This window comes from Humitalea rosea (genome assembly GCF_003253705.1).
Lineage (GTDB): Bacteria > Pseudomonadota > Alphaproteobacteria > Acetobacterales > Acetobacteraceae > Humitalea > Humitalea rosea.
Window position 1 is genome coordinate 1 of record NZ_QKYU01000013.1, and the last position, 55373, is coordinate 55373.

The window sequence follows — 55373 nt, forward strand, 5'->3', positions numbered from 1 at the left end:
GGGAATAGGGTGCTCCCATCGACGCTGGCCTCCTACCCAGCCAGAACCTTGAATCAGATCACCCTCCGCGTCGGGAAGAAAATTCGATTCAGCCCCAACGCATCCCGCTCTAGAACCCCGGAACTGCGAAGATCTGGCCGGGGAAGATGAGCGCGGGATCGCGGATCTGGTCCCGGTTCGCCTGGTAGATCACGGTGTAGCGGATGCCGTGGCCATAGGCGTTGCGGGCGATGCGCCAGAGGTTGGTGCCGGGCTGCACCACCACGCGCCCATCGGTGAGGCCGCCTTCGGGCAGGGCCTCCCGCGCGAAGGGCACTTCAATCCGCGCGGCGACCGCGGTGCCGGCCTGGGCCAGCTGATCCAGCCGCAGCATATGCGTGCCCACGGTGGGCGGGGCTGATGGCGTCAGCGCCCAGCGGCCTTCCACCCCTGCGACGGCGTCACCGGCATGGCGTTCGTCCACGTAGATTCGCACCGGCGTGCCCGGGGGCGCGGTGCCGGCGAAGCGGATGGCGCCGGCGCTGTCGTAATCGACGATATCCAGCCCGAGTCGCAGCGGCGAGGGGGTGCGGCCCGCGGGCGTTGCCTCGGCCGCGCCTTGCAGCAGCCGCGGCGCGGCGGTGGCGGTGCTCGGCGGCAGCAGCGCCACCAGCGGGCCACGTGCGGGCGTGGCGGCCTCGGTGGCGGGCGTGGCCTCGGGGATGACCACGAGCACGGTGTCGGTGCCGGCGACCTCCCGCCCATCGGGCTGGCGGGCGCGCAAGGTCAGTTCGCGGGCGCCCGCGGCCAGCGGATCGGCGGGGAGGATGACCCATTCGCCACGCCCGTCGGCGCGGGCATTGCCGAGTTCCTGCCCGCCTTCCATCAGGCGCACCTCCGCACCCGGCGCGGCGCGGCCGGCGATCACGGCAGTGCCGCGGGCGCCGATGCGGGCGACGTCGAAGCTTGGTGCGGCGGGGTCGGACTGGGGCTGCGGTGCGGCCTGGGGCGCGACGGTGGCGGCGGGCCTTGCTGCGGCGGGCTGGGCGGGCGCGGGATCGGCGCGGGCCACCACGGCAGGGTGGGGTGAGGGTGCGACGGTGGCGGCCGGTGCCGTCGCCACGACAGCGGCGGGGGGCACGGCTGCCGGCGCCGGGTCCGGCTGCGCGGCGGCCATGGCCGGCGACGGGGTGGTGACGGCCGCGGCAGGGCGCGGGGTGGCCAGCGGTGGGGTGGCCAGCGGCGGGGTGGCTTGCGTGGCGGTCGAGGGCGCGGTCTGCGTCGCGATCGGGCGTGAGACGGGAAGCAGCAAGGTGCCCGGCGCCGGCGCTGGAGCCGCGCCGAACAGCCACCAGGCAGCGACACCCACCGATGCCGCACCTCCGAGTCCGAGGACTGCCGCCTTGATCGTCATGCCGCTGTAACTAGGCTCCTGCCAGAAGGGCCACAAGCGCGGAAGTCGGCGTAAGAGCAAGGGGTTGCATGAATTTAGATGCTGCGGCCCTGCCGTACGCGTCCCATGCGGGTGTAGGGTGACGCTGCAGTGCGGCAGGAGCCATTCATGAGCGACGGGGCGAGCGGGACGACGGCGGGGATGACGCGGATTCGGGTGTGGGACCCCTGGGTTCGCCTGGTGCATTGGAGCCTGGTGGGGCTGGTGGCGCTCTCCTGGTGGACGGCCGAGACCGGGCGGATGGCTCTGCACATCACCTCGGGGTTGATCATCCTGGCGCTGGTGGTGTTCCGGATCCTCTGGGGGTTGGTGGGCTCCGAGAATGCCCGTTTCGCCCATTTCCTGCGCTCGCCGAAGCTGGCGTTGGCGCATCTGCGGGCCTGGCGCGAGCGGGAGCCGGACCATGAGACGACCCACAACGCCGCCGGCGGCTGGATGGTCATCGCGATTCTGGGGCTACTGCTGATCCAGGCGGTGACCGGGCTGTTCTCGAAGGACGAGGTGCTGGCGCGTGGGCCGCTGGCCCGCCGCGTCTCAGATGGTGTCAGCGATCTGCTCAGCGATGTGCATGGGGCGACCTTCAACCTCGTGCTGGCCGTGGTGGCGCTGCATGTGGTGGCGGTCGTGGCCTATCGGGTGCTGAAGGGCCAGGATCTCGTGCGGCCGATGATCACCGGCATCAAGCGCCTGCCGGCCGCCTATGCCGCATCGGCGCCACGCCTGGCGCCGGCCTGGCTGGGCGCCGTGCTGCTGGCCTTGGCGGCAGCCCTTTCGGTGTGGGTTTCCCGCCTGGGCTGAACCCAATGATCGCTTCGGGATGAAGCGATCATGGCCGTTGCGGTATTGCGGCGGCGCGGCCGGGCGCTACCGCGACCGGTAGCCGCGATGGCATCCGACGCAGCTGCCGCCCAGGGCCTGGAACGCGGCCGCCGAGGCTGACGCATCGCCGGACTGCACGGCCGTTCGCAGCGTCTGCGCCGCCGCAAGCGTCGTCTCGGCGGCTTTTTCGAAGCCCGCGCGATCGGACCAGATGGTCGGCCGCGCCTTGGTGTCGCCGCTGTCGGAACCGGTGGGGAAGCGACTCGGGACCGAGGCGAGGATCTCCGCGATATCGGCCACACGCGTCGCGAGGGCGCTGACATCGCCGCGCGCCTCCATGACCGGCTTCATCACCTCCAGCTGTTCCGACATGCGCTTCATGCTGGCCTTGCGTGCGGCGATCACATCCGCCTGCGCCCAGGCGGCACCGCCTCCCGCGCCAAGCAGCAAAGCCAGCCCCAGCATCAGGAACCGTGGCTTTGGCCGGGAGGACGGGAAGCATTTCGCCATGGGGAGTTCGATCCGCGTAAGAGTGAAGACCGGCATAGCCTGCCATGTCCCCGGCCCGCGTAAAGCAGGCGGATTTCACGGCGGCACATTTGTCCGCGCCGCATGCACTTGCCGCCCGGCCCGGGCTTCGCTATAGCCCCGCCTCGCGTCCGGCAGGGCCTCACGGAGTGTAGCTCAGCCTGGTAGAGCACTGTGTTCGGGACGCAGGGGCCGGAGGTTCGAATCCTCTCACTCCGACCATCCCGCCGGACCCGAGAAGCCCCGCCCGGCCCTGCCGCGGCGGGGCTTCACGCTTTTTGGCAGGGGCCTCACTGGGCTTACGTGGTATTTCAGCCACAGTGTGTCGTATCTATGACGATTTAAGTGGCAAACACCTTCTCAACGGCGACCATTTGCTGTGTTCTGTTGCTCATGGGTCGCGTGAGGAAGGAACTGCACATGAAGTCATCGATTTTTGCGGTCGTCGCTTTGGCTTGCGGCTTGGGCGCTGCGGCGCCGGCCATGGCCCAGACCGAAATTGCCGCCATCGACAGCACGCTGACGGTGACGCCGGCGATCACCACGGATTATGCATTCCGTGGCATCAGCCAGACACGCAACCGCCGCGCCATCCAGTTGAGCCTCGATCTGGAGCATTCCAGCGGCGTGTATGTCGGCGCCTTCGCCAGCAACGCCAATTTCGGTGTGAACGGCGCGATCTCCAACAACACGCGGCAGGAAGTCGACCTGCTGGCCGGCTACCGCTTCAAGGTTGGTGACCTGAAGCTCGACATCGGCGGCATCTACTACACCTACCCGAACTACAGCGCGCAGCCGGTCTCCACCGGTGCCGGCCAGTTCGAGCAGAATTACTTCGAAGGCGCGGTGAAGGCTGCCTACAGCCTCGAGCCGCTGACGCTGCTCGCCGCCGTCTACGTCTCCCCCGATTTCTTCAACGAATCCGGCACCTCGGTTTACCTTGAAGGCGGCGTCGACGCCGCCCTCGACTTCGGCTTCACGTTTTCCGCCCGCATTGGGCAGCAGTGGATCCAGCGCAACAACTTCAGCACGCGCGAAGGCAACTTCGGTGGCATCCGCGACTACGCGAACTACTCGGTCTCCGTGTCGCATGAGCTGTTCGCCGGCTTCATGGCCTCGGTCGGCTACTACAACACGGACCTGGACAAGGCCGATTGCGGCGGGACCAGCTACTGCGGCCAGCGCGTGATCGCGACCCTCAGCCGTCCGTTCTGATCAAATACCGGATGGCGAGCCTTCGGGCTCGCCATCCTCCGTTTCAGGTGTTGGGGCGTTTCGCCGCCCAGGTGATCAGCCGAAGGGCCGGATAGGTCCAGACGAAGCCGACCACCGCGAAATAGGCCAGTTCGACCAGCCAATGCGCCCCGCGCAGGCGGTCCCCGATGGCGACGACCACCGCGGCATAGGCGGTGAAGGCGACCAGCCCGACGGCGATCGCGATGGGAGTGCGGCTCATAACCCGCCCAATGGCCCGTTTGCGCGGCCACGCCAAGCCTGAACCGGTTGCGTCCCACGCCTTGCCCGGCCTATGCACGCGGCGATGCCGCGCCAGATCTCCGGCGGCTGTCCAGGGGATGAGGCTGAACAGGCATGGCCATTGATCTGAAGGCCCATATCCGGGGCATCCCTGATTTTCCGAAACCCGGCATTCTTTTTTACGATATTTCCACATTGCTGCGGAATGGCCCGGCCTGGCAGGAAACCGTCAGCCGTCTGGCCGATCTGGTGGCGCCCACGGCCCCGACCGCCTTGGCCGGCATCGAAAGCCGCGGCTTTCTCCTCGCGGCGCCGGTGGCCGCGGCCCTCGGTCTCGGCTTCATCATGATCCGCAAGCCGCGCAAGCTGCCGGGGGCGACGGTCGGCCTCTCCTACGCGCTGGAATACGGCACCGACCGGATCGAGATGCAGGCCGATGCGGTGAAGCCCGGCGACCGGGTGGTGCTGCTGGACGATCTGCTCGCGACCGGCGGCACCATGGCCGCGGCCATCCGCCTGCTGCGTGAGGCCGGCGCCGAGGTGCCGCTCTCGGCCGCGTTGATCGAGCTGACCTTCCTGCAGGGCAGGGCACGGCTCGATGCGCCCTTCGCCTCCCTGCTGGCCTATGACGACTAGCGGCGCCTCGCTCTCCGGGCGGCGCGCCCTGTTGGCCCTGGCGCTGGCAGCCCGGCCTGCCTGGGCCCAGTCCGCCGATACGGCGACGCTGCTGCTGCCCGGGCCTGAGACCGGCCCGCTGGCCCTGTTCGGCGCCCGCGCGGCGGCCGGGCTTGCGCGCAACATGCCCCAGGCCGTGGCGCTGCGGCTGGAGACCCTTGGCGGCCCCGACGGCGTCACCGCCGCCAACCGATTCGCGACCAGCGACACCGCGGGCCGCGCGCTGCTGATGCTGCCCGGCGCCGCGGTGCATGCCCGCATGGTGGGCGATGCGCGGGTGCAGTTCGAGCCGACGGGTTGGCTGCCGCTGCTCGCGATGCTGCAACCCGCCTGGATTGCCGGGCGCGGGGCCTTGCCCCCAACCGGTGGCCGCTCGGTCTGGCGCGTCGCCATATCGGGGACGGCCCATGCCGAGGCGGCGGCGCTGCTGGCGCTGGACCTGATGGGGATTCCGGCCGCGCCGGTGATGGTCGGCGTCTTGCCCGGGGCGGCGGAGGCGGCGATTCGGGCCGATCAGGCCGATGTGCTGATGCTCCTGGGGCCGGACCTGCCGGCGCGGGCGAACTCGCTCGACCTCCAGCCCTGGCAGATCTTCGAACCGGCCTCCGCCCGCAATCAGGACCAGGCCACCCTGGCGCTGGCCTGCCTCGCGGCGGTGACCTCGCTGCGCTTGCAGGGGCTGCTGGTGCTGCCGGCGCTGACCGGCAGCGACCAGGCAGCAAGCTGGCGCCTCGCCGCCACGCGCTTCGTCGAGGATGAGCAGCGGGATTCGCACCAGGGGCTGCTCGGCCCGATCCCGGCGAGCGATCTGATGCCGACACTGTTCCCCGCCCCGGATGCGATCCTGGCCTGGCGGGAATGGGCGCAGCGGCGGCTCGGCACCCGCGCCGGGTAGCGCCGCGGAACCAACCAAGGAAGCAAGCATGACGACGGAGCCAAGCGTGGAGCTGAAGGTGCTCGACCCGCGCCTGCACGGCTGGGGCCTGCCGCGCTACCAGACCGAGATGGCCGCGGCCATCGACCTGCATGCCTGCATCGACGCGCCCCTGGAGCTGCACCCCGGCGCCGCGCCGGTGCTGGTGTCCTCCGGCATCGCCGTGCACATGGCGGCCCCGGGGATGGCGGCGCTGGTGCTGCCCCGCTCCGGGCTTGGCCATCGCAAGGGGCTGGTGCTGGGCAACCTCGTGGGGCTGATCGACCCGGATTACACCGGGCCAGTGCTGGTCAGCGCCTGGAACCGCAATGCGCCGGGCACCGCACCCATCGTGCTGGAACCCGGCGAGCGCTTTGCCCAGATGATCTTCGTGCCGGTGCTGCGGCCGAGTTTTCGGGTGGTCGAGGAATTTTCCCTGGCCTCCGCGAGGGGGGCGGGAGGCTTCGGCTCGACCGGTTCGGCGCAGCCGGGCCCCGATGCCGCACCGCGCGGCACCGGAGCCGGCTGAGCCGGGTCAGCGCCGGGTCGGCGCGACAGCGGGGGGCGGCGGGCTCGCATCCGGCAGGTGGTTCGGCATGGGTGCTGCGACCGGGGTGCCGTCCATGTTGAACCGCTCGATCTTCGCCGCCGAGCGGACGCGCTCGATCACCGCACCCACCGCTTCCTCGAAGGCTTGCTGGCGCAGGGCTTCCTTCGATTCGTCGAAGGCGGGCGCAGGGGCGGGGCGGCGTTCCTCGACCTTGATCACATGCCAGCCGAACTGGCTGCGCACCGGCTCCGGGGCGATCTGGCCGGGCTGCACCGCGAAGGCGGCGGTGGCGAATTCCGCCACCATGTCGGTGCGCTTGAAGAAGCCGAGATCCCCGCCCTCGGCGGTGCCGGGGCCCGAGCCGCGACGGCGGGCGACCTCGGCGAAATCGACGCCGGGGCGGCGGACCTCCTCCAGGATCGAGCGGGCCTCGGCCTCGGTCGGCACCAGGATGTGGCGGGCGTGGACCTCTTCCTCGACCGGGCGGCCCGCGGTCTGGGCGTCGAAGCGCGCGCGCAAAGCCTCATCCGTGATCGCGGGGGCGATCTCCCGGGTGATGTAGGCCTGCTGCAACACCTGCTCCTCGGCGCGGCGCATGCGGCTGGCGACCTCGGGGTCGGCGGCGATGTCGCTGGCGCGGGCGGCGGCCAGGATCGCCTGCTGTGCCGTCAACTGGTCCACCAGCAGCGGGAAGAGCACCTGCGGCGGGGCATTGCGGTACTGGGCGGGCAGGGCGGTCATCGCCTCCTGCACATCCGACAGCCGGATCTCGGCGCCATCGACGCGGGCGACGACCGGATCGGCGGCAGGCCCTGGAGCCGGGGCTGGCTGGGCGAGGGCCGTGGTGGAGAGCAAGGCGAAGGCAAGGACGAAGCGACGCATGGGGATGGGTTCCTGGAAGGCGGCGCAACTTGGCGGAAGCGCTCTGACGCCACAACTCCCGGTGCGGGTGACATGTTGCAACCGCTGCCGCGTTGACCCGCCCCCTTGCCGCGCCTAGATGCGGCACGGCCCGCTTTTCCCACAGGGCGGGCCCCACGGGAGCCCCGTGCGCGCGCCTCTTGCCCTGCGCGGGCTATCTCGACTGGGATGACGGAGACCAGGTCTTCCATGCTGACTCGCCTTGCTGCCAAGCTCTTCGGCACCGCCAACGACCGCGAACTCAAGCGCCACCGGGCGCGGGTGCCCGCGGTCAATGCGCTGGAACCGGCGATGAAGGCCCTTTCGGATGAGGCCCTGGCCAATCAGACGGTGCTGTTCCGCGAACGCCTGGCCAAGGGCGAGACGCTGGACGACCTGCTGCCCGAAGCCTTCGCCACGGTGCGCGAGGCTTCGCACCGTATCCTTGGCATGCGGCATTTCGACGTGCAGCTCATTGGCGGCATGGTCCTGCATGAGGGCAAGATCGCCGAGATGAAGACCGGCGAGGGCAAGACCCTGGTCGCGACTCTGCCGGTCTATCTCAATGCATTGGCCGGCAAGGGCGTGCATGTCGTCACCGTCAACGACTATCTTGCCAGCCGCGACGCCGAATGGATGGGGCGGCTCTATGGTTTTCTGGGGCTGAGCACCGGCACCATTGTCTATGGCAAGGTCGATGAGGAACGCCGCGCCGCCTATGCCGCCGATATCACTTACGGCACCAACAATGAATTCGGCTTCGACTACCTGCGCGACAACATGAAGTACCGCCAGGAGGAGATGGTCCAGCGCGATTTTTTCTACGCCATTGTCGATGAGGTCGATAGCATCCTGGTGGATGAGGCGCGGACGCCGCTGATCATTTCCGGCCCGACCGACGACACCTCGGAACTCTACAACACGGTGGATGCGGTGGTGGCCGAACTGGCCAAGGACCCCACGCATTACGACAAGGACGAGAAGCAGAAGACCGTCTCGCTGACCGAGGAAGGCACCGAGACGGTCGAGACCATGCTGCGCGAGGCGGCGATCCTGGAGGAGGGCGGGCTCTACGACACGCCCAACGTCACTTTGGTGCACCACGTCAACCAGTCGCTGCGCGCCCATACACTGTTCACCCGCGACGTCGATTACATCGTGAGCAAGGGCAAGATCGTCATCATCGACGAATTCACCGGCCGCATGATGGAAGGCCGCCGGTATTCCGAGGGCCTGCACCAGGCGCTGGAAGCCAAGGAACACGTTCAGGTCCAGCCCGAGAACCAGACGCTCGCCTCCATCACCTTCCAGAATTATTTCCGCATCTTCCCCAAGCTGGCCGGCATGACCGGCACCGCGGCGACCGAGGCGGATGAATTCGCGGAAATCTACAAGCTGGAAGTGGTCGAGATCCCGACCAACGTGCCGGTGACCCGCAAGGACGAGGATGACGAGGTCTATCGCTCGGCCGAGGAGAAATACGAGGCCGTCGCCGTGCTGATCGAGGAGTGCCGCCTGCGGGAACAGCCCGTGCTGGTCGGCACCACCAGCATCGAGAAGAGCGAGCTGATCTCCGCCCTCCTCACCAAGAAGAACATCCCACACAAGGTTTTGAACGCGCGCTACCACGAGCAGGAGGCGGGGATCATCTCCCAGGCCGGCCGGCCCGGGGCTGTGACCATCGCCACCAACATGGCCGGGCGCGGCACCGACATCAAACTCGGCGGCAATGCCGAGATGCTCGCCGCCGCCGTCTTCGCGGGCGAACCCGACGGGCCGGACTTCGAGGCGCGGCTGCAGGAAATCCGCAAGGAAGTCACGATTTCGGCCGAACGGGTGAAGGCGGCCGGCGGCCTCTTCGTCATCGGCACCGAGCGGCATGAGAGCCGGCGCATCGACAACCAGCTCCGTGGCCGGTCGGGCCGCCAGGGCGATCCGGGCGGCAGCCGCTTCTTCCTGTCGCTGGAAGACGATCTGATGCGGATCTTCGGCAGCGACCGAATGGGGGGGATGCTGACCAAGCTCGGCCTGAAGCCCGGCGAGGCGATCGTGCATCCCTGGATCAACAAGGCGCTGGAGAAGGCGCAGAAGAAGGTCGAGGCCCGCAACTTCGACACCCGCAAGAACCTGCTCAAATACGACGACGTGATGAACGACCAGCGGCGCGAGGTTTACTCCCAGCGCCGCGCCTTCATGAACGCCGAGCACCTGTCCGAGACCGTCGCCGAGATGCGGCACGAGGTCGTCCGCGACATGGTCCATGCCGCGATCCCGGAGAATGTCTACGCCGAGCAATGGGATCTGGTGGGGCTGAAGAAGAAGATCGCCGACATCCTGGGCCTCGACCTGCCGGTGGATGAATGGGGCCGGGAAGAGGGCATCGACGAGGTCGCGATGCTGGAGCGCGTGAGCGAGGCCGCCGAGACCCGCGCCGCCCTGCGCGCCGCCGATTTCGGCCCCGAGCGCATGCGCCAGGTCGAGAAGGCGCTGCTGCTGCAGATTTTCGACTCGGTCTGGAAAGAGCATCTGCTGGCGCTGGACCATCTGCGCCAGGGCATCGGCCTGCGCGCCTATGGCCAGCGCGACCCGCTGAACGAGTACAAATCCGAGGCCTTCGCGCTGTTCAACGGGATGCTGGAGGATCTGCGCCAGCGCACGACGCAGTGGATCCTGCGGATCGAGCTGATGCCTGACCAGCCGCTGCCGGAACCCGAGCCGATCCAGGTCACCGACATGAGCCACCCGGCCCCGGGTGGGGAGGAGATGGCGCCCGCGGGGGGCTATGGCGTCGCCGCGCCGGCGGTCGAGGGCTATGCTCCCGGCGTCGATCCGATGGATCCCTCGACCTGGAACCGCACCCCGCGCAACGCCGCCTGTCCTTGCGGCTCGGGCAAGAAATACAAGCATTGTCACGGGCGCGGGTAAGACGCGCTTACTACAACGCTTGACCCGGCCGCGGCTGGCGCACATGTTCCGGTCGCATTTCGGCCCCGGTTCGGGGCCGCGGTCGCGCGCGGGCTGATCTTGGCCCAGTCGCGTTACGGCCCAGTCGCGGCGACACAGAAAAGGATAGGCATGTCGAAGGAAGACATGATCGAGTTCAGCGGTCAGGTGGTTGAGCTTTTGCCCAACGCGATGTTCCGCGTGAAGCTCGACAACGAACATCTCGTCCTGGCTCATACCAGCGGAAAAATGCGGAAAAACCGCATCCGCGTGCTGGCGGGTGATCGCGTGAATGTGGAGATGACGCCCTACGACCTGAGCAAGGGCCGCATCACCTTCCGTTTCAAGTGATTGGCTGCTCAAGATAAACCGACCGCGCCGGACGCTCCCGTGCGGCCGGCTCTGATTCTCGCCTCCGCCAGCCCGCGCCGCCTCGACCTCCTCGCGCGGATCGGGGTCGTGCCGGATCGCGTCTGCCCCACCGAGATCGACGAGACCCCGCTGAAGGCCGAGGTCCCGCGCCTGCTCGCCGCGCGCTTGGCGCGGCAAAAAGCCGAGGCTGCGGCCGTGCTGGCGCCCGAGGCGCTGGTGCTGGCCGCGGATACGGTGGTCGGCGTCGGCCGCCGCATCCTGCCCAAGGCCGAGACGGAGGAGCAGGCGCTGGCCTGCCTAGATCTGCTCTCCGGCCGGCGGCACCGGGTCTATACCGGCGTCATGGCCATCCACCCCTCCGGACGGCGGTCGCAGCGACTGGTGTGCAGCATCGTCGCCTTCCAGCGGCTGACGGCGCAGCAGCGGGATGCCTATCTCGCGGGCGGGGAATGGCGCGGCAAGGCCGGCGGCTATGCCATCCAGGGCGCCGCCGAGGGCTTTGTCCGCTTCCTGTCCGGCAGCCATTCCAATGTGGTCGGGCTGCCGCTGTTCGAAACGGCGCAGATGCTGCGCGGCCTGGGCTGGCTCACACCATGATTCTGGTTTCCCTCTCTCCGGGCGAGCGCCGCGTGGCGCTCTGGCAGCAGGGCCGCCTCACCGGCGCCTGGATCGAGCGTCCGGCGCGGCCTGATGGCGTGGATGACGTGCTGCTCGGCCGCATCTCGGCGCTGGCCCCGGCCATGGCCGGCTGCTTCGTCGCGCTGCCCGACGACGAGACCGGCTTCCTGCCCGATTCGGAGGCCCGCGGGCTGAACGAGGGCAGCGTGCTGGCGGTGCGCGTGATCCGCGCGGCCCAGGGCGGCAAGGGGCCGCGGCTTTCGGCCAAGGTGCCCCCGGGCACCTCCACCGCCGGGACGGCACCGCAGGTGATCTCACGCGGGCCGGATGCAGCGCTGCGCCTGGCCAAGGCCTTTCCGGGCATGGCGCTCGCGACCGATGACGCGGCGGAGGCGGCGCGGCTGCGGGCCATCCTCGGCCTCGGCCGGGTTGGCCTGATCGCCCGCGCCTTCGATGCCGAGGCCGAGGAGGAATTCGCGGCCCTGGCCGAGGCCGAGGTGGAGCTGCCCGGCGGCGGGCGCCTGACCATCCAGACCACGCGGGCGCTGACCGCCATCGATGTCGATGCCGGCTCCGCCTCCGGCCGCGATGCGGGGGCGGCGCGCGCGCTGAACCTCGCGGCGCTGGCCGAGGCGGCGCGGCAGATCCGGCTGCGGCATCTGGCCGGCGCCATCCTGCTGGACCCGGCGGGCATGCCCGCCCGCGCCCGCGCCGCACTGCTGCCGTCTTTCGAGGCGGCGCTGAAGCCCGACCCGCTGTCCAAGCTCGTGGGTCTCTCCGGCCTGGGGTTGATCGAGGTGCGGCGGGCACGGGTGCATCCGCCGCTGCATGAGTTGCTGTCCTCCCCGCTCGGCATCGGGCTCGCCGCCTTGCGCGCCGCGGCGCGGCAGGCGCGGGCCGAGCCGGGCTTCGCCCTGGCGCTGCGCGCCCGCCCCGCGGTGATCGACGCGCTGCGCGACCTGCCGGGCGCGCTGGAGGCCTATGAGGCCGGTGCCGGCCGCCCCTTGGTGCTGCGCCCCGATTCGGCGGCGATGGCGCCTGTGATCGAGGATGCCGATGCCTGAGGCGGCCAAAAAGCCCAGCCCGAAGCCCAGCCCGAAGCCCGGCCCGAAGCCCTGCCCGAAGCCCTGCCCGATCTGCCGCCGCCCGATGGTGGAGGCGTTCCGCCCCTTCTGTTCCGACCGCTGCCGGCAGGTCGATCTGGGGCGCTGGCTGACCGAGGCCTATGTGGTCCCCGGACCCGCCGTGGAGGAACCCGAGCCCGAGTGATGCGGGGCGGGTGGACAGCGCGCGGCAGGTTCGGTATGCGCAGCTTCTCTACCGGTCGCTGACGGGTTCACCGTCGCGGCGCCATGGGCCCAGGTAGCTCAGTTGGTAGAGCATGCGACTGAAAATCGCAGTGTCGGTGGTTCGATTCCACTCCTGGGCACCATCCACTTTGAATAGCCTTTCTTTTCAACGGATTGAGTAGCGTTTTTGTCCCACTCCGGCGTTGGCGCGCTGGGTGGGACTTTTACTTTTGCGGCCTGTTCCGCAGTAATGCGAGCCATGGCGCTCGCGGCCATCACGCGCTGGGCAGCCCCAGCGGTGTATCTCGACACCTCCTTGAGGGTCCGGTGGCCCGTCACGGCGGCGATCTCGTTTGCCGAACAGCCCAACTCGGCCAGCCGACTCGCGGCGGCCTTTCGCAGACCATGGGGCGAGCACTGCGGCAGGCCGGCGGCCCGGCACCATGCGCGAAAGCGATTTCCGAAACTGTCCGGCGTGTAGGGCGTGCCCCGTTCGCCGGTCAGGAAGTGCAGACCCTGTGTCGGCGTCGCGGCGATGATGCGCGCCAACTCCGGGATGATGGGCAGGGTCAGCGTGACCGGCTTACGGTTCCGGTTCTTCTGCTGGGTGAAGGTCAGCACCCCCTCCCGCACATGCTGCCGGCCGAACAGCACCACGTCGCTCCGCCGCTGCCCGGTGAACAGCATCAGGGCCATCGCCAGCCGGGGCTTCGACCCCACGGGCCAATGCGCCTCGAATTGCTCCACCTCCTCGCGCGTCCAGGAGTGCAGCCCATCGCCCTGCGGGGCGAGATAGGGCACGCTACGGGCCGGGTTCTCCTTCACCAGGCCAGCGGCCACCCCGTGCTTGAAGACGGCGCGTAGGGCCTTCACCAGGCTGTTGGCGGCCTCCGGCTTCTCGGCCTTGGCGTCGCGCATCTTGAGGATGTGGCGAGCCTCCATGCGGCCGGCCGGCAGGGCGCCTTTCTCGGCGAGTAGCTTTTCGAGGATCAGGCGCCGGACGTGGCTGGAGCGTGCGTCCAGCCGCTTGAAATCGGCGCTGCCGTAGTATTCCACCACCAGGGCGGTAAGGGTGCCCCGCTCGACTGTGCCGACCGCCTTGGGCGTCGGCTTCTGCTTTGCGTCGAGGGCGCGGCGATACTCGGCGTCAAAGGCGTCTGTGCCCAGCGCCTCGAACAGGCGCAGTTTGGGCTTGCCCGGCTGGCGGAGGTAGATTCGCAGATTGCCGTGGCGGTCACGGTCCTGCACGACGAATTTATAGCGGCTAATCACGTCGATCATGCGGAGTCCCACGGGTTCGCCGTGTCAGGCTCGTGCGCCGCCGCGCGCTGGTCCTCGGCCCAGGCTTCCAGGTCGCCCCGGTGCCAGGCCCGCAGCGTCCCCGCCGTGGCGATCGGCTTCGGCACCCGGCCGGCCCTCACCTCCCCGTCAAACGTGCTGGGCGACATGCCGACATACTGCGCCGCCAGCTCGCGCCGCAGCAGCAGGGGCCAGCCGGGGAGCATGGTGCCGTCGCGCATCGTCGTCACTTCCTCCTGTGCTGGTCCGGGTGGTGAAGAAGGCCCCCGCCGCATGACTGCGGCGAGGGGGTGTTGCCGGCCGCGCGGGTTGGAAAGACCCGCCGCCGGCTGTGGACGTTCTCACGGACACTGCCCCACTTGTCCGGGCGCGTGGGGGACATGTCCAAACCCCGAGGCCGCACGCCGCGGCCGTCTCGTCAGCCCCCGGCGTTCGTCACCCACCCGATCGGGTCCTGCACCGCCGCCGCCACATCGAAGTGAATGCGGAGGGTCGCCCCGAGGATTTCCGGCGTGGTGAAGGTCTCCACCGTCGGCATCTGCCGCCCATCGAGATACCCCATGGTAATGCAGCGCCGGGTGACGGGGCGGGGCGCCAGCCACCAGCGGTTCCCGGTCAGCGCCGGCTCGACGATCACCGTCAGATTGTAGGGCTGCACCTCGGCGCGCGTCGTGGTGGCGGTCAGCTCGGCCACCAGTTGCCGTGCCAGGTATTCGCGCTCGGGCGAGACGACGATCGCGAAGGGTTCCAGCGCGAAAACCGTATTGCCCTTTCCGTCCTTCAGGGACCGCATGCTCGCCACAGCCATGGCCAGGGCGGTCGCGGACAGCACCGCGTTCGTTCCGATGTTGCCCCGCGCCGCGTCGAACCAGGGAAGGCCATCGCTCAGCGTCGGCCCCAAACCGGACCCCGCCGTCAGCAGCCCCGCCGCCAGCAGTCGCTCCCGCGCCGCCGCACCCTGGGCCGAAGCAGACATCCACTCCGCCAGACCGCCGAGATCGTCGTTGACGAGTGCCTCCCTCGATACCGGGAAGACATTGGCGAAGGTCGCGAGCTTGATCTGCTCCCCGTTCTCCAGGGGAAATGCCGCCGTCACTTCGCCGCCCTCATTCACCAGGTCCAACGGCTTGTGCTGGGCCAGCCGGATCAAGGTGGTCGGGCGAAAGTCCGGCAGGTCCCGCACCTGCGCCAACTCGACCAGGCGGGTCCGGACGGTGGGGTAGAGCTCGGCCATGGCGCGGGAGGCGCCATTGGTCAGGAGGTTCGGCAGGTCCGAGGTCGTGAGCCGGGCGAAAATCTGTTCCGCCGCCATCCCACGCCCGAGCCGCTGCCCGCGCTGTTCGAGGCGGTGCGCCATGATGTCGGCGATCGTGTGCCCCCGCAGCCCGGCCGCAGGCCCGACGGGGGAGCGCCCCAGGATGCGGGCGGCGACATACTCGCTCTCCGCGTCGCGGGCGGTGTCGCCCTCATCCTGCAGCACCCGCACGGTGGACGGTCGCACCTGAGCCGCATAGGCCGCCGCGAAGGCGTCCAGGCCGGCATCGGTCGCGGCCTCTCGGGTCGCTCCGGCTTTGGCCTGGGCCTCGACCCAATCAATGCCGAGATTGGCCCGGCGGGCGATAGCGCTGATTTCCTGGATCGTCGCCGCCTGCGGCTCTTGCAGGGTGGTCTGTTCCGTCATGGAAGGCTTCCTCTGGATAGCCGCGCGCAATGCGGACGGCGTGTTGCGAAAATCAAAGATCGTGAGGTCGATGGAAGCCGCCACGCGGAGCGGTTGCAGGATCACGTCGGCGAAGTTCTCAGCGACGGCTTCCTGAGCCGTGAACCAAGTCTCTTCCTCCATGATCGACGCAATCTCGGCTTCAGACTTCCCGCTGCGCTCGGCATAGGCCCGGCGATAGACGGCGCTGACGCGATCAATCAGGTCGGCTCGGTCGCGCAGCGTGGCGGCCTGTCCCTCAGCGCCCCCACATGCTTCGTGCAGCATGAGGAAGGCGCCGTCGTGCATCTGGATCGGGCGCCCTGCCATCGCGATCAGCGAAGCAGCCGAGGCCGCAACACCTTCCACCGTGACAGTGACCGCGCCGCGATACCCCCGAAGCTGGGCGTAGGCGGCGCTGCCTGCGATGGCGTCGCCGCCAGGACTGTTGATGGTGATCTGCACCGCAGCGCCGCGCGCAGTTTTCAGGAACGCAGCCAGCGCGGCGGGGGTGCCGCCAGTGATAGGCCCGTCAATTCGGAACTCATGCATTGCCAGCGGCCCCCGCGAAGATGCGGTCAATGGCGCTTCCTGCGTCCAGGGCAGCGGCGACCGCCTCGGCCTCAAGTGTGTGCCCGATCTGGATAAAGAGTAGGCCGAGGCTGACCATCTCCGCAGCGTCCAGCCGCACCGCCAGGCCGGCGCCAGCGGTGCAGATGGCAAGACGGCCGTCACGGGCCACGCTCACGCCCGTGTGGGCATGGGCGCCGCCCATGGCGGTATAGACGGTGGAAGGCAGCACCAGAGCACCGCCGGGCGGCGGGAGGGCGGGGAGGTCGTCATTCATCGTTTGTGACTTCCGTAATCGGGGTCAGGACTGCCACGAGCCGCTTGACCAGCATCGCTAAGGGCAGGGTCAAGGTGACGGGGGAGATGCCCATGCCGACGGGAGGGGACGGATTTTTTGCGCTCTCGACCCAAACGATGCATTCCACCTCGTGGCGCGAATGCTCCCGGACGCGGGCGCCGAGCTGGATCCCATTCTCGGCCAGCCATGCCACCGGATCGCGGCTTACACCGGCGATCTCGCTGCAATCGGTGCAGAGCTGTTCGAGCCAAGTCCGCGCTTCGCGCGCCGGCATCCCGGCGGCGGGGACAGACATGCCAGCCTCGATCAAGCTGACCGCGATGCCGCAAGTCAGCGCATCGGCGAAATTGAGCCTGCGCCATCCTCCCGCCGTGGGGCTCGCGAGAAGAAATCCGTCACGTATCCAATTCGTCATGCGCGGGGTCGTCACGCCAAGCGCGCTGGCAACAGCTCCGGTTGTGAAGGTCGCCGTCGTAAACAGGTCAGGGTTCATGGCGTCCTCGAATCACACGTTTCATGTAAAATAGCACCGCGCCGCGAAGATGCAAGGACTCATGTGTTTTTCTTGGCGCGCGGATATGCGAAGGGCGCCCGCTAAGGCGCCCCCTCCATCCTGCGAACGACGGCTGAACGGCTCCGAAGATGCGGTGCGCGAGCTGATGGCGCTGCAGGAGGATGGGCTGGCCGCCGAGGTGCTGGAGGAGCGGGACGCCAGCGCCGCCGCGCAGATGGTGCTGTTCGAGATCGGCGACCTGTTCTTCTACCTCGAGCACCACCGCACCTTGAGCGGCATCCAGCGCGTCATCACCGCACCTTGAGCGGCATCCAGCGCGTCATCACCAATCTGCTCGAACATCTGATCGCGCTGCCGGCGGAGGAGGCCGAGCGCCACCGTTTCGTCGTCGCCGATCCGGCCGGCACCGGCCTGCTGTCGCTGCCGCGCGAGCCGCTGCGCCGGGTGATGAAGCTCGCTCTGGCCCCACCCTCGGGCGATCCGGATGCGCGGGCTCCTGCGCGCCGCCCGGCTGCCGGCTACGGGGCCGGCTTCGACGGCTTCCGGCGACCCGTCGGGGTTGCCCCTGCGTCTTCGGCAGGCCGTCCTAGGCATGGGACCAGGATCAGTGGATCGCGAGGAGGCGGCGATCTGCTCGGCCTTGAGGCGGGCGAGCGCGCCTGGATCGACGGCGAGCGGGCGCTTGCGGTAGTGCGCTTCGGGCAGACTGCGGGCGCTGAAAGTGCCTGGCGGCTGGTCGAGGACGGCATCGCGCAAAACGCGAGCGTCGGCTTCACCTATTCACGAGAAGCAACCGAGCCGCTGGCGGGCACTGATGCGCTTCTGTGCCGCCGCTGGCGCCCGAGGGAAATATCCCTGGTCCCCGTCCCGGCCGACTGGAACGCAGGCTTCCTGCCGCGGGATCTGGGCGCCGAGGAGATGCGGCGGGCGCTGGATGCCGAAGACGCGCTGCTGGTGTGGCGTGCCAAGGCAGCGCGACGGCTGCTGAATCAGGCCGAGCTTGAAGGCTTTGCGGCAGCGGCTGGACCCGCCTTGGCTGCCGCCCTTGGGTCGGACCTCGACCTCACCAACGAAACATTGCGGGCCGAGGCGGTGCGGTATGCCGCGGCCTGACCCGCCGCCGTCCGGGTCCTTCCCCAGCCCAGCAGTATGCGGGCAGCGGAAGCGTGCAAGGTCGCTAGGCATGGGGCATTCCAGGGGGTTCCGCCGCCGGCTGCGCCTCCATGATCGCAGCGATCACGATCTCGGCGCCCAGCGCCGGCCCGCCCAGGTCCGCAACAGCCGCGATGATGAAGGCGTGCAGGTCGATCCCGCCACACGGGAGGAGCGGCAGCAGCCCGGCCGCCTTCTGCGCTGCTACGTGGCGCTCTGAGACGCAGCAGGACGCGGGCCAGCTCGGCCAGGCTGGACGTGTGCGGCAGGGCCAGCCCTGGGGTTCCAGGCGCCAGCAGAACGGCCGCGAGGTCGCGCATGGAGCCGGTGGGGGGGATGGTGGGCTTGGGCATGATGATGAACCCCCTGAAATGCCTGGTGCCTAGCGAACTCAAGTGCTTCCGCCGCCCGCATGGCGCATGGCCCAGAAGGGACCCGCGACCTTGGCGCATGGCTTGCTGGGTGCGATGATCGGCCGCCGTCATGGTCGATCGCTCCTCAGCCGCGCGGCCAGCCGTCGCAGCTCGCCGACAAGCTCGCTCTTGTCCTCGTGGAAGGCGTGGGGCTGGCCGGCAGATGGCGGACGCAGCCGGGTTGCCTGTTGCGTGATGGCGTCGATCAGGTCGGCCAGGGGGACCAGACGGCACCGAGCAGGGGGCGCAGGGGGCGCATGGGGGCGCATCCGTTCCGTTCCACTCCATGCGTGCGCGCGCACATGGGCGCTCATGGGTTTTCCTCCGCCCCCATGCGCCCCCTGCGCCCCTGCTCGGTGCCGGGGGGGTGGAGGCTGGTGGAGGCTCCACCGGTTCCCCGACATTCGCGTGCGCGCGTGTGGCCGATCATGGGGAATAGCCTCCACCAGCCTCCACCCCCCCACCCCCCCTGTCATCGCGATCAGGTTTGAGCGCGATCCCTCGCACCCATTGGGTTCCGCCGTTGGTGGCGTATCGCAGGCCCGGAACGCGTTCGAGCATCCCGCGCATCTTGTTGCGGTTCGGCTGCTGCTCCCCGTTTCGCTGGCACCAGGCGATGAAGCTATTGAGCAGTGCACCAGGCTTCGTGCTGGGCGTCGGATCGATGTCGCAGCACTCGGCGAGCCACTGCCCGAAGGCGTCCTGCGCGTCGAAGTATTCTGCCGTCGCCGCTGCCACCACAGCCGGCTTGGTCAGCCCATCCCGCTGCCAGGCGAGACACCCCTCGATCATCCACCGCAGGATGGCAGGCCATTCGGCCTTCAGCTTCTCCTCAAGCTGACGATCGGGGGATGCCGGCTTGTGAACGAACGGCACGATGTTGAACCGCCGGCGCGCTGCATCGTCCACATTCTTCAGGACAGGCTTGTGATTGCCGACGATGGTCAGCTTGAACTGCGGCCTGAAGGTGAAATTGTCCTGTCTCATGAAGCGGGCGGTGACGGGATCGCCGCCGGTCATCTGCTTGATCCGGGTTTCTGCCCAGGCCCGCCCTTCCTCGGTCTCCGATGCTGTGACCAGCCGGGCGCCGCGCAGCATCGCCATGTCGGTCGTGTGCTTATCGTTCTGCGATGCCGTGAAGGCATCCATCGTTGCCGTTGTAGCGTAGTCGCCCATGATGCCTGACACGGTGTTGAGGAAGACGGATTTGCCGTTGCCTCCCGGCCCGTAGCCGAACAACAGGGCGTGCTCGCGGATGTCGCCGGTCAGGGCGTAGCCACACCAGCGGCGCAGGAACTCGATTAGGCCGGCGTCCTTGCTGGTGGCATCATCCAGGAACATCAGCCACGTCGCCGGGGGCGGCCCCCAAGCCGGCGCCACGGCCGTGGTCTTCGTGATGAACTCAGCTGGCGACGCGGGACGGAGGATGCCGGTCCTCAGATCCACCGTGCCGCCGGGGGTGCCGAGGAGGAACGTGTCGCGGTCCAGGGCCTCGGCCTTGATCGCCATGGCGCCCCGCTTGGCGTAGGTTTCGACGGCACCCGCGAAGCTCGCCTTGCCGGTGATTGCTCGCCCCTTGAAGTCGGCCGTGCGGTTCATCTGGCGCACCAGGTCCCGTGCCCAGGTGAAGGCCACACCCCGCATGGCGGTTGCCCAATGGGTGCCGGACCATTGCAGCCATTGCCCGGTGTCTTCGCAGAACCGGAACAGATCGCGATGCCGCTCCTCGAAGACGCGAGCGACGCCATCCTCCGTGAGCTCGATGTCATCAGGCGCGCCCGCGTCCGGCCTGGTCCCGGCCCGGTCCCAAATGCGGCGAAGCTCACGCTCCCCGTCGGCGGTGCCCTTCTCGACCAGCCAGTCCGCGGTGCGCGGGTCGGCATCGAGTGCCTGCTTCAGATCCTCATAGGTGCCGCCGTCGCGCTTCACCTGGCGGCCCATGGACATTGCCAGCGCCGATCGGCTTTGGTCCGCCGACTGCGCCCGTGCGCCCTTGGTGCTGGCGCCCTTGGCGGCCACCGCCGGCCCGGCATCCTTGATCAGCCACAACAGGTCTGCCATGGGCACCTGCCGCAGCGTGGCGGGGGCATCCGGCAAGCGATCATCCGTGACGGCGAAATACCGGGCCGCAACATAGAACTCGATGCCCGGCGGATGGTCGCCAGCGCCGGCCCGCTTCCACTGCTTGCCCGTCTCCGTCTGCATCGCGCGGCGCAGCGCCGGCAGGTCGTCCGGGTCATAGAGGAAGAACAGCTTGGCCCCGGTGCCGGACGGCGACACCTCGGCATAGGTCTTGAACCGCGCCATGACGGCCAGCGCCCAGGGTGCCCAGTCGCCAGTTTCAGCCCGGCAGGTATCCAGGTCGATACCGCCGATTGCGAGGTCGTCATGGGCGCCCAACTCGATCCCGATGCCGCCGATCCCAAAGGGCTTGGGCAGGCAGTTCGCGCGCGACAGCGCCGCCGTCCGCGTGCCCCAGGTGTCCGGGTCATCCGCCTTCGCCTTCCGGCCGTCCGGCGCGTAGGGAACCTTCGTCGGCTTCGACTTGGCACCCCGGCCCTCGACCTGCCACGCGACCCAGCGCGGTGCGTTCGCGAGGCTCGCCAGCGTCACGCCAGACGTGCTATCCGGTAGGACAGTCATGATGGAAACTGGCGGAATACCTTGGCCTTGCTGGCTGTCCCACCGGGGCGCAACCTTTTGATTCAGGGGCGCTTCCGCGCTCCACTCCTGGGCACCATTTCCGCCATAAACTCCAGGCATGTCTCACGCGTTGACGCACGGACTTTCCGGTTGGATGGCCCGTTCGCGCGCCCCATCTCCGTTGCCGGACGCCCGACGTCCGCCTTGATATGACTTCCCTCTGATATGGATGGGTCATGCCGCATCGAACGCATCCCAGGCCCGACCGCCCCCTTGCCCGCCGCCGCTCCCGCTTCCCGGACGAGTTTCGCGGCGCGCTGCGCATGCTTGAGGGCGCGCTGGCCCGCCGGGCGCTCGCCGAGCCGCCCGTCGTCGAGCACCGCGCGATCCATCACCCGCCCGCGCCGGAGGCGCTGATCGTCGCCTCCTACAACATCCACAAATGCGTCGGCGTGGACAAACGCTTCGACCCCCACCGCATCGCCACGGTCATCGGCGAACTCGGCGCCGATGTGGTGGCCTTGCAGGAGGCGGATCGTCGCTTCGGCGTCCGCACCGGGCTGCTGGACATGGCGGCGATCGAACGCCGCACCGGCCTCACCCTCGTCCCCGTCTCCGACACGCCCGGCGGCCATGGCTGGCGCGGCAATGCGCTGCTGGTCCGCCACGGCAGCGCCGTCCGCATCCGCTGCCTGACCCTGCCCGGCGCCGAGCCACGCGGGGCGCTGGTTGTGGATCTGCAGATGCGGGCCGGCCCGCTGCGGGTGGTGGCCACGCATCTGGGCCTGCTGCGCCGCCACCGCGCGCTGCAGGCGGCCGCGATCCTGGCGGCCATCACCGAGGCCGAGCCGATGCCGACCTTGCTGCTCGGCGACCTCAACGAGTGGCGGCCGAGCATCCCCTCCTCATTGACCGCGCTGGAGCCGCTGTTCGGCCCCTTCGCGCATCCGCAGCCGAGCTTCCCCTCGCGCCTGCCCTTCCTGGCGCTGGACCGCATCCTCGGCCACCCGCGCGGCCTGGTCACGGCGCCCACGGTGCATGACACGCCGCTGGCGCGGCTGGCCTCTGACCATCTGCCGCTCAGGACGCGAATCGACCTCTCCGCCGCGCAGGAGCGCGTCGCCGCCGGCTGGGTCGTCGCGGCATGACGGCGCGCGGCCCCGGTGCGATGGCGGGGGCGATGCTGGAGCCGCCCGCGCAGGCGCCCGCTGCCGCGACCACTGCGCTGATCTCCGATGGGCTGGAGGCGTTTGCCTTGCGCGCCGCCGTGGCCCGCAAGGCCCGGACCAGCCTCGACCTGCAATACTACATCTGGAACGGCGACCTGACCGGCCGGCTGCTGGCGCGCGAGGCCCTGCTCGCCGCCGATCGCGGCGTGAAGGTGCGGCTGCTGCTGGACGACATGTATGCGATGGGGCGTGAACGCGGCCTTTCCGCCATGGATGCCCATCCCAACCTCGAACTGCGCCTGTTCAACGCCACCAACTGGCGCCGCTGGGGCCGCACCGGCTTCCTGCTGGAGATGCTGTTCGGTGGCTGGCACCTCAATCGCCGCATGCACAACAAGGCCTGGATCGCGGATGGCAAGGTCGTCATCTGCGGCGGGCGGAATATCGGCGACCGCTACTTCGACGCCTCGGGCGATTTCAACTTCCGCGACCTGGACCTGATCATCGATGGCGAGGTCGCCGCCGAGGCGGCCCGCATGTTCGAGGCCTATTGGAACTGCCCGCTTGCCCGCCCGATCTCCCGCCTGGCCCGGATCGGGCAGCGCCGGCGTGGCCTGCCCCGCCTGCGCGCCCGCATGGACGCCGCGAACAAGGCCCCGGAGGCGCAGCCCTTTCTCGACCGCCTGAACGCGCCGCCGACCGATGAAGCGGCGCGGCTGCCGATCGCGGCCGGTGCGGCGCATGTGCTGGCCGATGGCCCCGAGAAGGTCCGGGGCCATGCCGAGAGCGCCGTTGCCCCCGCGCTGATTTCCCTGCTGGCCGAGGCGCGGCGGGGCGTGCTGATCATCTCCCCCTATTTCGTGCCGGGTGAGGACGGCGCCGCGCGCCTCACCGATCTGGCCCGCGCCGGTGTGCGCGTCGCGGTCATCACCAATTCCCTCGCGGCCACGGATGTCGTCGCCGTGCATGGGGGCTACGCGCGCTACCGCGAACGCCTGCTGGAGGCGGGGGTCGAGCTCTACGAGCTGAAGGCGAGCGGCGAGAAGAGCGCCGGCGTGTTCGGCTCCCGCGGCGCCAGCCTGCATACCAAGGCGATGGTGGTGGATGGCGAGGCGGTTTTTGTCGGCTCCTTCAACCTCGACCCGCGGTCCACCACGCTGAATACCGAGATGGGCGTGCTGGCGCGGCAGCCTGCGCTGGCGGCGCTGGTGCGGGAGGAGTTCGACCGCCTCGCGGAGGGTGCGCGAAGCTGGCGGCTGCGCCTCGTCGATGGCGCGCTCGTCTGGGATGACGGCGCCCTGCTGCCGGGCACGCCGCCCGAGCCCGGCGCCACGCTGCGGCGCCGGGTGATGGCGCAGATCCTGCGCCGGCTGCCGATCGAATCGCAGCTGTGACCACGCATCTCGCCCTCCTGCGCCCCTCCCTCCCGCGTCTCGCGGCGGGGGGCAGCCTGCTGCTCGCGGTGCTGCTGGGCGCGGCGGTGGTGCTGGGGACCTTCGGGGCCGGCGTGGTCGATCCGCGCGCGACGGGCTGGATGCTGGCCGGGCCGATGGGGCCCGACCCCGTGCAGTATTGGCTGGGCTGGACCTATTTCGTCAGCGCCCCCTGGTCCTGGCCCCTGGGGCTGAACCCGGACTACGGGATGGAAATCGGCAGTTCCATCTTCTACGCCGATGCCATTCCTTTGTTGGCGTTGAGCTTCAAGGCGCTGCGCGGGGTCATCGATGTCCCGCAGTATTGGGGGCTCTGGCTGCTCGGCTGTGGCGTGTTGCAGGCGGTTTTCGCCTGGCGGCTGCTGGGGCTCGCGACCAGCGACCCGCTGGCGCGCGCCGCCGGGGCGGGGCTGTTCGCCCTGCAGCCGATGCTGCTGAACCGCATGGGCGGGCATCTGGCGCTGAGCGGGCAATGGACGCTGCTGGCAGCGCTCTGGCTGTGCCTGTCCGAAGGGCGCGGCGCGCGGCGGGCCGGGGCCTGGGTGCTGCTCGGCGTCGTGACCAGCCTGATCCATGCCTATCTGCTGGCGATGGTGCTGGGGCTTTGGGTCGCGGATCTGGTCGCGCGGGCGCGGCCGGGCTGGTCCCGCATCCTGTCCGCCGAGCTTGTGGCGGTGCCGCTGATCGCCGGCTGTGGGCTTTGGCTGGCCGGCTTCTTCGCGCTGCATAGCGGGATGGATGCGCCGGGCTATGGCAGCCTCGGGCTCGACCTGCTCGCACCCTTCGATGCGACCGAATGGGGCTCGCTGCTGCCCGGGCTGCCGGGCGCGCGCCATGGAGAATCGGGCGGCAGCTATTTGGGGCTCGGCGGGCTGCTGCTGCTGGCGGCGGCAGGGCTCGCCTGGACGCGGCGGGCCGGGCCGATCCTCGGCACCTTCGTGCGGGTGCGCTGGCCATTGCTGGTGATGCTGCTGGCGATGCTCGGCTTCGCGATGACGCATCGGCCGAGCCTTGGCGGGCTCCAGATCACGCTGTTCGATCCTCCGGGCTGGGCGCTTGGCCTGGCCGGCGCCTTGCGCGCCTCGGAACGGTTCTTCTGGCCGCTGGGCTATGCCGCGCTGTTGGGTGCTGTGGCGCTGGTGGTGCGGGTCTGGGGCGGGCGGCGGGCCGGGCTGCTGCTGGTCGTGCTGCTGGCGGTGCAGGCGGTTGACCTGCGCCCCGCGTTGCAGCGCGTGCATGGGCTGGTCGCCGGCGCCCCGCGAGAGGTGCCGGATCGCCTCTCGGGCCCGTTCTGGGCCAGGGCGGGGGAGGTCTATGACCGGGTGCGGGCGGTGCCGGCGGGGAACCAGGGGACGGATTGGGCCTCGATCGCGAGCTTCGCCATCCGCCACGACCTGCCGACCGATGCGGTCTATCTCGCCCGGATCGATTCCGGGGGGGTGGCAAGTTTGCGCGCCCGCGTCGCTACGGCGCTGCGCAGCGGCCGCTTCGAATCCGGCACACTGTATATTCTGCGGGATGCGGCCTCGGTCGCGCTGGCCGCCAATGCGCTGGACCCCGAGCGCGACCTGCTGACCGAGATCGACGGGCTGCATGTGCTGGCTCCCGATTGGCTCCGCATCCTATCGCGGACCGGGTCCGCCCTCGCGATTCCGTGATATCGCTGCCTTCTCTCCGACCCGATGGACGGTCCATGCCGCACGAGACGCGTCTTGCCTGACATGCTGCCCCGCCTGGACGTTCCGCCGCGCGCCCGCTGGCGCTTCCGCTGGGGGTGGCATGCGGTGCCGCTGCTGATGCTGGCGGCCTCGCTGCTGCTGCGCGCCTTTTCCTTCGTGCCGGCGGTGATCGACACCGACGAGGGGCTCTACATCGTCCAGGCACGGGAATGGCTGGATGGCGGCTGGCCGCTCGACAAGGTTTGGGACATGCACCCGATCGGCGCGCCGGCGATGGTGGCGCTGGGCCTTGCGATCTTCGGCCAGAGCATCGCCGCCGTCCGCCTGCTGGGCGCGATCTTCGTCGCGGCCACCGGCTGGGCGCTCTATGGCACCGCCCGGGCGGGCGGGCTGCCGCGGCCGCCGGCGCTGGCGGCGGGGCTGCTGTATATCGCGCTGACGACGCAATTCGGCGGGCTCGCGACCAATACCGAGATCCTCTTCGCGCCCTTCGTCGTCGCCGCCATGGCCTATGGGCTGCGGACGCTGGAACGCCGGGTGCCGCCGGTCTGGGGCGATCTGATCCCGATGGGGGTGCTGGTCGGCATCGCCTTGACCATCAAGCCGGTCGCGGCCCCGGAGGGCTGCCTCGCCTTCGCCTTGCTGACCTTCCCCGCGCTGTGGCGCCGGCTGCTGCCCTGGCGCCGGGCGTTGGCGATGGCGGCGGCCTATGCGCTGCTCTGCGCGCTGCCGACCCTGCTGCTGGCGCTGGCCTATGCGCTCCGCGGCCAGTTCGACGAATTCCTGGATGGCGCCTTCCTCGCCCCACTGCGCTACGCCGGCGGGCGCCTGGCCCTCGGCGATGCGGCCTGGGAGATCGGCACCGCGGCCATGATCCTGATCTGGCCGCTGGCGTTGGCGCTGGTCTCGCTGCTGCTGCCGCGCGGGGTGGTGGAGCGCAGGCTGGCGGTCGTCGGCAGCATCTGGCTGGCCACCGCGAGCCTGGCGGTGGTGGGGCCCGGGATGTTCTACAACCATTACTTCCTGGTTTGGCTGCCCTCGGTCTCGCTGATGGCCGCCCTCGGCGCCTGGCGCCTGGGGCGGCTGGTCAAGCCCGAGCAGACCGTGCTGGCGCTGGCGGTGATCGTCGGCGCCGTCGGCATCAACGCCTGGTCGGTGGATGCGGTCGGGCGGATGCGCAGCGGCATCGGGCTGCGCAACCCCGATCCGGTGCGGCAGGTGGCGGCGGCGGTGGCCGCGGTCATCCCGCCCGGCGCGCCCGTGCTGATGGCGAACTACCACGCCGTGGTGCAGTTCCTGGCGGGATCGGGCCTCGCGACCCGCTATGCCTTCCCGGCGCATTTCACCGGGCATTACGGCGATGTCGCCGGCATCGACATGGATGCCGAGGTCGCCCGCGTCCTCGCCGCGCGCCCGGCCGCCATCGTCATCGACCGCGGCTGGTGGCCGGCGATCCGCCCGGTGGCGCAAGCCATGCTGACCCGGACTCTCGCCGAGAGCTACGTGCTGGCGGCGACCGTGCGGGAGGAACGCGGGCGGGTGGAGATCTGGCGTCTCCGCCCCGACCCCCCACCAGCCCCGCCGCCGGGCTGAGCCTTACTCGACCGACCGCCCGAGCGCGCCCATCCAGATCGCCACCGCCGCCGCGCCGGCATCCTGGATGCCGAGCGCGCGATCGCCGAGGTAGCTCGCCCGCCCCAGCCGTGGGCGCATCGCCGCAGTCGCCGCAGCCCCCGCCTCGGCGGCCGCGACCGCCGCGAGCAGCGCCTGCCGCCCCGAATGCCCGGCTTCAAGCTCAGCCGCCATCGCCTCGGCGGCCGGGTGCAGCGCGTCCAGCATGGTGCGGTCGCCGGGCTGGGCGCCTCCGAGTTCGCTGATGGCCTTCACCGCCTGCGCCAGCGCCGCCGCCCAATCGGATGCCGTGGGCTGGGCGGGAATGCCCCGCGCCGCCCGCAGCAGCGCCGTCGCGTAGAATGGCCCGGAACTGCCGCCGATCGCCCGGCGCAGCGCGCCCGCCAGCGCGGTCAGCGCCGTCGGCGCATCCACCCAGGCGCCCTCGGGCAGCGCCCGCATCGCCTGCGCCCCGCGCGCGAGGCTGATCCCGAGATCGCCATCCCCCGCCGCGGCGTCGAGCGCGGTCAGCTCCGATTCCGCGGCCTCCAGCGTCGCCGCGACGGCCAGCGCGGTGTCGCGCAGGACCGGATCGGCCTCACCCAGCGGCGGCAGCGCCGGGGTCCCGGCCGGGACGACGAGGTGCCGCTGCTCCGGGATGCGGCCGCTGCCCGGCCAGGCCGGGGCCGTGGCCGGGGCATCCAGTCGCGCCAGCAGCCCGGCATCCAGCCGCAGCACCGAGAAGGAGCAGCCCGGCATTTCCAATGCCGACAGCAGCGTGCCGCACCAGGCACGCTCCACCACCAGCCCGCGCGCGCGCAGGCCGGCCAGGGCCTCCCGCGCCATGACCGCCAGCTCCATCGGCGGCGTGCCGCCGAGCCCGTTCACCAGCAAGGCGACCGAGCTGCCGGCATCGGGCGCGAGTTCGGTGAGGATCATCTCCAGCAGGATCGCCGCGACATCCCGCGCGCTGCCCAAGGGCGCGCGATGCACGCCAGGCTCGCCATGAATGCCGAGGCCGAGCTCCATCTCTCCCGGCTCCAACTCGAAGCCCGGCCGCCCCGCCGCCGGCAAGATGCAGGCACCAAGGGCGACGCCCATGCTGCCGAGGGCGGCGGCCGCCAGCCGCGCCTCGGCCGCGACCGCCTCCAGCGGCATTCCGGCCGCGGCGGCGGCACCGGCGACCTTGTGGATCAGCACGGTGCCGGCGATGCCGCGGCGGCGCCCGGGCTCGACCACGTCGCGCAGGGCCACGTCATCGGCCACCACCACGATCTCGCAGGCGATGCCCATGCCGCGCGCGAGCTCGGCCGCGAGGCCGAAGTTCAGCCGGTCGCCGGTGTAGTTCTTGACCACCAGCACCGCCCCCGGCGGCCCCGCCACCGCGCGGATCGCCGCCAGCACGGAATCGACCGAGGGCGAGGTGAAGACATCCCCCGCCACCGCCGCATGCAGCAGCCCCGGCCCGACATAGCCGGCATGGGCCGGCTCATGCCCCGACCCGCCGCCGGAGATCACCGCGACCTCCCGCCGCGCCGGGTAGGGCGGCAGGTTGGCGCGCAGGATCACCCCGTCCTCGGCCAGCAGCGCGAGGCCGGGGGAGAGGTCCGCCAGCCCCTCCAGCATCTCGCGCACCGTGTCGCGCGGATCGTTGAGGAATTTCCGCATGTTGACCTCCCCTTGGGCTTCGGGCCCGAGTGTAGTCAGGCGGCGGGGCGCCGGGCAGGGGGGGCGATCAGCGCGTCAGCACCGCGCGGACCTGATCGAAGCCGACCTTCACCGCGCCCAGGTTCAGCAGCAGGTCGGTGCCGTCGCGCTCGGCGCCGGTCGCGGTGGCGAGCGTGGTCGCGGTCAGCGCCACCGCCTCCCCATTCGCGCCAAGACCGCTGACGGTGAGCTTGTAGGCGCCGTCGGCGAGCTGGGTCCCATCGGCATTTTGGCCGTTCCAGACCCAGTCCTGCCCCCGGGTGCCCAGCGTGAGCTGGGTCTCGTAGAGCGTGCGGCCGGAGGTCGCGTCCTGCACCTGGACCCGTGCCGTGGTGGCGCTTCCGGCGGCCGGTAGCCGCACGGTGGCAGAGCCGTTCTGCAAGGCGAGTTGGTCGCCGGTCACCTCCACCGTCTGGCCCATCAGCGGCGCCGCCGCCGTGAGCTGTGCGGCCTGTTGCAGCGACACCAGGCTGCCGAGGGTCTGGTTCATGCTGATCTGCTGCTCGACCGAGGCGAATTGCACGAGCTGCTGCGTCATCTCGTTGGTGTCGAGCGGCGAGCTCGGGTCCTGGTTCTGCAACTGCGTCGTGAGCAAGGTGAGGAAGGTCGAGAAATCCCCGAACAGCGATTGATTGGCGGTGGGGGTGGTGGCGGTCACGGGGATGGAGACCCCGGTGGTGGTGGTGACCATGATGGCGGCTCCTGGGTTCAGACGGCGATGTCGAGCAAGGCGAGAGGGCGGCGGCGGCGTTCCGGGTCGGGCGCCGCGAGGGCCAAGGATCGTGACGAACCGCCCCCGCGCCCGCCGGGGCGCTCGCGGTCCTGCCGCGCCTCGCCGCCCAGGGAGAAGGAGAGGCTGCGCCCCTCGGTGCCGACGCCGGCGGCGGCCAAGGCGCGATCCAGCGCCACCTGGTCGCGGACCAGTAAGGCCAGGGTCTCGGGCCGCTCGGCCATGATCCGCACCGCGGCGGTCTCCCCCTGGCGCTCCACCCGCACGGCGACGCGGCCAAGCTCGGCCGGGTTCAGCGTCACCAGGATGGGGCCGGAGGCATCCTCGGAGAGCGCCAGGGCGACGGCGATGGGGCTGAGCTGGTGGGCGGGGGAGAGCTGCGGCCGGGGAGGGGGCGTGGGGGTGGAGATGGTGACGGGCGCCGCATCGGGGGCCGGGGCGGGCTGCGGGGCTGCGATCTCAAGGCCGGTTGGCGCCGGGGCGCCAGGGGTGGGCGGGGTGGTGGGCGGGGTGGGCTCGGCGCCGCGCGGGCTGGCGCGGTCCGGGCTCAGTGCCTCCGGATGGAGGGCAATGGGGGGCGACGACACCGCCTCCGGCGTCAGGACCTCGGCGACCGATGGGGCCGGGGGGGCATCAGGCGGCAGCGCGGATGCGGGGCTGGTGACGCCTTGGCTCTCGGCTTGGGGCGATGCGCCGGGTGCGCTCGGTCGGCTGCCCGAGGCTGGCGCCGGGCGCGGCGGCGGCGCGATGGGGGCAACCACGGCGGCCAGGACCGGCGCTTCAAGGTCAGGTGCTTCAGGGGTGGGCACCGCAAGCATGGGTGCCTTGAGGGCCACGAGCGCTGTTGCCCCTTCAGCCGGTGCGGCCGGGGCGGCATCAGCGAGCGGCGGGGCGTGCGCGACGGGTACCTGGTCCAGGGGGGCTTCAGGCGGGAGGGACGGCGGCGGCGCGGCAGGTGCGGCGGTTGCCAGGATCGGGCCGGCTGGCGTGCCCACACCACCGGTGGTGGGTTGCGGCGACGTGTCCGGTGCGATGGCGCGCGGGGGATCAGGCCGGGGGCCAGCCGGCAGGAGGCCCAGCGGCGCAGCTTCGGCCGCATCCGGAACGGTCTGCACCAGCACGACCGGCGGGATGACCACCGCCACGGGCAAAGCAATCTCCGGGAGCGGTATGGCCGGCGCGGTGTCCGCAGGCTCGGGGACAAGGCTGTCCGGGGCGGGCTCGGCCGGCGCCGTGCCATCCGCAGGGACCGCATCCTCCACCAGCGGCGCCACTGCCGCCGTCACAGCCTCCAACGCGGCGGCGAAGCCTCCTGCGGGGCGGGGGAGGGTGGCGGCGCGCGGCGGTGGCGGCGTGCCTGGCACGGCGGCGACATCGGGGGTCATGCGGGCGATCCAGGCCTTTCACGGCATCGGTCCGGGGGCTCCGCAACCGCCGGGCCAGCCCAGAGCCGCCCGCCACCGGCAGGAACGCCATGGTCAGCGGCAGCTCTTGCCGCCCACCCGGCAGCCGGCGCCGCACCGCCCGCCAAAAACCCTGGCACAGCCCTGGCAGGACGCAGCCCCGAGACGCGGCACGCCGCGGCATTCAGGAGAAGCGAAGCATGTCCCTACTCGGCGCGCTGAATACGGCGATCAGCGGTCTGACCGCGCAATCCAAGGCGCTGGGCCATATCTCGGACAATATCGCGAACAGCCAGACCGGCGGCTACAAGCGGGTGGACACGAACTTCGTGAACTACCTCACCCGCTCCACCGCGACCTTGCACATGCCGGGCTCGGTCGAGGCGCGGCCGGATTACACCAACAGCCTGCAAGGCACGGTGCAGCAGTCCGACAACCCGCTGGCCATGGCCATCGCCGGCCAGGGCTTCTTCGCCGTGGCGCAGCCGCGCGGCAGCTCGAATGGTGAGGTGGTCTTCGACGAACGCCAGTTCTACGCGCGCTCCGGCGATTTCCGCTTGGACAAGGATGGCTATCTGGTGAACGGCCAGGGCTATTACCTGCAAGGCTGGGATGTCTCGTCGCAGGGCGAGCCCGATCGCACCCAGCTTTCGCCGATCCGCGTGAGCGACCTTGTCTACAATCCGGTCGCCACCGGCACCATCGAGCTTTCGGCCAATTTGCCGGCCGAGCCGCCGGTCGATCCGGTCGCGGGCCAGGTGCAGATCTATGACAGCCTGGGCCGGCTGCATCAGGCCGACCTGACCTGGACCAGCCTTGCCAACAACCAGTGGAGCCTGTCGATCGACATTGCCGATGACGTCAACAGTGCGGGGCGCGGCACGATCGATGTGAGCTTCGGCAATGCGGCGACGACGCCGGTGGCCGATGGCAGCATTGGCGAATTCACCAACGCGACCGGCAGCATGTCCGGCTCGGCGGCGGTCGCGGGCGACGCCGCGGGTGTCACCTTCACCGCGGACTTCGGCGAGGGGCCGCAGACGCTGACGCTGAACCTCGGCGCCTTCGGCCAGTCGCGAGGGCTGACGCAATTCGCCGGCAGCGAATACAGCGTCCGCAACCTGACCCAGGATGGCGTGCCGCTCGGCTCCTATTCCAGCGTGTCGCTCAGCGACAATGGCGATCTCTCGGTGAACTACGACAATGGCCAGACCCGCGTCGTCGCCCGTGTTCCTGTGGTGGTCTTCAACGATCCGGACAAGCTGCAGCGGCTGGACGGGCAGGCCTTCATGCGCACGGTGGAATCCGGCGAGGCGCGGGTCGTCGATGCGAACAGCAGCGGCGCGGGCAAGCTGGTGCCCGGGTCGCTCGAACGCTCCAACGTCGATATCGCCTCCGAGTTCAGCAAGCTTATCCTCGCGCAGCGCGCCTATACCGCGAATACCCGTGTCGTCACCGCGGCGGATGAGCTGCTGAGCGACACGCTGAACATGCATCGCTAGGCGGTCTGAGCCATGAGCCTCGACGCAGCCCTCGTCGCCGCGCAATCGGGGCTGAGCCTCGTCAATCGCCAGATTGCCGCGACCTCCTCCAACATCGCCAATGCCGGCACCATCGGCGCGACCCGCAAGACGGTGGAGGGCAGCGCCGTCGTCGCCGGCGGCCTCGCCTATGGCGTCAGCACGGGGGAGGCGAAGCGCGCGGTCGAGGATGCGTTGCTCGCAGCCCTGAACGCCGCCCGCGCGGCGGTGGCCGGCACGGCGCTGCGCGAGACGCTGCTGAGCAGCGTGGAGGCCGTGCATGGCACCCCGGGGGCGGGTGGCGGCGTCGGCGATCTGATGGCGGCGCTGCACACCTCCTTCACCGCGCTGGCCGATGATCCCGCCGACCCGATCCGGCAAGGTGCGGTGGTCTCGGCGGCGCAGGATATGGTCGCGGTGTTCCACGACATCTCCGACACCATCGGCAACGTTCGCCAGCAGGCGCAGGATGGGATGGTGAGCGAGGTCGCCGCGATCAACGGCGCGGTGCGCGAGGTCGCGCAGCTCACGCTGGATATCCGCCAGCTGCGGGCGCAGGGCGGAAGCACCGCGGCGCTGGAGGACCAGCGCGACGCCGCGATCGGCCGCGTCTCCGAAAGCCTGGAGGTGAAGGCGCTTTATTCCTCCGATGGTGGCGTCACGCTGCTCGGGCGCAACGGCATGGTGCTGCCGCTGGACCCGAAGGGCGATCTGTTCACCATCGCTGGCAGCGCGGTCGGCACCGGCGACTGGCATGGCAGCGGCGGCAGCCTGCCCGGCATCATGATGGGCGGCACCGATGTCACCCAGCGGCTGATCGGTGGCCGCCTCGCCGAATACGCGACCCTGCGCGACACCACTCTGCCGCGGATGCAGGCCGAGCTGGATGTCGCGGCCGGCAGCATGGCCGCTCGGCTGGAGGCGCAGGGGCTGCGGCTGTTCACCTCCCCCGCCGGCACCGTGCCGGATCTGACCCAGCCCTATACCAGCAGCGGGCTGATGGGCTTCGCCGCCGCGGTGCAGGTGAATGCGGCCGTGGTCGCCGATCCGTCGCTGATCCGCGACGGCACTCATGCGATCAGCGCCAGCGCGAGCGGTGCCAGCGACTTCACCCCCAATGCAGCGGGTGGCCCCGCCTCCTTCGCGACGCTGGTCACCCGCGTGATGGATTTCGCCTTCGGGAGCGAGGTGGCGTCTGGCATCGGCCATCCCGCCTTCATGTCCGGCGGGCTTGGGCCGGATGGGACGCTGACCTCGACGCTTGGCGGCGCGCGCAGCCTGGAGGATTACGCGGCACGCCTGACCGCCACGCAGACGGCCGAGCGCGCCAAGGCAACCGGGGCGCGCGAACAGGCCGAAGGTCTGGTCACCTTGCTGGATCAGCGCTTTGCGCAAGAGAGCGGAATCGACACGGACAAGGAGCTGGCCTCGATGGTGTCCTTGCAGACCGCCTATGCGGCCAATGCCCGCGTGCTGTCGGCGGTGCAGCAGATGTACGACACGCTGTTCGCGGCGGTCCGGTGAGGAGGGGCTGCTGATGGCGATCGATGGCATGGGCAGCAGCACGCTGGCCTGGATCACCCATGATGCGCTGCGGACCAAATCGCTCGTCGATGTGCTGTCGCGCCAGCAGGCCGATGGGATGAAGGGCGTCGTCTATGGCGACATCGCCCCCGAGGCCAAGCGCGCCATCGACCTGCGCGGCGAGATCGCGCGTCGTGACGCCTATGCCGATGCGGTGGATCGCACCCTCGGCCGCACCGCCGCGACGCAGGTGGTGCTGGGCCGGCTGTTCGACATCGCCACCGAGTTCTTCGGCGAGGCGCAGGCGGTGGGGCGCCAGGACCCGGCCCGCATCGGCACCCTCGCCGAAGCCGCCCGCACTGCCCTGGCCGAGGTCGCGGGGCTGCTGAACGAGCAGCAGGCGGGGGAGTATCTGTTCGGCGGCAGCGACAGCGCCAATCCGCCGGTGCCCTCGGCCGGGACGATCGCAAGCGGCGGCATGGCGAGTGCCATCGCCGCCGCCATCGCGGGGCTCGACAGCACCAATGGCAGCGCCATCGCCGCGATGACGCTTGGCATCGCCAGCGACACCTCGGCCGGGGTCTCGCCCTTCTCCGCCTTCCTGGAAGACCCGGCGCAGGGTGGGGGGGAGGCGCGGCGCGCGGTGCCCTCCGGCGACGGGCAGCGGGTGGAATGGGGGCTCTTCGCCAATCGCAACGCCGCGGCCACCTCGGACGGGGAGACGACGGGCGGCTGGGCGCGCGACCTGATGCGGGGCTTGGCGAGCCTCGCGGCGCTGACCCCGGGCAGCACCGATGCCGGCGACGGCTTCGACACCTTCATGACCAGCCTGCGCCTGGGGCTGAAGACCGCGGCCGATGGAATCGCGGCCGAACAGGGCGCGCTCGGTACGGTGGAGAGCCGGCTGGAGACCATCAAGACCCGCCATTCGGACCTGTCCGTGGCGCTGGAGACGCAGCGCGCGGGGGCCGAGGAGGTGGATCTGGCCGAGACCATCTCCCGCCTGCGGGACGTGCAGACCCGGCTGGAGGCGTCGTGGCGCGTGCTGGACATGGTCAGCGGGCTGAGCCTGACGAACTTCCTGCGGTGAGAGCAAAGCCCGTCGCCAGCTTAAACCCGGCCTTAACCCCATGCGCCGAATATGCGTCAGTCACCGCAAAACGCGGATCGCAACCACGGTGCATGAAAACTCGGCGACGCCCGGGTAGCCGTAGACAGGATCGGGCAAAGCCAATGGCCCTCAATTCCGTGAACACCAACAGCGGCGCGATGGTCGCGTTGCAGTCCCTCAACCGTACCAACGATCAGCTGAACATCACACAGAAGCGGATCAGCACCGGCCTGCGTGTGTCGGACGCCAAGGATGATGGTGCTGCCTTCGCCGTGGCGCAGACGGTGCGCGCGGATGTCGCCGGCCTGCAATCGGCGAATGAGCAGCTCGGCTATGCCAAGGGCATCATCGATACGACGCTGTCCGGGCTGAACCGCGTCAGCACCGACATGTCCGAGGTGAAGGGCCTGCTGGTGAAGCTGGCCGATGACGCGATCAGCGCCGACCAGCGTTCGCAGTATGAGGCGCAGTACACGGATCTGCGCAACCGGGTCGCGAGCACCCTGCGCGATGCCTCCTACAACAATCGAACCCTGCTGACGCCGGATGCCGCGGGGCCCGCCGGGGCCGCGCCGACGAACCTGACCAGCGGCGATGTCGTCACCGTCCGCAACGAGCTTGGTACCACCTACACGGTCGCGGAGACCGATGCCGCGACACTGACGGTCGCCGCCGCCCCGGCGGATTCGACCGCAGCCATCGCGGCCCTCGGCGATTCCGGCGATTTCAGCACGGTGATGAATGCGATCAACGACACGCTGAACACCTATGGCAGTGCCGCGCGCTATCTGGACAGCCAGGTGTCGTTCAACAAGGAGAAGATGGACGCGCTGGAAGGCGGTGTGGGTGCGCTCGTGGATGCGGATCTCGCGAAGGAGAGCGCGCGGCTGCAATCCTTGCAGATCCGCCAACAGCTTGGCACCCAGGCCCTGTCGATCGCCAACCAGGCGCCGCAGACCCTGCTCAGCCTGTTCCGGTGACACCAGCGGGGCGCGGGCGGCTCGTCGGCCGCGCCCCCTTCGCGACAAGGGAGAGGACAGCATGTCCACGCTGGTGCTGGAGATGCGTCAAGGCGACGTCATGGTCGTCAACGGCGCACCCATACGATTTCGAAACCGAACGCGCATCGAGTTGACGGCCAAGGCACGCTTCCTGTTCGGCAAGCAGATCATGCCGCCCGAGCAGGCGACGACGCCGGCGCGCAAGATCTACTTCGCTTTGCAGACCGCTTATATCGGCGATGATGACGAACGCGAGCAGGGGCTGGTTTCGGCGCGCGCGTTGATCGCGGAATTCCAGTTGGCGACCACCTCCGCGCTGGCGCGGGCAATGCTGGATCGCGCGCTGTCCTGTGCCGAAACCGATGAATGCTATGCGGCCTTGAAACTCGCCCGCCGCGTCGTGCGGCACGAGGAAGCCATCCTCGGCCTGCCGTCGGCCAATGGCACCAGGCTTCCGCCAGAGGAGTGCGATGCATGAGCAACACCAGGGCCACCTTGGCCTATCGCCGTACCAGCGAGACGACCTCGTTGCGGGAGCAGGAGGCGGATGTTTTTCGTCGCGTGATCGGCGCGCTGCGGGGAGCGGAAGGCGGCGACATCATCCGTGTCGCCCGCGCCCTGGCCGATACGCGGCGGCTGTGGATGTCGGTGGAATCGGCGCTGCGCGATCCGGGCAACAGCCTGCCGGCGGAGCTGCGCGCCTCCCTGGTCTCGGTGGCGCGCACCATCCAGCGTGAACTGGATGCGATCCCGCCCGACATCCCCTTCCTGATCGAGATGAACGAGCACGTGGCGGCGGGCCTCTCGGGGCAATGAGCGATGTGCTGACCGGGCTGCTGTCCGCCATCTATGGCACCAGCACGGCCAGCACCGCGACCACCAATCCGTCCATGGCCATCCTGGCACTGCGCCGGGCCGCGACGGGTGAGACCAAGGGGGCGGCGAAGGAGGCCGAGAGCCCCGCCTTCAAGCGCCAGGCGGAGGCCTTCAAGAAGGCCATCGACAAGGCCCCGGACATCAAGACCGCGCTGCGCGACCCAAAGATCCTCTCGGTGCTGATGCCGGCGATGGGGATGCCGGATGCCGTCTCCCAACCCGGTCTCGTCCAACGGGCGCTGCTGGCCGATCCGAAGGATACCAAGGGCCTACTGTCCAGGCTGACCGATACCCGCTGGAAGGCTGTCGCGACCGCGCTCGACCTTGGCAACAAGGGGCTGGACGCGCTGAAGGACCCCGAGTTGCAGACCAAGCTGCTGAAGGCGCTGGCCAGCGGTAATTGGCGCACCTCGCAGGATGATGTCGCGACCGGCGTCTCCGACGCGCTGTATTTCCAGGACAAGGTCGAATCGGCCAAGGACGTCTATGCCATCCTCGGCGATCCGGTGCTGCGCCGGGTGGTGACGGGCGCCCTCGGCCTGCCCGATGAACTGGCCTTGCAGACGATCGAGGCCCAGGGCCGCGCCGTCACCACCCGGCTGAAGCTCACCAAGCTGCAGGACCCGAAGGAGGTGAAGCGCCTCGCCGAGCGCTACGTCATGAACCGGGCGATGGAGGCTAATGGCGGGCAGGCGACCTCGCCGCTGCTCTCGCTGTTCGTCTAGGACTGCAAACCAGGGCCGCGCGGGCGGGGTTTGACCTTCCGGCAGGGTGGGCCGACCATGCTGCACTGCGAAAGACGGAAAGGCCGCGCCCTTTATGCCGAGTTGGTGGGTCCAGGCTCGCACCGCCCTTATCGCTGTGATCGGTGGGGGCGTGGCCGCCTGGTTGCATATTCCCCTGCCCTGGATGATCGGCGCCATGTTCGCCAGCGCGGCCCTGGCCTGGAGCCGGGAGGTCGCGGCCTTCAAGGGCGCGCGGGAGGGTTCGCTGATCCTGCTCGGGCTCGGGCTCGGGCAGACCTTCAACGGGCCGGTGATCGCGGCCGTCGTGGGCGCCGCGCCGGCGCTGATCCTGGCCGGGGTGATCACCATCGCGAGCGGCCTGGTCGTCTCCCGTCTGTTCATGCGCCTTGCCAGCACCGATTCGCGGACCGGCTTCTTCTGTGCGGTGCCGGGCGGGATCATGGTCATGGCGGTGCTGGGCCAGCGGGCCGGGGCGGATCTGCCCTCGATCACCCTGGCGCAGACCCTGCGCATGGTGATGGTCGTGGTGGTCTTCCCGCCGCTGATCACCTGGCTGGCGCCGCATGTCGCGGACACCGCCTTCTCCGTGCCGCGGCCGCAGGTCACGGTCTGGCTGCCGGCGTTGATGGCCGCGGGGGCCGTCGTCGCGATCGTGGCCAACCGGTTCCGCTTCGCCAATCCCTGGATGCTGGGGCCGTGTTTCATGGCGATCGGCCTCAGCGCCTTCGACGCGATGCCCTCGGGCGTGCCGGTGCCGCTGGTCGATCTGGCGCAGATCGGCATGGGCATGAGCCTCGGGATACGGCTGACCCGCAGCTTCATCCTCGGCTCGCAGCGGCTGCTGGTCGCCTCGGTGCTGTCCACGCTGGTGCTTTGCGTGTTGCTCGCGGTGATCGCCGTGCCGCTGGCGCTGGTCTTCGGCCTGCCGGTCGCGGGCGCGGTCCTCGGCATGGCCCCGGGCGGGATGCCGGAGATGGCGATCACGGCCAAGGCGCTGGATCTGGCGGTGCCGCTGGTGCTCGGCTTCCATCTGACGCGGGTGGTGCTGTGCAACCTGCTGATCGGGCCGATCTGGCGGATCGGGGTGCGGTTGGGGGTGGCCTGAGCCTACTTGGCCAGGGCGTCCGCGATGCGGGCGGCCAGCCGGGCGGCGACTTCGGCCTTCGGCAGGCGGGGCCAGTCCTCGACGCCGCTGGCCGTGACCAGATGCACGGTGTTCTCCGTGCCCCCCATCACATCGCCCGAGACATCATTCGCCACCACCCAGTCACATCCCTTCCGCGCCAGCTTGTCCTGCGCATTGGCGATGACGTTGGAGGTTTCGGCCGCGAAGCCCACCACCAGCCCTGGCCGCGCCGCGTGGTGGGACAGGGTCGCCAGGATGTCGGGGTTCAGGGCCAGGACGATCGGGGCGGGCGGCTGGCCGGGGATCTTCTTGATCTTCCCCGTGACCCGCTCGGCGGGCCGGAAATCGGCGACGGCCGCGGCGCAGACGGCGGCATCGGCGGGCAAGGCGGCCTCGACCGCGGCCAGCATGTCGGCCGCGGTCTCCACCGCGACGATGGCCACGCCAGGGGGCGGAGCGATGGCGACCGGCCCCGAGACCAGTGTCACCCGCGCGCCGAGGGCCGCCAGCGCGCCCGCGATGGCATGGCCTTGCCGCCCGCTGCTGCGATTGGCGATGTAGCGCACGGGGTCCAGCGGCTCATGCGTCGGCCCGCTGGTCACCACCACATGCCGGCCCTTGAGCGGCCCGTCCGCGAAGACGGCGGCGATGGCGGCCAGGATCGCGGCGGGCTCGACCAGGCGGCCGGGGCCATCCTCGGGCTCGGCCATGGCGCCCGAATCCGGGCCGATGAAACCGACGCCCCGTGCGCGGAGGGCCGCGACATTCGCGCGGGTCGCGGGGTTCTCCCACATCGCGGGGTTCATGGCGGGGGCAACCATCACCGGCTTGCGCGTCGCCAGCAGCACGGCGGCGGCCAGATCATCGGTCAGCCCAGCCGCCATTCGCGCCAGCAGATCGGCGCTGGCCGGCGCCACCACCACCAGATCCGGCGCCCGCGCGAGGCGGATATGGCCGGCGGCGGCTTCCTGCGACAGCGACCAGAGGTCGTCCATCACCGCCTCGCCGCAGATCGCCTGCAAGGCATGGGGGGTGACGAAGCGCTGACCGCCGGCGGTAAGCAGCGGCGTGACCCGCGCGCCCTGTTTGCGCAGCAGCCGGGCCAGCTCCAGCGCCTTATAGGCGGCGACGCTGCCCGAGACGATCAGCAGGACATGCCGGCCGGCCAGCATCCCCTAGAGCCGCCAGCCGGAATGGATCGCGACGATGCCGCCCGAGAGGTTCCGGTAGCCGACATGGCCAAGCCCGGCCCCGCGGAACATGCCCGCCAGCGTCTCCTGGTTCGGGAACATGCGGATGCTTTCGGCCAGATACTGGTAGGAGTCGGCATCCTTGGCGACGCGCGCGCCGATGGCCGGCAGCGCCTTGAAGGACCAGGCATCGTAGAGCGGCCGAAGTGCGGCGATGGCCAGGGTCGAGAATTCCAGCACGCAGAGCTTGCCGCCCGGGCGCAGCACGCGCCGGGCCTCGGCCAGCACCGCATCCTTGTCGGTGCAGTTGCGCAAACCAAACGCCATGGAGACCCGCGTCACCGACTTGTCCGGCAGCGGCATCCGCTCGGCATCGGCGCAGACGAAGGACACGCCCTCCATCAACCCGCGCGACAGGGCGCGGCCCTGGCCGACGTTGAGCATGCTGTGGTTGATATCGGCCAGGATCACCTCGGCGGCACCCCGTTCCTTGGCCAGGAAGGCGACATCGCCGGTCCCGGCCGCCAGATCCAGCAGCGTGTCGCGCGGCCCGGCGCCGATCGTGTTGACGAAGATCCGCTTCCAGACCCGATGCAGGCCGAGGGACATCAGATCGTTCATGGCGTCATAGGATGGTGCCACGCTGTCGAAGACGGCGCGGACCATGCCGGCCTTCTGGTCGCGGGGGACGTCGCGGAAGCCGAAATCGGCGGTCTCTGGCTGGGTCATGCCTTCGCATATAGCGCCGTCGCGCGTTTGCGGTAAGCAAGCCCCCATGCCTGAACTTCCCGAAGTCGAGACAGTGATGCGCGGCCTGGCCGCCGTGATGCAGGGGCGCCGCATCCGCCACGCCGAAACCATGCGGGAAGGGCTGCGCTGGCCCTTCCCCAAGGGCTTGGCGGCGCGGCTGACCGGGGCCGAGGTGCTGAGTTTTCGGCGTCGCGCGAAGTTCATGCTGATGCGGATCGAGGGCGGCACCAGCGTGCTCATCCACCTCGGCATGTCCGGGCGGATGGTGGCGCGCGGCTCGGCCTACGTCGCCGCGCGCCAGGGGCCGCAGGGGGCGATCAGCGATGCCCGCGGCCACAACGCCCCGCCGGAGCTGCATGAGCATCTGGTGATGACCCTGGATGACGGCACCCGCATCGGCTTCGTCGATCCGCGCCGCTTCGGCTGCGTCGATCTGGTGCCGACCGCGGCCGAGGATGCCCATCGCCTGCTGGTCGGCATCGGGCCGGAACCGCTGGACGACGCCTTCACCCCCGCCGTGCTGGGGGCCGCACTGACCGGGAAGCAGACGCCGATCAAGGCCGCCTTGCTCGACCAGAAGATCGTGGCGGGCCTGGGCAACATCTACGTCGCCGAGGCGCTCTACCGCGCCGGCATCTCGCCGCTGCGGCTGGCCGGGACCGTGGCGGGCGCGCGCTCGGTGCGGCTGGTGCCGGCGATCAAGGCGGTGCTGACCGAGAGCATCGAGGCGGGCGGCTCATCCCTGCGCGACTATGTGCGCGCGGATGGCGAGATCGGCATCTTCCAGGAGAATTTCGCCGTCTATGGCCGCGCCGGGCAGCCTTGCCCGGACTGCCCTGGACTGCCCGGCTGCGGCGGGGTGCAGCAGATCACGCAGTCCGGGCGGAGCAGTTTTTTCTGCCCGAAGACGCAGCGTTAGGCCACAGCGACCCCCTTGCTGGTCGAATACTCGAAGTGCAGCGCCTCGCCCGGGAACACCCGGGGGTGGATCGCATGCGCCGCCATCGCGGCCTCCGAGAAGCCTTGCAGGATCAGCTTCAGCTTGCCCGGATAGGTCGCGATATCGCCGATCGCGAAGACGCCCGGCAGGTTCGTCTCCAGCGTCGCGGGCGTGACCGTGACGTGGCTTTTGTCGAGCCCCAGGCCCCAATCGGCGATCGGCCCCAGCTCCATCGACAGGCCGAAGAAGGCCAGCAGATGATCGGCCGGCAGGCTGCGGGTCTCGCCCTTCAGGGTCGCGACCTCGACCTGTCGCAGCAGCCCCGCCTCACCGGACAGGCCATGCAGCTGGTAGGGGATCACCATCTCCACCTCGCCGGCCGCGGCCGCGGCTTCCAGCCTTGCGACGCTCTCCGGGGCGGCGCGGAATTTCGGGCGGCGATGGACGAAATAGACCTTCGCGGCCACGTCCTTGAGGCTCAGCGCCCAATCCACCGCCGAGTCGCCGCCACCGGCGATGACGACGGATTTGCCCCGGAACTCCTCCTTGCGCGCGACGAAGTAGCGCACGCCGCCGGTCAGCTCGAAGGGCTCGATCCCCGCCAGAGGCGGGCGGTTGGGGCCGAAGGCGCCGGCACCCGCCGCGATCACCACCGCTCGGGCCCGCACCCGGGCCCCGGCGCTGGTGCCGATCTCAAGCCAGCCGTCGCCGACATCGGCCAGGCTCTCCACTCGCTGGCCCAGCAGCAGATGCGGCGCGAAGGGGGCGGCCTGGCGCTCCAGTGCCTGGATCAGCTCGCCGCCATCGATCGCGGGATGGGCCGGAATGTCGTAGATCGGTTTCTCTGGGTAGAGCGCGCTGCATTGCCCGCCGATGGCATCGAGCGCGTCGATCACCACGCAGCGCATCTTCAGCATTCCGCATTCGAACACCGCGAACAGGCCAACCGGCCCCGCCCCGATGATCGCAACATCCGTCTCGATCATGCCCAACCCCGATCTACCGGCCCCGGAAATAGGCGCAGATGGGCCGCGCGGCCAGTCATGCCTATGGGGGCCATGCTTGTGAGGGTCTGCCCAGGCTGGCACATAAGCTCCGCGCCATGCCCGATCCTTTGATTCTCCCCAGCCTCGCCGCGACCGAGGCCCTGGCCGCGCGACTCGCAGGCTTGGCGCGGCCCGGCGACGCGATCCTGCTGGAGGGGCCGCTGGGCGTGGGGAAATCAGCGCTCGCGCGTGCGTTCCTGCGGGCCAGGGCCGGCGATGCGGGCTTGGAAGTGCCGTCGCCGACCTTCACTCTGGTCCAGGCCTATGATCTGCCGGGCGCGGTCGTGCATCACTTCGACCTGTGGCGATTGGATGGGGTGGGCGATGTCGCGGAGCTTGGCTGGGACGAGGCGCGGGAGGGGATCGTGCTGGTCGAATGGCCGGACCGGCTGGGCGAGCTGCGCCCGCGGGACGCGCTCAGCGTGAGCCTCGCCCCCGGCGCCACCGAGGACAGCCGCATCGCCCATCTCGCGGGCTGGGAGGATCGCCTCGCATGACCGACCGCCGCCAACTGGCCGAGGCCTTCCTGGCCGCGCATGGCTTCGCCGGCGCGGCGCGGCGGCCCTTGCCGCAGGATGCGTCCCGCCGCGCCTATACCCGGCTTGCCGGCGGCGCGCTGCTGATGGACGCGCCGGCGCCCGAGGATGTGCGGCCCTTCCTGCATGTCGCGCGGCACCTCGCCCGTATCGGCCTCTCAGCCCCCAAGATCCTGGCCGCCGATGCCGAGGCGGGTTTCCTGCTGATCGAGGATTTCGGCGAGGCCACCCATGCGATGCTGTTGGATACGGCCCCCGAGGCGGCTCAGCGCCTCTATGGCCGGGCGGTCGAAACCCTCGCCGCTTTGCATGCCGCACCGCCGCCGCCCGGTCTGCCGGCCTGGGATTCGGCGGCCATGGTCGTGGCCACGGCAGCGACCTTCCGGGACTGGTGGTGGCCCGCGGCCTTCGGCGCTCCCGCCTCGGCCGCCGCTGCCGCCGGGCTCGCGCGGGCGCTGACGGCCATGCTGGCGCCCTTCGAGGGCGCGGGCTGCTTCGTCCACCGCGACTACTTCCCCGCCAATCTGCTGGACCTGCCCGATCGCGCGGGTCCTGCCGGCACCGGGGTGATCGACTTCCAGGACGCGGCCATCGGCCACCCCGCCTATGACCTTGTCAGCCTGGTCGAGGATGCCCGGCGCGATGTGGCGCCCGCCGTGCGGGCGGCGGCGATCGCGCGCTATCTGGCGCTGCGGCCGGAGCTGGACCCGGCCGGTTTCACCGCCGCCATGGCCGCATTGGCGGCGCAGCGGCATCTGCGCGTGGCGGCGCTCTGGGTCCGGCTGGCGCTGCGGGATGGCAAGCCCGGCTACCTCGTCCACGGCCCGCGCTGCTGGGCCATGCTCGGCCGCGCCCTGGCGCATCCCGCCTGCGCCCCGCTGGCCGCCTTTTTGGATGATGCGGTGCCGCATCACCTGCGCTGCAACCCGCGCGACATGGCGCCCCGGATGCGGGACACTGCCCCTAGTGTCCCGCATCTGAAGTTCGCCGCTGTGCGGCTGCCTTCAGCTTCGGGACACTAGCCTTCGTTTTGAGTGGCCTGCTTATCCCCAAAGCTCGCCGCGAAGAGCGGCGAACTTCGGGGGCAGGACACTAGCCGACCCAATCGAGGACCGAGCCCTTTGACGTTTTCGCTGACCCCCGAGACCCCGCCCGGCATCACCCTGACCCATGCCATGGTGCTGGCGGCGGGCCTCGGCACGCGGATGCGTCCGCTGACCGAGACCCGGCCCAAGCCGCTGTTGCCGCTGGCCGGGCGGTCGCTGCTCGACCATGCGCTGGACCGTGTCGCCGATGCCGGGATCGGGCAGGCGGTGGTGAATGCCTATTGGCTACCGGAGCAGATCGTCGCGGCCTGCGCCGGGCGGACCAGCCCCGAGGTGACCGTCCTGACCGAAACGACGCTGCTGGAAACCGGCGGCGGCGTGGCGGCGGCCCTGCCATATTTGGGGGAGGGGCCCTTCGCCGTGGTGAATGGCGATGCCTTCTGGCTGGATGGGCCGCGCCCGGCGCTGACCCGGCTCGCCCAGGCCTTCGATCCCGCGACCATGGATGTGCTGCTGCTGCTGATCCGCGCCGCGACAGTGGAGGGTGAGGTCGGGCGCGGCGATTTCTTCCTCGATCCTGTGGGCCATCTGCGGCGGCCGAAGGAGCGGGAGATCGCGCCCTACCTCTTCGGCGGCGTGCAGATCCTCGCCCCTGCGGCCTTCGAGGGCGCGCCCACTGGCGCCTTCAGCCTGAACCGCATCTATGACGCGGCGATCGAGGCCGGGCGCGGCTTCGCGCTGGTGCATGACGGGGCCTGGTTCCACCTCTCGACCCCTGCGGATTTGCAGCAGGCCGGCCAGGCCCTGGCCGATGGGCTGCCGAGGCGCCTGTTCTGATCCGCCTGGCCAGCATTCCCGCCCATGCCGATTTCCTCGGCAGCCTGGCGGCGGGTGTGCTGCGCGAGGTCGGTGACGACCCGCTGGCGCTGGCCCGCGCGACCATCCTGCTGCCCACCCGCCGTGCCGCCCGGGCGCTGCATGGGGCCTTCCTCCAGGCGGCGGGCTCGGGGGCGCCGGCCATGCTGCTGCCGCGCATGCGCGCCTTGGCCGGGCTGTCGGTCGAGGATGCCGAGGATCTGGCACTGCCGGGGCTGCTGGCCCTGCCGCCCGCGGTCGAGCCGGCCCGGCGCCTCGCGGTGCTGGCGGCCTGCGTGCTGCGGCTGCCCGCGCATCTCGGCGGGCCCGGCACCCCGCCCCAGGCCTGGGCGATGGCCGCCGAACTGGCCCGGCTGCTGGATGAGATCGCGCTGGAGGATGCCGATCCGGCCCGGCTCGCGAGCTTGGTGCCGGAGAATTTCGCGACCCATTGGCAGGTGACCCTGCGCTTCCTGGAAGCGGTGCTGGCCGATTGGCAGGGCTGGCTGGCGGGGCAGGGGCTGCTCGATATCGGTGCCCGTCGCGTCGCCGCCCTCAGGGTGCAGACCGCGGCCTGGGCCGCCGATCCGCCGCAGGACCCGGTGATCGCCGCCGGGATCGGGGCGGGCGGCACCATTCCCGCCGCCGTCGCCTTCCTCGCCATGGTCGCCCGGCTGCCGCGCGGCGAGGTGGTGCTGCATGGCGCGCCGGAGCCCCTGCCGGCGCTGGAGGACGCGATCCGCGCCGCGCCGACGCATCCGCTTTCCGGGCAGGCACGGCTGCTGGCGGCGCTGGGGGCCACGGCCGGCGATTTGCGCCCCTGGCCCGTGGTGGTCGCGACGGCGCCCGAGGCCCGCGCGCGGCTGCTGGGGCTGGCGCTGCGCCCCGCCGAGGGGCTGGCTCTGCCCGACTGGCGGGACCGCGCGGATTGGGGGGCGGCGCTGGCCGGGCTGTCCACCATCGCCGCCCCCGATGCCCAGGCGGAGGCCGTCGCCATCGCCCTGGCCTTGCGCGAGACCCTGGAAACCCCCGGCGCGACCGCAGCACTGGTCACCGCCGATCGGGATCTGGCGCGCCGGGTCTCGGCCGAACTGCTGCGTTTCGGCGTGGTCGCGGATGACAGCGCCGGCCAGCCGCTGGCCGAAACCGAGGGCGGCGCCTTCCTGCGCCTGGTCGCCCGCGCGGTCGCCGAGGACTTCGCCCCGGTGCCGCTGCTGTCGCTGCTGAAGCATCCGCTGGCCGCCGGGGGCATGTCCCGGCTGGACTGGATCGCCATGGTCCGCGCGCTGGAGATCTGGGTGCTGCGCGGCGCGCGGCCGGCGCCAGGGCTCGCGGGGCTGCGTGCCGCCGCCCAGGCGAGCCTGGCCGGAGAGGCGCGGGCCGAGCGCTGGGCGCAGGTGCAGCCGCTGCTGGCAGCACTCGACCGCTGCTTCGCGGGATTCGACCGCCTACCGCATGCGCCGGAGCGCGAGCCGGCCGAGCTACTGGCCGCCCAGATGGCCACGGCCGAGGCCCTGGCCGCGACCGATGACCGCGAGGGCGGTTTGCGCCTCTACGCCGGGGAGGAGGGCGAGCCGCTGGCGCTGCACCTCGCGGCGCTGGAACCGGCGATGGCCGCCCTCCCGCCGATCGCGCCCTCCGCCTGGCCGAGCCTGTTCGATGCGGCGCTGGAGGGGCCATTGGCACCGGCCATCCGCGCCACCCGGGGCCGGGGCGCGCATCCGCGCGTCGCGATCCTCGGCCTGCTCGAATCCCGGCTGCAACGCTTCGACCGCGTGGTGCTGGGGGCGCTGGAGGAAGGGCTCTGGCCCGCCGGCACCGATCCCGGCCCCTGGCTCTCCCGCCCGATGCGGCGGGATTTCGGGCTGCCGGAGGTGGAGGCGCGCATCGGGCGGCAGGCGGCCGATTTCCTGCTGCTCGCGGCCTCCTGCACCGAAGTGGTGCTCTCGCGCGCACAAAAGCGCGGCGGCGCGCCGACCCAGCCGGCGCGCTGGTTGACCCGGCTCGCGACCTTCCTGGGCGGGCAGGGGCAGCCCTTGCCCGAGCACCCCGCCGCCGCCTGGGCCGAGGCGCTGGACCGCCAGCCGCCGCCCGGAGCTTTTGCCCGCCCCGCGCCCAACCCGCCGCTGCATGCCCGGCCGGACACGATCTCGGTCACCGAGGTCGAGGCCCTGATCGCCGACCCCTATGCCTTCTACGCCCGGCGCATCCTGAAGCTGCGCCGCCTCGACGATCTGGACGCGGACCTGGGCGCGCAGGATTTCGGCATCGCCGTGCATGCCGCCATGGCCGATTGGGCGCGGCGGCTGCATGGCCAGCCCTGGCCCGGCGCTGAGGTCGCCCGCGCGCTCTTCGCCGAAGCCGCCGCGCGGGCGCTGGAGCCCTATGCCGTGCGCCCGGCGCTGCTGGCCTTCTGGCAGGCGCGGCTGGCCCGGATCGGCGATTGGGTGGTGGCGATCGAGGATGCGGCGCCGCCGAGCCTGCGCCTGCCGGAACTCGCCGGGCGGCTGTCGCTGGGGCTGTCGCCGCCGGTGACGCTGACCGGGCGGGCGGATCGGGTGGATCTGCTGCCCGGCGGCGGGCTGGCGCTGCTCGACTTCAAGACCGGGGCGCTGCCGGGCAACAAGGCGGTGGCGGAGGGCCACAAGCCGCAACTGCCGCTGGAGGCCGCGATGATCGGCGCCGATGCCCTGCCGGGCGTGCCGCCGGGGCATCTGGTGACGCGGTTGGAGTATCGCCGCCTCTCGGGCGGCGGGGAGCCGGGGGAGCTGCGCGTGCCGGCCGATACCGTGGAGAAGATCGAGGCCATGGCCGCGCATGCGCTGGACCAGACGCGCGAACTGGCCCGGCGTTTTCTCCGCGCGCGCACGGCCTTTTTGGCCCGGCCGCACCCCAAGCGGTCGGCCATGGGCTCCGATTACGCGCATCTGTCGCGTGAGGATGAATGGGGCGAGGGGGACGACGAGGCATGAGCGGCGCCGCGCGTGTGGCCGCTGCCTCGCAGCGGGAAGCTTCGGACCCGGTGGTCTCGGCCTGGGTCGATGCCTCGGCCGGGTCGGGCAAGACCAAGGTGCTGACCGACCGCGTGCTGCGGCTGCTGTTGGTGCCGGGGCAGGAGCCGGGGCGGCTGCTGTGCCTGACCTTCACCAAGGCGGCGGCGGCGGAGATGGCGAACCGGCTGAACCGGCGCCTGGGCGAATGGGCGGTGGCGGATGCGGCGGGGCTCGCTGCCTCGCTGACCGAGTTGACCGGCACGGTGCCGAATGCGGCGACCCTGACCCGGGCGCGCAGCCTGTTCGCGACGGTGCTGGACCTGCCGGGGGGCATGCGGATCAGCACCATCCACGCCTTCGCCCAAGGGCTGCTGCGCGGCTTCCCGATCGAGGCGCAACTGCCGCCGCGGTTCCGCGTCGCGGAGACGGTGGAGCAGACCGCGCTGACCGCCGCCGCCCGCGAACAGGCGCTGGCCGTCGGCGCGGGGCCGGTCGAGGCCTTGGCCTTCCTGGCCGGCGAGACCGATAGCCGGGGCTTGGATGACGCGCTGCGCACCGCCCTCTCCCGCCGCGACGGCCTGCCCGCCGATACGGTGGCGGCGGCCGCGCTCAGTCGGGCGCTGGCCGAATGGGCCGGCGTGGACCCGGATGCCGATGAGGAGGCCGTGCGCTGCCGCGCCTGCGCCCCGCCGGACAGCCTGCTCCGCATCGCGCTGATGAAGGCGCGGACCAAGCCCGATGGCTCGGATGCCAAGCGCGGCCTCGCCATGTCCGCCTGGCTGGCGTTGCCCGAGGTGCCGCGCCGCGCCCGCTTCGAGGAATGGCGGGACGTGTTCCTGACCCAGAAGCTGGAGGCAAAGGCGGAACGGAACCTCGCCACCAAGGGGGGTCTCGGCGCCAACCACCAGGAGGTGCTGGAGGCGATGCAGGCCGAGGCCGCGCGCCTGGCCGGGATCGAGGCCGAATGCGCCGGGCACCGGCTGCGTGCCGCCTCGCTGGCCTTCGCCGCTTTGGCGGTGCCGATCCGCGACGCCTACCGCGCCCAGAAACGCCGCGCCGGGCTGCTGGATTACGACGATCTGATCGCCGCGGCCGAGGCGCTGCTGCGCGACCCCGGCAGCGCCTGGGTGCTGTTCCGCCTGGATGGCGGGCTGGACCATCTGCTGCTGGATGAATCGCAGGACACCAACCGCGCGCAATGGGCCATCGCCGGCGCCCTGGCCGGCGAGTTCTTCACCGGCCAGGGCAGCCGCGACCGCATCCGCACCGTCTTCGCGGTCGGCGACCCAAAGCAGTCGATCTACGCCTTCCAGGGCGCCGATCCGGCCGGGTTCGAGCGCGAGCGCCGCCGCTTCGCCCGCGATGTGGCGGCGGCCGGGCAGACCTTCGCGACCGTGCCGCTCAACGTCTCCTTTCGCTCCACCCCGCCGGTGCTGGCGCTGGTCGATGCCGTCTTCGCCGCGCCTGAGGCCGCCGAGGGTGTGGTCGCCCCGACCCACAGCCTGCGCCACGTCGCCGACCGCGCGGGGCAGGCGGGGGAGGTCGAGCTTTGGCCGCTGTTCCGCCGCCAGCCGGTGGCCGAGGCCGAGGCCTGGATCGTCCCCGACACCCCCGTCTCCGCCCCCGATGCGGCGGCCGAATGCGCCGAGGCGATCGCCGCCCGCATCGCCGGCATGATCGCCGCGGAACGCCTGCCTGCCCGCGACCGGCCGATCCGCGCGGGCGATGTGCTGGTGCTGGTGCAGAAGCGGTACAAGCCCTTCCTCGCCGCTCTGACCGCCGCGTTGAAGGCCCGCGGCGTGCCGGTCGGCGGCGTCGATCGCCTGGCGCTGACCGAGCAGATCGCGGTGGTGGACCTGCTCGCCCTCTGCGACGTGCTGCTGCTGCCGGAGGATGACCTGTCGCTCGCGGCGGTGCTGAAATCACCCCTGGTCGGGCTGGATGAGGAGCGGCTGTTCACCCTGGCCCATGGCCGGCTTGGCAGCCTCTGGGCCGCGCTGATGGCGCATCGGGCGGGGGCCGGGCCGCTCGGGGCCGCGGCGGATTGGCTGGCGGGCGTCGCCGCCCGCGCCGCCGGGGCCACGCCGCATAGCCTGCTCGCCGGGCTGCTGGCCGAGGATGGCGGCCGCGCGCGGCTGCTCGCGCGGCTGGGGCCGGAGGCGGCCGACCCGCTGGACGAGCTGCTGAACGCGGCTTTGGCCGATGAGCGCCGCCACCCGCCGGACCTGCAAGGCTTCCTGCACCGGCTGCGCGCGGGCGGCGCCGAGGTGAAGCGAGAGGCCGAAAGCGGCGCCGATGCGGTGCGGATCATGACCGTCCACAACGCCAAGGGCCTCCAGGCGCCGATCGTCTTCCTGCCCGATGTCGGCCCCGGCCAGGGGCGCGAGGTGCTGGCCTTCGCCCAGCATCGCGGCATGACCCTGCCGCTGTTCACCCCGCGCCGCCCCGAGGCCCGGAAAATCCCCGCCTTCGAGGCGCTGGTCCAGGCCGAGGCCCAGGCGCGGGCGGAGGAGGACAACCGTCTGCTCTATGTCGCGCTGACGCGGGCGGAGGACCGGCTGATCGTCTGCGGCTGGCAGCGCAAATCCGCGCCGGGCTGGCATGCCAAGGTCGCGGCCGGCTTCGACCGGCTGGCGGGGGTGGAGGACGCGCCCTTCCCCCATGGCCCGCCCGGCAGCGACACCGGCGGGCTGCCTTTGCGGCGCCTGGTCACGCCGCAGATCGCCGAGCCCCGCCGCGCCGCCGTGGCAACCCCGGGCGGCGCGGCCCATACGCTCCCGCTTTGGGCCGCCATTCCGGCGGCGCCCGAGGCGCGGGCCGATCCGCTCTCCCCCTCCGGCCTGCCCGGCGAGGAGGAAACCCCCGCCGCCGCCCCGCATGGCCGTGCCGATCCGCGCGGCGAGCGGTTTCGGCGGGGGCGGCTGGTGCATGCGCTGTTGCAGCATCTGCCGGACCTGCCCGCCGCCGGGCGTGCCGCCGCCGGCGCGACCTGGCTGGCGCGCCAGGGGCTGGGCGCGAGGATGGAGGAGGGGGTGCTCGCCGAGGCGATGGCGATCCTCGACCACCCGCAACTCCGGGAGGTCTTCGGCCCGGGCAGCCTCGCCGAGGCGCCGATCGTGGGGCGGATCGGGGACCGGCTGCTGTCGGGGCAGGTGGACCGGCTGCTGGTCACGCCGGACCGGGTGGTGGTGCTGGACTACAAGACCAACCGCCCCCCGCCCGAGAGCCCGGCGCAGGTGGCGCCCCTCTACCTGCGCCAGATGGCGGCCTACCGGACGCTGCTGCGGCAGACCTTCCCGGGCCGGCGGGTCGAGGCCTGGCTGGTCTGGACCTATGCGGCCCGGCCAATGGCACTCCCCGACGCCCTTCTTGATGCAGTGCGGTAGGCGACCCCTGGCCGCGCCGCCCCGGCGTTCCAATCTATCGGCCGATTGACGGGGGTGAGTTGATGTCGTTGGAACAGCCTGCACGCCCGCCCATCGCCTCCCTGCGTCTGATCTTCCCCTATCTGCGCCCCTATGCCGGCCGCGCCATCGGGGCGGCGGTGGCCCTGCTGGTCGCGGCGGGGCTGGTGCTGCTGGTCGGCCAGGGGCTCAAGGGGCTGATCGACAACGGCTTCACCAGCCGCAGCGCGGCGAACCTCAACCGCGCGGCGCTGTTCCTGCTGGCGGTGGTGGCGGGGTTGGCCTTCGCCTCGGCCGCTCGCTACTACCTCGTCTCCTGGCTGGGGGAGCGGGTTGCGGCCGATCTGCGGCGCAGCGTCTTCAACCATGTCATCACCCTGTCCTCCACTTTCTTCGAGACGGCGCGCACCGGGGACATCCTCTCCCGCCTCACGGCGGATATCGCGCTGCTGCAATCGCTGATCGGCTCGGCGATCTCGATGGGGCTGCGGACGACGATCACCGCCATCGGCGCCTTCATCCTGCTGGTGGTGACCAGCCCCAAGCTCGCGGGTCTCATCGTCATCGTGGTGCCGATGGTGATGGTGCCGCTGGTGTTGTTCGGCCGCCGCGAACGCCGCCTGTCCAAGGCGGCGCAGGAACGGATCGCCGATCTGGCCGCGACCGCGGAGGAGACGCTGAACGGGCTGCGCACCGTGCAGGCCTTCACCCATGAGCCGGTGGACCGCCAGCGCTTCTCGAATGAAATCGAGGGTTCGGTCCAGGCGGCGCTGCGCCGCATCGCCTCCCGCGCCGGGCTGATCCTGATCGTCATCCTGCTGGGCTTCGGGGCGATCACCTTCAGCCTCTGGGTTGGCGGGCAGGATGTGATCGCCGGGCGGATGACGGCGGGCGAATTGTCGGCCTTCATCTTCTACGCGGTGCTGATGGCAAGCTCCGGCGCCACCATCAGCGAGCTTTGGGGCGAGATCCAGCGCGCCGCCGCCGCCGCCGACCGGCTGCTGGAGCTGCTGGCCGAGGTGCCCGGCATCGCCGCCCCCGCCAGCCCGCTGCTGCTGCCGAGCCCGCCCCAAGGCCGGCTGGCGCTGGAGAACGTGACCTTCCACTACCCGACCCGGCCCCGCCAATCGGCGTTGGAAGGCTTCTCGCTGGAGGTGTCGCCGGGGGAGACGGTGGCGCTGGTTGGCCCCTCGGGCGCCGGCAAGACCACGGTGCTCCAGATGCTGCTGCGCTTCTACGACCCCGGTTCGGGGCGGGTGCTGGTCGATGGGGTGGATATCGCCCGGGTCGATCCCGCCGCCCTGCGCGGCCGCCTTGGGCTGGTGCCGCAGGATCCGGTGATCTTCAGCGCCACGGCGGCGGAGAACATCCGCTACGGCCGCCCCGATGCCACCATGGCCGAGGTCCGCGCCGCCGCCGAGGCCGCCGCCGCCGGCGGGTTCGTCGAGGCGCTGCCGCAAGGCTACGACAGCTTCCTCGGCGCGCGGGGGGTGATGCTTTCGGGTGGCCAGCGGCAGCGCATCGCCATCGCCCGCGCCATCCTGCGCGACCCGCCGATCCTGCTGCTGGATGAGGCGACCAGCGCGCTGGATGCGGAATCCGAACAGGCGGTGCAACTGGCCCTGGCCCGGCTGGCGCAAGGCCGCACCACGCTGGTGGTGGCGCATCGCCTCGCGACCGTGCGCCGCGCCGACCGGATCGTGGTGATGGAGGCCGGGCGCATCGTCGCGACCGGCACGCATGACGCGCTGGTGCGCCAGGGCGGGCTTTACGCCCGGCTGGCCGCGCTTCAGTTCACCAACGCGGCCTGAGACGCCTGCAGCGCATCGATGAAGCGCTGCGACCAATGCGCGGCGGAGTTTGCCAGGATCGTCTCCATATCCACCGCCCAGCGTGACTTCGCCTCGGCGGTGTCCATGGTCAGCGCGGCGTGCAGCCCCTCGGCGATTTCCTCGGGGTCGTGCGGATTCACCAGGATCGCGCCCTTGAGCTCGGCCGCCGCACCCGCGAAGCGGGACAGCACCAGCACACCCGGATCATGCGGGTTCTGCGCGGCGATGAATTCCTTGGCCACGAGGTTCATCCCGTCGCGCAGTGGCGTCACCAGCCCGACCCGCGCGAGGCGATGGAAGCCGGCAAGCTGCGCCCGCGGCACGCCGCGGGTGATCCAGCGGATCGGGTTCCAGTCGATGTCGCCGTGCTCGCCGTTGATCCGGCCCGCCAACTCGTCCAGCTCGCGCTTCAGCGCGCGGTATTGCGCCACATCGCCCCGGCTGATCGGGGCGACCTGGAGGAAGGTCACCTTGTTGCGGTGCTCGGGGAAGCGTTTGAGCAGCGCCGCATAGCCCTTGAACCGTTCCGGCAGTCCCTTGGAGTAATCGAGCCGGTCCACGCCCAGGATCAGCGCGCGTCCGCTGAGGCTGGCGGAGAGGCGCAGGGCCTCCTTGCGGCGCACGGATTTCACCGCATCGGCGGCGAAGCCGGCGGCATCCATGCCGATCGGGAAGGCGCCGACATGCGCGCCGTCATGCATGGCATTGCGCAGATTCTCGGCATCGCTCTCGGTCTGCACGCCGACCAGGTCATAGGCTTTCAAATCGGCAAGCAGGCCCTGGCCCTGCGGCAGCGCATCGAACAGCGCCGCCGGCGGGAAGGGGACATGCAGGAAGAAGCCGACGCGCTGCTTCGCCCCCAGCGCCCGCAAGGCCGCGCCGAGCGGGATCAGGTGGAAGTCATGGACCCAGATCATGTCGTCCGGCCGCAGCAGCGGCATGAGGGAATTGGCGAATTTTTCGTTGACGGCGCGATAGCCCTCAAGCTCCTCGCGCCGGAATTCCGTGAGCCCGACCCGGTAATGCAGCAGCGGCCACAGCATCCCGTTGGAGAAGCCAGCGTAATACAGCCGATGCTCGCGCTCGGTCAGGTCCAGCGTGCAGAAGGTGGTGTCGCCGACGACGTGAACATTGGGCTCGGTCGAGGCGCTGATATGTCCTGACCAGCCAAACCACAACGCGGGCCGCCCGGTCAGCGCGTCCTTCAGCGCGACCGCCAGCCCGCCCGCCTTTTCTTCCTTGTTCGGCCTGGGGGCCGGAACCCGGTTGGAGACGATTACCAGGCGTGCCAAAACATGTCCTCCCGCATCATGGCCGGTTCACTGCGGCATCGCATTATTTGGGCACGCCTCGGCAATCGCCGCGAGCCAGACGTGTAACGCCGCGGGATCGCCAAAAGTATCCTGCAGGCGCAGGCCCCAGCCGCCGGCACGGCGCGCGGCGGCCATCGCGTCTTCATCGGTCACATCATCGCCGATCATCATCGGCCGGCGCCCGAGGAACGGTGCCGCTCGCATCAGCGCCTCCAGCGCCGTGCCCTTGTCGGCTCCACGGGGCTTCACTTCCCAGGCCATGCGGGCCGGCAGCAGGGCGAAGCGCGGATCGGTCTCGACCAGGGCGGCCAAGGCGATCTCGATCGGCGGGCCGGCTTCGGGGTTGGCGCGGAAATGCACCGCGAACCCCGCCTGCTTGTGCTCGACCTGTGCGGCGGGGAAGCGTGCGCGCAGCCGGTCCGCCTGGTCGCGCCAGGCCTGGGGCACTTCCGTGCCGGTCGTGGCAATTGGGGTGGCGTCCGGGGTATGGCGCAGGAAGGAGCCATGCTCCGTGCCGGCGGCGAAACGGGCGGGTGCCAGGAAGGCGTCCACGACCGCGAGCGGCCGCCCGGTCAGGATCGCCAGCGCCCCCTCCAGCCGGGCCGCGACCCGAATGAGCAGTCCGGGCAGGCTTGCGGGGACGTGAACGGATTCGGGGGTCGGTGCGATATCGACAAGAGTTCCGTCGAAGTCGAGGAAAAGCGCACCGTTTCGAGCGATCTCTCGCGG

49 protein-coding genes, 2 tRNA genes and 1 pseudogene (1 of these 52 running past the window's edge) are annotated in these 55373 nt (G+C 70.8%); 34 read left to right on the top strand and 18 right to left on the bottom strand.

The window, feature by feature from the left end; genetic code table 11:
* Positions 1-109: 109 nt before the first annotated feature.
* Positions 110-1393: a LysM peptidoglycan-binding domain-containing protein gene (locus C8P66_RS12275; RefSeq protein ID WP_146422839.1), complete on the bottom strand. Its 1284-nt coding sequence runs from the start codon at positions 1391-1393 to the stop codon at positions 110-112.
* Between the two features lie 147 nt (positions 1394-1540).
* Here C8P66_RS12275 and C8P66_RS12280 point away from each other — a divergent pair, with 147 nt between their 5' ends.
* Complete coding sequence (locus C8P66_RS12280; RefSeq protein WP_111398686.1) at positions 1541-2230, top strand: cytochrome b/b6 domain-containing protein; 690 nt, start codon at positions 1541-1543, stop codon at positions 2228-2230.
* A gap of 66 nt (positions 2231-2296) precedes the next feature.
* Here the strand turns inward: C8P66_RS12280 and C8P66_RS12285 are convergent, their stop codons facing one another.
* Positions 2297-2716 (bottom strand): c-type cytochrome, encoded by a 420-nt coding sequence (locus C8P66_RS12285; RefSeq protein ID WP_158537231.1) that lies wholly within the window; start codon positions 2714-2716, stop codon positions 2297-2299.
* Positions 2717-2924: 208 nt separating this feature from the next.
* On the opposite strand from C8P66_RS12285, the gene C8P66_RS12290 reads away from it, so the two are divergent.
* Together C8P66_RS12290 and C8P66_RS12295 are read left to right on the top strand one after the other, a co-directional pair.
* Positions 2925-3001: transfer RNA gene (locus C8P66_RS12290), tRNA-Pro, on the top strand.
* A gap of 198 nt (positions 3002-3199) precedes the next feature.
* Positions 3200-3994 carry a TorF family putative porin gene (locus tag C8P66_RS12295; protein ID WP_111398569.1) on the top strand — a complete coding sequence of 265 codons (795 nt, stop codon included), beginning with the start codon at positions 3200-3202 and terminating at the stop codon, positions 3992-3994.
* 43 nt (positions 3995-4037) lie between these two features.
* On the opposite strand, the gene C8P66_RS23875 is transcribed toward C8P66_RS12295, so the two are convergent.
* Positions 4038-4235 carry a DUF2842 domain-containing protein gene (locus C8P66_RS23875; RefSeq protein ID WP_158537232.1) on the bottom strand — a complete coding sequence of 66 codons (198 nt, stop codon included), beginning with the start codon at positions 4233-4235 and terminating at the stop codon, positions 4038-4040.
* 140 nt (positions 4236-4375) lie between these two features.
* Between C8P66_RS23875 and C8P66_RS12305 the strand changes: the two genes are divergently transcribed.
* Genes C8P66_RS12305 through dut form a run of 3 tightly spaced genes read left to right on the top strand, consistent with a single transcriptional unit; the run spans position 4376 to position 6372 of the window.
* On the top strand, positions 4376-4891 hold the full coding sequence (locus C8P66_RS12305) for an adenine phosphoribosyltransferase (protein WP_111398688.1): 516 nt from the start codon (positions 4376-4378) through the stop codon (positions 4889-4891).
* On the top strand, positions 4881-5825 hold the full coding sequence (locus tag C8P66_RS12310; protein WP_111398570.1) for a hypothetical protein: 945 nt from the start codon (positions 4881-4883) through the stop codon (positions 5823-5825). Before C8P66_RS12305 ends, C8P66_RS12310 begins: the two co-directional genes overlap by 11 nt.
* Positions 5826-5853: 28 nt before the next feature.
* The gene (dut, locus tag C8P66_RS12315) at positions 5854-6372 is read left to right on the top strand and encodes a dUTP diphosphatase (protein WP_111398689.1); all 519 of its coding nucleotides are present in this window, start codon (positions 5854-5856) and stop codon (positions 6370-6372) included.
* 6 nt (positions 6373-6378) lie between these two features.
* Here the strand turns inward: dut and C8P66_RS12320 are convergent, their stop codons facing one another.
* The gene (locus C8P66_RS12320; protein WP_111398571.1) at positions 6379-7275 is read right to left on the bottom strand and encodes a peptidylprolyl isomerase; all 897 of its coding nucleotides are present in this window, start codon (positions 7273-7275) and stop codon (positions 6379-6381) included.
* Positions 7276-7503: 228 nt separating this feature from the next.
* Between C8P66_RS12320 and secA the strand changes: the two genes are divergently transcribed.
* The 6 genes from secA (at position 7504) to C8P66_RS12350 (ending at position 12658) form a co-directional block, all read left to right on the top strand.
* Entirely contained in the window at positions 7504-10218 is a 2715-nt protein-coding gene (gene secA, locus C8P66_RS12325) for a preprotein translocase subunit SecA (protein WP_111398572.1), read from the top strand.
* Positions 10219-10368: 150 nt separating this feature from the next.
* On the top strand, positions 10369-10587 hold the full coding sequence (gene infA / locus C8P66_RS12330) for a translation initiation factor IF-1 (protein WP_111398573.1): 219 nt from the start codon (positions 10369-10371) through the stop codon (positions 10585-10587).
* Between the two features lie 39 nt (positions 10588-10626).
* Positions 10627-11205 carry a Maf family protein gene (locus C8P66_RS12335; protein WP_111398574.1) on the top strand — a complete coding sequence of 193 codons (579 nt, stop codon included), beginning with the start codon at positions 10627-10629 and terminating at the stop codon, positions 11203-11205.
* Positions 11202-12290, top strand: coding sequence for a ribonuclease E/G (locus C8P66_RS12340; protein WP_245903475.1), 1089 nt, complete (start codon positions 11202-11204; stop codon positions 12288-12290). Before C8P66_RS12335 ends, C8P66_RS12340 begins: the two co-directional genes overlap by 4 nt.
* The gene (locus C8P66_RS12345) at positions 12283-12495 is read left to right on the top strand and encodes a DNA gyrase inhibitor YacG (RefSeq protein WP_111398691.1); all 213 of its coding nucleotides are present in this window, start codon (positions 12283-12285) and stop codon (positions 12493-12495) included. Before C8P66_RS12340 ends, C8P66_RS12345 begins: the two co-directional genes overlap by 8 nt.
* Before the next feature lie 87 nt (positions 12496-12582).
* Positions 12583-12658: transfer RNA gene (locus tag C8P66_RS12350), tRNA-Phe, on the top strand.
* 151 nt (positions 12659-12809) lie between these two features.
* Here the strand turns inward: C8P66_RS12350 and C8P66_RS24815 are convergent.
* The 5 genes and pseudogenes from C8P66_RS24815 to C8P66_RS23545 all read right to left on the bottom strand — a co-directional run.
* A pseudogene (locus tag C8P66_RS24815) lies at positions 12810-13796 on the bottom strand (tyrosine-type recombinase/integrase); the annotation flags it as partial.
* Complete coding sequence (locus tag C8P66_RS12360; protein WP_111398575.1) at positions 13793-14035, bottom strand: helix-turn-helix transcriptional regulator; 243 nt, start codon at positions 14033-14035, stop codon at positions 13793-13795. The gene C8P66_RS12360 and the pseudogene C8P66_RS24815, both read right to left, overlap by 4 nt.
* Before the next feature lie 197 nt (positions 14036-14232).
* A complete protein-coding gene (locus C8P66_RS12365; RefSeq protein ID WP_111398576.1) occupies positions 14233-16065 on the bottom strand; it encodes a head maturation protease, ClpP-related in 1833 nt (610 codons plus the stop codon).
* Positions 16058-16360, bottom strand: a complete 303-nt coding sequence (locus C8P66_RS12370; protein ID WP_111398577.1) for a hypothetical protein — start codon at positions 16358-16360, stop codon at positions 16058-16060. Before C8P66_RS12370 ends, C8P66_RS12365 begins: the two co-directional genes overlap by 8 nt.
* Complete coding sequence (locus C8P66_RS23545) at positions 16353-16874, bottom strand: hypothetical protein (RefSeq protein ID WP_146422841.1); 522 nt, start codon at positions 16872-16874, stop codon at positions 16353-16355. The genes C8P66_RS12370 and C8P66_RS23545 overlap by 8 nt, the downstream gene beginning before the upstream one ends.
* A 154-nt stretch (positions 16875-17028) precedes the next feature.
* Between C8P66_RS23545 and C8P66_RS23880 the strand changes: the two genes are divergently transcribed.
* The 3 genes from C8P66_RS23880 (at position 17029) to C8P66_RS12385 (ending at position 18267) form a co-directional block, all read left to right on the top strand.
* Positions 17029-17199, top strand: coding sequence for a hypothetical protein (locus tag C8P66_RS23880; protein ID WP_158537233.1), 171 nt, complete (start codon positions 17029-17031; stop codon positions 17197-17199).
* The gene (locus C8P66_RS12380) at positions 17196-18008 is read left to right on the top strand and encodes a hypothetical protein (protein ID WP_111398579.1); all 813 of its coding nucleotides are present in this window, start codon (positions 17196-17198) and stop codon (positions 18006-18008) included. The genes C8P66_RS23880 and C8P66_RS12380 overlap by 4 nt, the downstream gene beginning before the upstream one ends.
* 70 nt (positions 18009-18078) lie before the next feature.
* Positions 18079-18267: a hypothetical protein gene (locus C8P66_RS12385; protein WP_111398580.1), complete on the top strand. Its 189-nt coding sequence runs from the start codon at positions 18079-18081 to the stop codon at positions 18265-18267.
* Between the two features lie 619 nt (positions 18268-18886).
* Here the strand turns inward: C8P66_RS12385 and C8P66_RS12390 are convergent.
* A complete protein-coding gene (locus C8P66_RS12390) occupies positions 18887-21073 on the bottom strand; it encodes a phage/plasmid primase, P4 family (protein ID WP_245903476.1) in 2187 nt (728 codons plus the stop codon).
* 266 nt (positions 21074-21339) lie between these two features.
* Here C8P66_RS12390 and C8P66_RS12395 point away from each other — a divergent pair, with 266 nt between their 5' ends.
* The 4 genes from C8P66_RS12395 (at position 21340) to C8P66_RS12410 (ending at position 26977) form a co-directional block, all read left to right on the top strand.
* Positions 21340-22251 (top strand): endonuclease/exonuclease/phosphatase family protein, encoded by a 912-nt coding sequence (locus C8P66_RS12395; protein WP_245903477.1) that lies wholly within the window; start codon positions 21340-21342, stop codon positions 22249-22251.
* The gene (locus tag C8P66_RS12400; protein ID WP_111398581.1) at positions 22248-23666 is read left to right on the top strand and encodes a phospholipase D family protein; all 1419 of its coding nucleotides are present in this window, start codon (positions 22248-22250) and stop codon (positions 23664-23666) included. The genes C8P66_RS12395 and C8P66_RS12400 overlap by 4 nt, the downstream gene beginning before the upstream one ends.
* A complete protein-coding gene (locus tag C8P66_RS12405; protein WP_111398582.1) occupies positions 23663-25363 on the top strand; it encodes a DUF6311 domain-containing protein in 1701 nt (566 codons plus the stop codon). Before C8P66_RS12400 ends, C8P66_RS12405 begins: the two co-directional genes overlap by 4 nt.
* Before the next feature lie 63 nt (positions 25364-25426).
* Positions 25427-26977: a glycosyltransferase family 39 protein gene (locus C8P66_RS12410; RefSeq protein ID WP_158537234.1), complete on the top strand. Its 1551-nt coding sequence runs from the start codon at positions 25427-25429 to the stop codon at positions 26975-26977.
* 3 nt (positions 26978-26980) lie between these two features.
* Here the strand turns inward: C8P66_RS12410 and C8P66_RS12415 are convergent, their stop codons facing one another.
* The 3 genes from C8P66_RS12415 to C8P66_RS12425 form a co-directional block, all read right to left on the bottom strand.
* Entirely contained in the window at positions 26981-28663 is a 1683-nt protein-coding gene (locus tag C8P66_RS12415; protein WP_111398584.1) for a dihydroxyacetone kinase family protein, read from the bottom strand.
* Positions 28664-28730: 67 nt separating this feature from the next.
* On the bottom strand, positions 28731-29393 hold the full coding sequence (locus tag C8P66_RS12420) for a flagellar hook assembly protein FlgD (RefSeq protein WP_111398585.1): 663 nt from the start codon (positions 29391-29393) through the stop codon (positions 28731-28733).
* Between the two features lie 17 nt (positions 29394-29410).
* Positions 29411-30817, bottom strand: a complete 1407-nt coding sequence (locus C8P66_RS12425; protein ID WP_111398586.1) for a flagellar hook-length control protein FliK — start codon at positions 30815-30817, stop codon at positions 29411-29413.
* 218 nt (positions 30818-31035) lie between these two features.
* On the opposite strand from C8P66_RS12425, the gene flgE reads away from it, so the two are divergent.
* The 8 genes from flgE (at position 31036) to C8P66_RS12465 (ending at position 38718) form a co-directional block, all read left to right on the top strand.
* Positions 31036-32337: a flagellar hook protein FlgE gene (flgE, locus tag C8P66_RS12430; RefSeq protein ID WP_158537235.1), complete on the top strand. Its 1302-nt coding sequence runs from the start codon at positions 31036-31038 to the stop codon at positions 32335-32337.
* A 12-nt stretch (positions 32338-32349) separates the two neighbouring features.
* Positions 32350-33879: a flagellar hook-associated protein FlgK gene (locus C8P66_RS12435; protein ID WP_111398588.1), complete on the top strand. Its 1530-nt coding sequence runs from the start codon at positions 32350-32352 to the stop codon at positions 33877-33879.
* A gap of 13 nt (positions 33880-33892) precedes the next feature.
* Positions 33893-34969 (top strand): flagellin, encoded by a 1077-nt coding sequence (locus tag C8P66_RS12440; protein WP_158537236.1) that lies wholly within the window; start codon positions 33893-33895, stop codon positions 34967-34969.
* A gap of 143 nt (positions 34970-35112) precedes the next feature.
* A complete protein-coding gene (locus C8P66_RS12445) occupies positions 35113-35970 on the top strand; it encodes a flagellin N-terminal helical domain-containing protein (RefSeq protein WP_158537237.1) in 858 nt (285 codons plus the stop codon).
* 61 nt (positions 35971-36031) lie between these two features.
* Positions 36032-36469, top strand: coding sequence for a flagellar biosynthesis repressor FlbT (locus C8P66_RS12450; protein ID WP_111398591.1), 438 nt, complete (start codon positions 36032-36034; stop codon positions 36467-36469).
* Positions 36466-36807, top strand: a complete 342-nt coding sequence (locus C8P66_RS12455; protein WP_158537238.1) for a flagellar biosynthesis regulator FlaF — start codon at positions 36466-36468, stop codon at positions 36805-36807. Before C8P66_RS12450 ends, C8P66_RS12455 begins: the two co-directional genes overlap by 4 nt.
* Positions 36804-37592 carry a DUF1217 domain-containing protein gene (locus C8P66_RS12460; RefSeq protein ID WP_111398593.1) on the top strand — a complete coding sequence of 263 codons (789 nt, stop codon included), beginning with the start codon at positions 36804-36806 and terminating at the stop codon, positions 37590-37592. Before C8P66_RS12455 ends, C8P66_RS12460 begins: the two co-directional genes overlap by 4 nt.
* Before the next feature lie 94 nt (positions 37593-37686).
* Positions 37687-38718 carry an AbrB family transcriptional regulator gene (locus C8P66_RS12465; RefSeq protein ID WP_111398594.1) on the top strand — a complete coding sequence of 344 codons (1032 nt, stop codon included), beginning with the start codon at positions 37687-37689 and terminating at the stop codon, positions 38716-38718.
* Between the two features lie 2 nt (positions 38719-38720).
* Here C8P66_RS12465 and coaBC read toward each other — a convergent pair whose 3' ends face one another.
* Both coaBC and C8P66_RS12475 read right to left on the bottom strand, forming a co-directional pair.
* Positions 38721-39911, bottom strand: coding sequence for a bifunctional phosphopantothenoylcysteine decarboxylase/phosphopantothenate--cysteine ligase CoaBC (gene coaBC, locus C8P66_RS12470; protein WP_111398595.1), 1191 nt, complete (start codon positions 39909-39911; stop codon positions 38721-38723).
* A 3-nt stretch (positions 39912-39914) separates the two neighbouring features.
* Entirely contained in the window at positions 39915-40658 is a 744-nt protein-coding gene (locus tag C8P66_RS12475; RefSeq protein WP_111398596.1) for a class I SAM-dependent methyltransferase, read from the bottom strand.
* A gap of 46 nt (positions 40659-40704) precedes the next feature.
* On the opposite strand from C8P66_RS12475, the gene mutM reads away from it, so the two are divergent.
* Complete coding sequence (gene mutM, locus C8P66_RS12480; RefSeq protein ID WP_111398597.1) at positions 40705-41598, top strand: bifunctional DNA-formamidopyrimidine glycosylase/DNA-(apurinic or apyrimidinic site) lyase; 894 nt, start codon at positions 40705-40707, stop codon at positions 41596-41598.
* On the opposite strand, the gene C8P66_RS12485 is transcribed toward mutM, so the two are convergent.
* Positions 41595-42605, bottom strand: a complete 1011-nt coding sequence (locus C8P66_RS12485; RefSeq protein WP_111398598.1) for an NAD(P)/FAD-dependent oxidoreductase — start codon at positions 42603-42605, stop codon at positions 41595-41597. The two genes, mutM and C8P66_RS12485, sit on opposite strands and share 4 nt — an antisense overlap.
* Before the next feature lie 116 nt (positions 42606-42721).
* Between C8P66_RS12485 and tsaE the strand changes: the two genes are divergently transcribed.
* From tsaE to C8P66_RS12515, 6 genes are all read left to right on the top strand, one after another.
* Complete coding sequence (tsaE, locus tag C8P66_RS12490; protein WP_111398694.1) at positions 42722-43162, top strand: tRNA (adenosine(37)-N6)-threonylcarbamoyltransferase complex ATPase subunit type 1 TsaE; 441 nt, start codon at positions 42722-42724, stop codon at positions 43160-43162.
* Positions 43159-44223 (top strand): aminoglycoside phosphotransferase family protein, encoded by a 1065-nt coding sequence (locus tag C8P66_RS12495; RefSeq protein ID WP_111398599.1) that lies wholly within the window; start codon positions 43159-43161, stop codon positions 44221-44223. Before tsaE ends, C8P66_RS12495 begins: the two co-directional genes overlap by 4 nt.
* 153 nt (positions 44224-44376) lie before the next feature.
* Positions 44377-45084 (top strand): nucleotidyltransferase family protein, encoded by a 708-nt coding sequence (locus C8P66_RS12500; protein WP_111398695.1) that lies wholly within the window; start codon positions 44377-44379, stop codon positions 45082-45084.
* A 14-nt stretch (positions 45085-45098) separates the two neighbouring features.
* Positions 45099-48074 carry a double-strand break repair protein AddB gene (gene addB / locus C8P66_RS12505; protein WP_281271348.1) on the top strand — a complete coding sequence of 992 codons (2976 nt, stop codon included), beginning with the start codon at positions 45099-45101 and terminating at the stop codon, positions 48072-48074.
* Positions 48071-51481 (top strand): double-strand break repair helicase AddA, encoded by a 3411-nt coding sequence (addA, locus tag C8P66_RS12510; RefSeq protein ID WP_111398601.1) that lies wholly within the window; start codon positions 48071-48073, stop codon positions 51479-51481. The genes addB and addA overlap by 4 nt, the downstream gene beginning before the upstream one ends.
* A gap of 62 nt (positions 51482-51543) precedes the next feature.
* Positions 51544-53310 carry an ABC transporter transmembrane domain-containing protein gene (locus C8P66_RS12515; RefSeq protein WP_111398602.1) on the top strand — a complete coding sequence of 589 codons (1767 nt, stop codon included), beginning with the start codon at positions 51544-51546 and terminating at the stop codon, positions 53308-53310.
* On the opposite strand, the gene C8P66_RS12520 is transcribed toward C8P66_RS12515, so the two are convergent.
* Positions 53289-54623 (bottom strand): alpha,alpha-trehalose-phosphate synthase (UDP-forming), encoded by a 1335-nt coding sequence (locus tag C8P66_RS12520; RefSeq protein WP_111398603.1) that lies wholly within the window; start codon positions 54621-54623, stop codon positions 53289-53291. The genes C8P66_RS12515 and C8P66_RS12520 overlap by 22 nt on opposite strands.
* A 27-nt stretch (positions 54624-54650) precedes the next feature.
* Positions 54651-55373, bottom strand: partial view of a trehalose-phosphatase gene (gene otsB / locus C8P66_RS12525; RefSeq protein ID WP_111398604.1) — the 3' portion only. The gene runs 24 nt beyond the window's last position; only the last 723 of its 747 coding nucleotides appear in the window; its start codon lies off the right edge, out of view; it ends in the stop codon at positions 54651-54653.

What these genes read in the sequence shown, in the direction of transcription:
- C8P66_RS12275 (WP_146422839.1), bottom strand. Translation starts at nt 1,393, where the DNA reads ATGACGATCAAGGCGGCAGTCCTCGGACTCGGAGGTGCGGCATCGGTG.
- C8P66_RS12280 (WP_111398686.1), top strand. Translation starts at nt 1,541, where the DNA reads ATGAGCGACGGGGCGAGCGGGACGACGGCGGGGATGACGCGGATTCGG.
- C8P66_RS12285 (WP_158537231.1), bottom strand. Translation starts at nt 2,716, where the DNA reads ATGCTGGGGCTGGCTTTGCTGCTTGGCGCGGGAGGCGGTGCCGCCTGG.
- C8P66_RS12295 (WP_111398569.1), top strand. Translation starts at nt 3,200, where the DNA reads ATGAAGTCATCGATTTTTGCGGTCGTCGCTTTGGCTTGCGGCTTGGGC.
- C8P66_RS23875 (WP_158537232.1), bottom strand. Translation starts at nt 4,235, where the DNA reads ATGAGCCGCACTCCCATCGCGATCGCCGTCGGGCTGGTCGCCTTCACC.
- C8P66_RS12310 (WP_111398570.1), top strand. Translation starts at nt 4,881, where the DNA reads ATGACGACTAGCGGCGCCTCGCTCTCCGGGCGGCGCGCCCTGTTGGCC.
- dut (WP_111398689.1), top strand. Translation starts at nt 5,854, where the DNA reads ATGACGACGGAGCCAAGCGTGGAGCTGAAGGTGCTCGACCCGCGCCTG.
- C8P66_RS12320 (WP_111398571.1), bottom strand. Translation starts at nt 7,275, where the DNA reads ATGCGTCGCTTCGTCCTTGCCTTCGCCTTGCTCTCCACCACGGCCCTC.
- secA (WP_111398572.1), top strand. Translation starts at nt 7,504, where the DNA reads ATGCTGACTCGCCTTGCTGCCAAGCTCTTCGGCACCGCCAACGACCGC.
- infA (WP_111398573.1), top strand. Translation starts at nt 10,369, where the DNA reads ATGTCGAAGGAAGACATGATCGAGTTCAGCGGTCAGGTGGTTGAGCTT.
- C8P66_RS12340 (WP_245903475.1), top strand. Translation starts at nt 11,202, where the DNA reads ATGATTCTGGTTTCCCTCTCTCCGGGCGAGCGCCGCGTGGCGCTCTGG.
- C8P66_RS12345 (WP_111398691.1), top strand. Translation starts at nt 12,283, where the DNA reads ATGCCTGAGGCGGCCAAAAAGCCCAGCCCGAAGCCCAGCCCGAAGCCC.
- C8P66_RS12360 (WP_111398575.1), bottom strand. Translation starts at nt 14,035, where the DNA reads ATGCGCGACGGCACCATGCTCCCCGGCTGGCCCCTGCTGCTGCGGCGC.
- C8P66_RS12365 (WP_111398576.1), bottom strand. Translation starts at nt 16,065, where the DNA reads ATGCATGAGTTCCGAATTGACGGGCCTATCACTGGCGGCACCCCCGCC.
- C8P66_RS12370 (WP_111398577.1), bottom strand. Translation starts at nt 16,360, where the DNA reads ATGAATGACGACCTCCCCGCCCTCCCGCCGCCCGGCGGTGCTCTGGTG.
- C8P66_RS23545 (WP_146422841.1), bottom strand. Translation starts at nt 16,874, where the DNA reads ATGAACCCTGACCTGTTTACGACGGCGACCTTCACAACCGGAGCTGTT.
- C8P66_RS12385 (WP_111398580.1), top strand. Translation starts at nt 18,079, where the DNA reads ATGGGGCATTCCAGGGGGTTCCGCCGCCGGCTGCGCCTCCATGATCGC.
- C8P66_RS12395 (WP_245903477.1), top strand. Translation starts at nt 21,340, where the DNA reads ATGCCGCATCGAACGCATCCCAGGCCCGACCGCCCCCTTGCCCGCCGC.
- C8P66_RS12400 (WP_111398581.1), top strand. Translation starts at nt 22,248, where the DNA reads ATGACGGCGCGCGGCCCCGGTGCGATGGCGGGGGCGATGCTGGAGCCG.
- C8P66_RS12410 (WP_158537234.1), top strand. Translation starts at nt 25,427, where the DNA reads ATGCTGCCCCGCCTGGACGTTCCGCCGCGCGCCCGCTGGCGCTTCCGC.
- C8P66_RS12415 (WP_111398584.1), bottom strand. Translation starts at nt 28,663, where the DNA reads ATGCGGAAATTCCTCAACGATCCGCGCGACACGGTGCGCGAGATGCTG.
- C8P66_RS12420 (WP_111398585.1), bottom strand. Translation starts at nt 29,393, where the DNA reads ATGGTCACCACCACCACCGGGGTCTCCATCCCCGTGACCGCCACCACC.
- C8P66_RS12425 (WP_111398586.1), bottom strand. Translation starts at nt 30,817, where the DNA reads ATGACCCCCGATGTCGCCGCCGTGCCAGGCACGCCGCCACCGCCGCGC.
- flgE (WP_158537235.1), top strand. Translation starts at nt 31,036, where the DNA reads ATGTCCCTACTCGGCGCGCTGAATACGGCGATCAGCGGTCTGACCGCG.
- C8P66_RS12435 (WP_111398588.1), top strand. Translation starts at nt 32,350, where the DNA reads ATGAGCCTCGACGCAGCCCTCGTCGCCGCGCAATCGGGGCTGAGCCTC.
- C8P66_RS12440 (WP_158537236.1), top strand. Translation starts at nt 33,893, where the DNA reads ATGGCGATCGATGGCATGGGCAGCAGCACGCTGGCCTGGATCACCCAT.
- C8P66_RS12445 (WP_158537237.1), top strand. Translation starts at nt 35,113, where the DNA reads ATGGCCCTCAATTCCGTGAACACCAACAGCGGCGCGATGGTCGCGTTG.
- C8P66_RS12450 (WP_111398591.1), top strand. Translation starts at nt 36,032, where the DNA reads ATGTCCACGCTGGTGCTGGAGATGCGTCAAGGCGACGTCATGGTCGTC.
- C8P66_RS12455 (WP_158537238.1), top strand. Translation starts at nt 36,466, where the DNA reads ATGAGCAACACCAGGGCCACCTTGGCCTATCGCCGTACCAGCGAGACG.
- C8P66_RS12460 (WP_111398593.1), top strand. Translation starts at nt 36,804, where the DNA reads ATGAGCGATGTGCTGACCGGGCTGCTGTCCGCCATCTATGGCACCAGC.
- C8P66_RS12465 (WP_111398594.1), top strand. Translation starts at nt 37,687, where the DNA reads ATGCCGAGTTGGTGGGTCCAGGCTCGCACCGCCCTTATCGCTGTGATC.
- coaBC (WP_111398595.1), bottom strand. Translation starts at nt 39,911, where the DNA reads ATGCTGGCCGGCCGGCATGTCCTGCTGATCGTCTCGGGCAGCGTCGCC.
- C8P66_RS12475 (WP_111398596.1), bottom strand. Translation starts at nt 40,658, where the DNA reads ATGACCCAGCCAGAGACCGCCGATTTCGGCTTCCGCGACGTCCCCCGC.
- mutM (WP_111398597.1), top strand. Translation starts at nt 40,705, where the DNA reads ATGCCTGAACTTCCCGAAGTCGAGACAGTGATGCGCGGCCTGGCCGCC.
- C8P66_RS12485 (WP_111398598.1), bottom strand. Translation starts at nt 42,605, where the DNA reads ATGATCGAGACGGATGTTGCGATCATCGGGGCGGGGCCGGTTGGCCTG.
- tsaE (WP_111398694.1), top strand. Translation starts at nt 42,722, where the DNA reads ATGCCCGATCCTTTGATTCTCCCCAGCCTCGCCGCGACCGAGGCCCTG.
- C8P66_RS12495 (WP_111398599.1), top strand. Translation starts at nt 43,159, where the DNA reads ATGACCGACCGCCGCCAACTGGCCGAGGCCTTCCTGGCCGCGCATGGC.
- C8P66_RS12500 (WP_111398695.1), top strand. Translation starts at nt 44,377, where the DNA reads ATGGTGCTGGCGGCGGGCCTCGGCACGCGGATGCGTCCGCTGACCGAG.
- addA (WP_111398601.1), top strand. Translation starts at nt 48,071, where the DNA reads ATGAGCGGCGCCGCGCGTGTGGCCGCTGCCTCGCAGCGGGAAGCTTCG.
- C8P66_RS12515 (WP_111398602.1), top strand. Translation starts at nt 51,544, where the DNA reads ATGTCGTTGGAACAGCCTGCACGCCCGCCCATCGCCTCCCTGCGTCTG.